The organism is Arthrobacter sp. SAFR-044, from assembly GCF_059414985.1.
The window spans coordinates 1-56511 of record NZ_JBPFDN010000017.1 but is presented as its reverse complement, the minus strand read 5'-3'; the positions used below and the strand labels follow the sequence as shown (position 1 = coordinate 56511).

The 56511-nt window shown below is 66.4% G+C and carries 53 protein-coding genes (1 of these 53 only partly in view); 26 read left to right on the top strand and 27 right to left on the bottom strand.

The window, feature by feature from the left end; translation table 11 throughout:
* On the top strand, window positions 1–655 hold the 3' portion of the coding sequence (locus ACR65J_RS19565) for a GGDEF domain-containing protein (protein WP_440172218.1). Its footprint begins 497 nt before the window's first position; only the last 655 of its 1152 coding nucleotides appear in the window; its start codon lies beyond the left edge, outside the window; the stop codon is at window positions 653–655.
* A gap of 32 nt (window positions 656–687) precedes the next feature.
* Here the strand turns inward: ACR65J_RS19565 and ACR65J_RS19560 are convergent, their stop codons facing one another.
* From ACR65J_RS19560 to ACR65J_RS19530, 7 genes are read right to left on the bottom strand one after another with little or no spacing between them, the layout of a single operon-like run.
* Complete coding sequence (locus ACR65J_RS19560; protein WP_440172189.1) at window positions 688–1803, bottom strand: Gfo/Idh/MocA family protein; 1116 nt, start codon at window positions 1801–1803, stop codon at window positions 688–690.
* Window positions 1788–2486, bottom strand: a complete 699-nt coding sequence (locus ACR65J_RS19555) for a ThuA domain-containing protein (RefSeq protein WP_440172187.1) — start codon at window positions 2484–2486, stop codon at window positions 1788–1790. The genes ACR65J_RS19560 and ACR65J_RS19555 overlap by 16 nt, the downstream gene beginning before the upstream one ends.
* Window positions 2487–2535: 49 nt before the next feature.
* Complete coding sequence (locus ACR65J_RS19550; RefSeq protein WP_440172185.1) at window positions 2536–3540, bottom strand: sugar phosphate isomerase/epimerase family protein; 1005 nt, start codon at window positions 3538–3540, stop codon at window positions 2536–2538.
* Between the two features lie 33 nt (window positions 3541–3573).
* Window positions 3574–4764, bottom strand: a complete 1191-nt coding sequence (locus tag ACR65J_RS19545) for a Gfo/Idh/MocA family protein (protein ID WP_440172183.1) — start codon at window positions 4762–4764, stop codon at window positions 3574–3576.
* A gap of 30 nt (window positions 4765–4794) precedes the next feature.
* On the bottom strand, window positions 4795–5700 hold the full coding sequence (locus ACR65J_RS19540) for a carbohydrate ABC transporter permease (RefSeq protein ID WP_440172181.1): 906 nt from the start codon (window positions 5698–5700) through the stop codon (window positions 4795–4797).
* Window position 5701: 1 nt separating this feature from the next.
* A complete protein-coding gene (locus ACR65J_RS19535; RefSeq protein WP_440172179.1) occupies window positions 5702–6637 on the bottom strand; it encodes a carbohydrate ABC transporter permease in 936 nt (311 codons plus the stop codon).
* Window positions 6634–7962 carry an extracellular solute-binding protein gene (locus tag ACR65J_RS19530; RefSeq protein WP_440172176.1) on the bottom strand — a complete coding sequence of 443 codons (1329 nt, stop codon included), beginning with the start codon at window positions 7960–7962 and terminating at the stop codon, window positions 6634–6636. The genes ACR65J_RS19535 and ACR65J_RS19530 overlap by 4 nt, the downstream gene beginning before the upstream one ends.
* A 237-nt stretch (window positions 7963–8199) precedes the next feature.
* On the opposite strand from ACR65J_RS19530, the gene ACR65J_RS19525 reads away from it, so the two are divergent.
* Window positions 8200–9243: a LacI family DNA-binding transcriptional regulator gene (locus ACR65J_RS19525; RefSeq protein ID WP_440172173.1), complete on the top strand. Its 1044-nt coding sequence runs from the start codon at window positions 8200–8202 to the stop codon at window positions 9241–9243.
* Window positions 9244–9336: 93 nt separating this feature from the next.
* Here the strand turns inward: ACR65J_RS19525 and ACR65J_RS19520 are convergent, their stop codons facing one another.
* The 6 genes from ACR65J_RS19520 to ACR65J_RS19495 form a co-directional block, all read right to left on the bottom strand.
* Window positions 9337–10197, bottom strand: coding sequence for a phosphogluconate dehydrogenase C-terminal domain-containing protein (locus tag ACR65J_RS19520; RefSeq protein WP_440172171.1), 861 nt, complete (start codon window positions 10195–10197; stop codon window positions 9337–9339).
* A gap of 1 nt (window position 10198) precedes the next feature.
* Window positions 10199–11014 (bottom strand): sugar phosphate isomerase/epimerase family protein, encoded by an 816-nt coding sequence (locus ACR65J_RS19515; RefSeq protein ID WP_440172168.1) that lies wholly within the window; start codon window positions 11012–11014, stop codon window positions 10199–10201.
* The gene (locus tag ACR65J_RS19510) at window positions 11011–11814 is read right to left on the bottom strand and encodes a triose-phosphate isomerase family protein (protein WP_440172165.1); all 804 of its coding nucleotides are present in this window, start codon (window positions 11812–11814) and stop codon (window positions 11011–11013) included. Before ACR65J_RS19510 ends, ACR65J_RS19515 begins: the two co-directional genes overlap by 4 nt.
* The gene (locus ACR65J_RS19505; RefSeq protein WP_440172162.1) at window positions 11798–12268 is read right to left on the bottom strand and encodes a ribose-5-phosphate isomerase; all 471 of its coding nucleotides are present in this window, start codon (window positions 12266–12268) and stop codon (window positions 11798–11800) included. The genes ACR65J_RS19510 and ACR65J_RS19505 overlap by 17 nt, the downstream gene beginning before the upstream one ends.
* Complete coding sequence (locus ACR65J_RS19500) at window positions 12265–14007, bottom strand: dihydroxyacetone kinase family protein (protein ID WP_440172159.1); 1743 nt, start codon at window positions 14005–14007, stop codon at window positions 12265–12267. The genes ACR65J_RS19505 and ACR65J_RS19500 overlap by 4 nt, the downstream gene beginning before the upstream one ends.
* A 99-nt stretch (window positions 14008–14106) precedes the next feature.
* Window positions 14107–15471: an MFS transporter gene (locus tag ACR65J_RS19495; RefSeq protein WP_440172158.1), complete on the bottom strand. Its 1365-nt coding sequence runs from the start codon at window positions 15469–15471 to the stop codon at window positions 14107–14109.
* 223 nt (window positions 15472–15694) lie between these two features.
* On the opposite strand from ACR65J_RS19495, the gene ACR65J_RS19490 reads away from it, so the two are divergent.
* Window positions 15695–16438 carry a FadR/GntR family transcriptional regulator gene (locus ACR65J_RS19490; protein WP_440172156.1) on the top strand — a complete coding sequence of 248 codons (744 nt, stop codon included), beginning with the start codon at window positions 15695–15697 and terminating at the stop codon, window positions 16436–16438.
* Between the two features lie 12 nt (window positions 16439–16450).
* Here ACR65J_RS19490 and ACR65J_RS19485 read toward each other — a convergent pair whose 3' ends face one another.
* The gene (locus ACR65J_RS19485) at window positions 16451–17560 is read right to left on the bottom strand and encodes a LacI family DNA-binding transcriptional regulator (protein ID WP_440172154.1); all 1110 of its coding nucleotides are present in this window, start codon (window positions 17558–17560) and stop codon (window positions 16451–16453) included.
* A 172-nt stretch (window positions 17561–17732) separates the two neighbouring features.
* On the opposite strand from ACR65J_RS19485, the gene ACR65J_RS19480 reads away from it, so the two are divergent.
* From ACR65J_RS19480 to ACR65J_RS19460, 5 genes are all read left to right on the top strand, one after another.
* Complete coding sequence (locus ACR65J_RS19480) at window positions 17733–18596, top strand: ABC transporter substrate-binding protein (RefSeq protein WP_440172153.1); 864 nt, start codon at window positions 17733–17735, stop codon at window positions 18594–18596.
* 97 nt (window positions 18597–18693) lie between these two features.
* Window positions 18694–19482, top strand: a complete 789-nt coding sequence (locus tag ACR65J_RS19475; RefSeq protein ID WP_159634867.1) for an amino acid ABC transporter permease — start codon at window positions 18694–18696, stop codon at window positions 19480–19482.
* Window positions 19479–20261 (top strand): amino acid ABC transporter ATP-binding protein, encoded by a 783-nt coding sequence (locus ACR65J_RS19470; RefSeq protein ID WP_440172151.1) that lies wholly within the window; start codon window positions 19479–19481, stop codon window positions 20259–20261. The genes ACR65J_RS19475 and ACR65J_RS19470 overlap by 4 nt, the downstream gene beginning before the upstream one ends.
* Complete coding sequence (locus ACR65J_RS19465; protein ID WP_440172149.1) at window positions 20261–21304, top strand: Gfo/Idh/MocA family protein; 1044 nt, start codon at window positions 20261–20263, stop codon at window positions 21302–21304. Before ACR65J_RS19470 ends, ACR65J_RS19465 begins: the two co-directional genes overlap by 1 nt.
* 80 nt (window positions 21305–21384) lie before the next feature.
* Complete coding sequence (locus ACR65J_RS19460; protein WP_440172147.1) at window positions 21385–22506, top strand: NAD(P)/FAD-dependent oxidoreductase; 1122 nt, start codon at window positions 21385–21387, stop codon at window positions 22504–22506.
* 73 nt (window positions 22507–22579) lie between these two features.
* Here ACR65J_RS19460 and ACR65J_RS19455 read toward each other — a convergent pair whose 3' ends face one another.
* Complete coding sequence (locus ACR65J_RS19455) at window positions 22580–24031, bottom strand: SulP family inorganic anion transporter (RefSeq protein ID WP_440172216.1); 1452 nt, start codon at window positions 24029–24031, stop codon at window positions 22580–22582.
* A gap of 230 nt (window positions 24032–24261) precedes the next feature.
* Between ACR65J_RS19455 and ACR65J_RS19450 the strand changes: the two genes are divergently transcribed.
* Complete coding sequence (locus ACR65J_RS19450; protein WP_440172145.1) at window positions 24262–24663, top strand: helix-turn-helix domain-containing protein; 402 nt, start codon at window positions 24262–24264, stop codon at window positions 24661–24663.
* 149 nt (window positions 24664–24812) lie between these two features.
* Complete coding sequence (gene mptB, locus ACR65J_RS19445; protein WP_440172143.1) at window positions 24813–26438, top strand: polyprenol phosphomannose-dependent alpha 1,6 mannosyltransferase MptB; 1626 nt, start codon at window positions 24813–24815, stop codon at window positions 26436–26438.
* 25 nt (window positions 26439–26463) lie between these two features.
* Here mptB and ACR65J_RS19440 read toward each other — a convergent pair whose 3' ends face one another.
* Together ACR65J_RS19440 and ACR65J_RS19435 are read right to left on the bottom strand one after the other, a co-directional pair.
* On the bottom strand, window positions 26464–27720 hold the full coding sequence (locus ACR65J_RS19440) for a glycosyltransferase family protein (RefSeq protein ID WP_440172140.1): 1257 nt from the start codon (window positions 27718–27720) through the stop codon (window positions 26464–26466).
* A gap of 28 nt (window positions 27721–27748) precedes the next feature.
* Window positions 27749–29038 carry a glycosyltransferase 87 family protein gene (locus tag ACR65J_RS19435; RefSeq protein ID WP_440172214.1) on the bottom strand — a complete coding sequence of 430 codons (1290 nt, stop codon included), beginning with the start codon at window positions 29036–29038 and terminating at the stop codon, window positions 27749–27751.
* Between the two features lie 356 nt (window positions 29039–29394).
* Between ACR65J_RS19435 and ACR65J_RS19430 the strand changes: the two genes are divergently transcribed.
* Window positions 29395–29598 (top strand): hypothetical protein, encoded by a 204-nt coding sequence (locus ACR65J_RS19430; protein ID WP_440172138.1) that lies wholly within the window; start codon window positions 29395–29397, stop codon window positions 29596–29598.
* 106 nt (window positions 29599–29704) lie between these two features.
* On the opposite strand, the gene ACR65J_RS19425 is transcribed toward ACR65J_RS19430, so the two are convergent.
* Window positions 29705–29965: a DUF3072 domain-containing protein gene (locus ACR65J_RS19425; protein WP_440172136.1), complete on the bottom strand. Its 261-nt coding sequence runs from the start codon at window positions 29963–29965 to the stop codon at window positions 29705–29707.
* A 138-nt stretch (window positions 29966–30103) separates the two neighbouring features.
* Here ACR65J_RS19425 and ACR65J_RS19420 point away from each other — a divergent pair, with 138 nt between their 5' ends.
* The 14 genes from ACR65J_RS19420 (at window position 30104) to ACR65J_RS19355 (ending at window position 45514) form a co-directional block, all read left to right on the top strand.
* Window positions 30104–30976 (top strand): NAD(P)-dependent oxidoreductase, encoded by an 873-nt coding sequence (locus ACR65J_RS19420; protein WP_440172134.1) that lies wholly within the window; start codon window positions 30104–30106, stop codon window positions 30974–30976.
* 203 nt (window positions 30977–31179) lie between these two features.
* Window positions 31180–32556, top strand: a complete 1377-nt coding sequence (locus tag ACR65J_RS19415; RefSeq protein WP_440172131.1) for an MFS transporter — start codon at window positions 31180–31182, stop codon at window positions 32554–32556.
* Between the two features lie 148 nt (window positions 32557–32704).
* Window positions 32705–33370: a GntR family transcriptional regulator gene (locus tag ACR65J_RS19410; RefSeq protein WP_440172129.1), complete on the top strand. Its 666-nt coding sequence runs from the start codon at window positions 32705–32707 to the stop codon at window positions 33368–33370.
* Window positions 33367–34536: an MFS transporter gene (locus ACR65J_RS19405; protein WP_440172127.1), complete on the top strand. Its 1170-nt coding sequence runs from the start codon at window positions 33367–33369 to the stop codon at window positions 34534–34536. Before ACR65J_RS19410 ends, ACR65J_RS19405 begins: the two co-directional genes overlap by 4 nt.
* A gap of 191 nt (window positions 34537–34727) precedes the next feature.
* A complete protein-coding gene (locus tag ACR65J_RS19400) occupies window positions 34728–35417 on the top strand; it encodes an HD domain-containing protein (protein ID WP_440172125.1) in 690 nt (229 codons plus the stop codon).
* Window positions 35418–35514: 97 nt separating this feature from the next.
* Window positions 35515–36309: an IclR family transcriptional regulator gene (locus ACR65J_RS19395; protein ID WP_440172123.1), complete on the top strand. Its 795-nt coding sequence runs from the start codon at window positions 35515–35517 to the stop codon at window positions 36307–36309.
* Between the two features lie 121 nt (window positions 36310–36430).
* The gene (locus tag ACR65J_RS19390) at window positions 36431–37708 is read left to right on the top strand and encodes a cytochrome P450 (protein ID WP_440172121.1); all 1278 of its coding nucleotides are present in this window, start codon (window positions 36431–36433) and stop codon (window positions 37706–37708) included.
* A gap of 5 nt (window positions 37709–37713) precedes the next feature.
* On the top strand, window positions 37714–38793 hold the full coding sequence (locus ACR65J_RS19385) for a PEP/pyruvate-binding domain-containing protein (RefSeq protein ID WP_440172119.1): 1080 nt from the start codon (window positions 37714–37716) through the stop codon (window positions 38791–38793).
* Window positions 38794–38854: 61 nt separating this feature from the next.
* Window positions 38855–40723 (top strand): PEP-utilizing enzyme, encoded by a 1869-nt coding sequence (locus ACR65J_RS19380; RefSeq protein ID WP_440172117.1) that lies wholly within the window; start codon window positions 38855–38857, stop codon window positions 40721–40723.
* A gap of 37 nt (window positions 40724–40760) precedes the next feature.
* Window positions 40761–41504 (top strand): SDR family NAD(P)-dependent oxidoreductase, encoded by a 744-nt coding sequence (locus ACR65J_RS19375; protein ID WP_440172115.1) that lies wholly within the window; start codon window positions 40761–40763, stop codon window positions 41502–41504.
* A 49-nt stretch (window positions 41505–41553) separates the two neighbouring features.
* Window positions 41554–41874, top strand: coding sequence for a 2Fe-2S iron-sulfur cluster-binding protein (locus tag ACR65J_RS19370; protein WP_110542213.1), 321 nt, complete (start codon window positions 41554–41556; stop codon window positions 41872–41874).
* A gap of 2 nt (window positions 41875–41876) precedes the next feature.
* On the top strand, window positions 41877–43178 hold the full coding sequence (locus ACR65J_RS19365; RefSeq protein WP_440172113.1) for an NAD(P)/FAD-dependent oxidoreductase: 1302 nt from the start codon (window positions 41877–41879) through the stop codon (window positions 43176–43178).
* Between the two features lie 39 nt (window positions 43179–43217).
* On the top strand, window positions 43218–43988 hold the full coding sequence (locus ACR65J_RS19360) for an HD domain-containing protein (RefSeq protein WP_440172111.1): 771 nt from the start codon (window positions 43218–43220) through the stop codon (window positions 43986–43988).
* Window positions 43985–45514, top strand: coding sequence for an aldehyde dehydrogenase family protein (locus ACR65J_RS19355; protein ID WP_440172109.1), 1530 nt, complete (start codon window positions 43985–43987; stop codon window positions 45512–45514). Before ACR65J_RS19360 ends, ACR65J_RS19355 begins: the two co-directional genes overlap by 4 nt.
* Window positions 45515–45659: 145 nt before the next feature.
* Here the strand turns inward: ACR65J_RS19355 and ACR65J_RS19350 are convergent, their stop codons facing one another.
* The 4 genes from ACR65J_RS19350 to ACR65J_RS19335 all read right to left on the bottom strand — a co-directional run bounded on the left by ACR65J_RS19350 (window position 45660) and on the right by ACR65J_RS19335 (window position 49706).
* Window positions 45660–46232, bottom strand: coding sequence for an MOSC domain-containing protein (locus ACR65J_RS19350; protein WP_440172107.1), 573 nt, complete (start codon window positions 46230–46232; stop codon window positions 45660–45662).
* A 125-nt stretch (window positions 46233–46357) separates the two neighbouring features.
* A complete protein-coding gene (locus tag ACR65J_RS19345; protein WP_440172212.1) occupies window positions 46358–48727 on the bottom strand; it encodes an ATP-binding cassette domain-containing protein in 2370 nt (789 codons plus the stop codon).
* A gap of 113 nt (window positions 48728–48840) precedes the next feature.
* Window positions 48841–49260, bottom strand: a complete 420-nt coding sequence (locus ACR65J_RS19340) for a VOC family protein (protein WP_440172105.1) — start codon at window positions 49258–49260, stop codon at window positions 48841–48843.
* Window positions 49257–49706 (bottom strand): helix-turn-helix transcriptional regulator, encoded by a 450-nt coding sequence (locus ACR65J_RS19335; protein WP_440172103.1) that lies wholly within the window; start codon window positions 49704–49706, stop codon window positions 49257–49259. The genes ACR65J_RS19340 and ACR65J_RS19335 overlap by 4 nt, the downstream gene beginning before the upstream one ends.
* 254 nt (window positions 49707–49960) lie before the next feature.
* Here ACR65J_RS19335 and ACR65J_RS19330 point away from each other — a divergent pair, with 254 nt between their 5' ends.
* Complete coding sequence (locus ACR65J_RS19330; RefSeq protein WP_440172101.1) at window positions 49961–50350, top strand: CBU_0592 family membrane protein; 390 nt, start codon at window positions 49961–49963, stop codon at window positions 50348–50350.
* A 67-nt stretch (window positions 50351–50417) separates the two neighbouring features.
* Here the strand turns inward: ACR65J_RS19330 and ACR65J_RS19325 are convergent, their stop codons facing one another.
* From ACR65J_RS19325 to ACR65J_RS19305, 5 genes are all read right to left on the bottom strand, one after another.
* On the bottom strand, window positions 50418–51053 hold the full coding sequence (locus ACR65J_RS19325) for a PAS and ANTAR domain-containing protein (protein WP_440172100.1): 636 nt from the start codon (window positions 51051–51053) through the stop codon (window positions 50418–50420).
* Window positions 51054–51251: 198 nt separating this feature from the next.
* The gene (locus ACR65J_RS19320; protein WP_440172098.1) at window positions 51252–52601 is read right to left on the bottom strand and encodes an MFS transporter; all 1350 of its coding nucleotides are present in this window, start codon (window positions 52599–52601) and stop codon (window positions 51252–51254) included.
* Between the two features lie 148 nt (window positions 52602–52749).
* Window positions 52750–53547, bottom strand: a complete 798-nt coding sequence (locus ACR65J_RS19315; RefSeq protein WP_440172096.1) for an IclR family transcriptional regulator — start codon at window positions 53545–53547, stop codon at window positions 52750–52752.
* Between the two features lie 91 nt (window positions 53548–53638).
* A complete protein-coding gene (locus tag ACR65J_RS19310; RefSeq protein ID WP_440172093.1) occupies window positions 53639–54376 on the bottom strand; it encodes a fumarylacetoacetate hydrolase family protein in 738 nt (245 codons plus the stop codon).
* A gap of 17 nt (window positions 54377–54393) precedes the next feature.
* Window positions 54394–55446: a D-2-hydroxyacid dehydrogenase gene (locus tag ACR65J_RS19305; RefSeq protein WP_440172090.1), complete on the bottom strand. Its 1053-nt coding sequence runs from the start codon at window positions 55444–55446 to the stop codon at window positions 54394–54396.
* Window positions 55447–56511 lie beyond the last annotated feature (1065 nt).

The following is a 56511-nucleotide window of genomic DNA, read 5'->3' as shown; positions in this document are numbered from 1 at the left end:
CTGGCTGGCATTCCTGGTGGAGGGCCAGCACGGCGCCGTGTTTGTGACCGCCTTCGGATCGGCGCTCACCACCCTGGTGACCATGGTGTTGCTGGTGGTGGTGTCCTTCAGTATGGCGGCGTTGAGCAGCGAACAGCAGACCCGCGCCCTGCGTGTGGTGGCCACCCGGGACGACCTCACCGGGCTTTTGAACCGCAAGGCTTTCATGGACCTGGCTGCCGAGCAGCTGGCCGACCGGAGCATTACGGGCGGCTCCGGAGCCTTGATCCTTGCCGACCTTGACCACTTCAAGGCGGTCAACGATACCCACGGCCATGCCGCCGGCGACCTGGCGCTGCAGGCCTTCGCCGAAACCTGCGTTGCGACCGTGCGCTCCACCGACCTGATCGGAAGGTACGGCGGGGAAGAGTTCGTCATCCTGGTTCCCGGGGCAAGCGCCGAACGGGCGGAAACTATCGCGCAGGAAATCAGCCAGCGCCTCACCGGCGCGAAAACGCCGGACGGGATGGAGATGCCCACCGCGAGTTACGGGATTTCCACGTACGGCGGCGGAACTTCCGATGTGGATGATCTCATCGCCTCGGCGGATGCCGCCCTGTACAGGGCCAAGTCCCTGGGCAGGAACCGCGCCGCCCGCAGCGACGGGCTGCACTAGCCCTACTGCTTCGGCGGCGCGGTTCCGTATCGCTACTTGGACTGGAGTGCCTCCGCTTGCTCAGCCAGGACCGTCAGCTCCACGCTGTCAGGCCGCTCGACAGTGCTTTGGATGGCCACTGCCGTGCCCCGGCGGGCGGACTCCAGCACGGACTCCATGACTTCCAGGGCGTGGTAGGCCAAGGCGCCGCCCGCCCGGGGCTCCTTTCCCTGCGGCGTGGCGGCCAGGTCCGCGATGCCGAACCCGCGGCCGGAATCAACGTAGCCGGCGGACACGGGCAGGGTTTCCCAGTCCTCGGCGCCCAGGGAGAACAGCTGGACGTCGCCGTCGAAGTGGTTGGGGTCCGGCACCACCAGGGATCCGCGCTCGCCGTGGATCTCGATGTTCGGCGACTTGGACTTCACGGCGTCAAAGCTCATGAAGAGCGTGGACAGTGCCCCGGAAGCGTGGACCAGGACCCCGGTGACGTGGGAATCGATGTTTACAGGTACCTTTTCCCCCTGGCGCGGCCCCGATCCGATGGTCCGCTCATTCCGGGTGTGGCTGGCGGCACCCATTACCGACACTACGGGGCCGAGCAGCGTCACGAGTGCGGTGACGTAGTAGGGGCCCATGTCCAGGAGGGGGCCCCCGCCGGGCTGGTAGTAGAAGTCCGGGTTGGGGTGCCAGCGCTCGTGGCCCGGCGTCACCATGGTGGCAGACGCCGAGATGGGTGCGCCGATCAGGCCGTCGTCGATGGCTTTGCGGGCGGTCTGGATCCCGGTGCCCAGCACAGTGTCAGGGGCACAGCCGACGACGACGCCTGCCTGGCGTGCCGCGTCCAGCACCTTGCGTGCCTCTTCAGTCGTGGCGGCGAGCGGCTTTTCGCCGTAGACGCTCTTTCCGGCGGCGATCGCCTTCAGCGCCACGTCCGCGTGCGCCGCGGGGATGGTCAGGTTCAGGACCAGGTCCACGTCGTCTGCGGCGAGCAGTTCCTCCACGGAGAGGGCGCGGACGCCGTCGTAGTCGTCTGCCACTGCCTGGGCGCGTGCCGGGTCAAGGTCCGCCACGGCCACCAGCTGGATCTGGTCCAGCCGCCGGAAGTTGGTGAGGTACTGCGCGATGATGGCTCCGCAGCCAACGATTCCTACTTTCAACGGCTTGCCCACAGCAGGCCCCTTTCGATGATGGTGCGTACGTTCCGGTCCTGGAGGATTTCCACGCGATGGCCCGGGGTGGACACGAAGATCCGTCCCTTGCCCCACTGGCGGGTCCAGATGGCAGGGGAGGTCACTTCGCGGTTCCAGGGGTCCCACTCGCGGACTTTCTGCGTGGTGGTGGCCAGGACGTCGATGTAGTCGTCTGCGAGGACCCAGTACTGCTCGGTGACGAGGTCGAAGTCCTTGATGCCTTTGGTAATGGGGTGCTCGGCGGCGGCGGGCAGCATGTTGACGGTGTAGGGCACGTAGTTGTCCGACTGTTCGCCGATGCATTCGTCCGGGTGCTTGCCGGGGTGGCAGGCGAACTGGCCGCCGATCAGGTGCAGGTAGTCGGAGGTGTTCCGGTACGAGTCAGCGATGCCGCCGTGCCAGCCGGCCAGGCCGGTGCCGTTCTCCACGGCTGCCCGCAGTCCGGCGAACTCGTTCTTTTCGATGGTGGTCATGGTCATGCACTGCATGATCAGGTCCACCCCTGCCATGTATTCGGCGTCGGCGTAGACCTTGGGGGATTCCTCCACGCGGACGTCGTAGCCGTTGTCCCTGAGGTAGGGAATGAAGAGTTCGGTGGCCTCGTAGGGCTGGTGGCCGTCCCAGCCGCCGCGGACCACCAGCGCATTCTTGCGTTCTGTCATTGAAGTGTTCCTTTGTTTGGCTGCCGGCTTGTGCCGGCAATGCGTAGGGTCAGTGGCTGGCGAAGGCAGCATCGAAGGCTGCCGCCGGCGGGGCGATCCGGGCCAGTTCCTGGACCATGGCCAGCGCCTGCGGGGCGCCGATCAGCCGGTCCATTCCGGCGTCCTCCCACTCGATGCTGGTGGGGCCGTCGTAGCCGATGGCGTTCAAGGTGCGGAAGATCCGGTTCCACTGCACGTCCCCATGCCCTGCGGTGACGAAATCCCAGCCGCGCCGGGGGTCGGCCCAGGCAAGGTGCGACCCCAGGCGGCCGTTGCGGCCGTCGAGCTGGCGGATGGACTCCTTGACGTGGACGTGGAAGATCTTGTCCGCGAAGTCCTGCAGGAACATCACGGGGTCCAGGTCCTGCCAGATGAAGTGGGAGGGATCGAAGTTCAGGCCGAAGCCCTCCCGGTGTCCGATGGCTTCGAGGGTCCGCTTGGCAGTCCAGTAGTCGTAGGCGATTTCGGACGGGTGGACCTCCAGGGCGAAGCGGACACCTACCTCGTCGAAGACGTCCAGAATGGGGTTCCAGCGGTCGGCGAAGTCCTGGTAGCCGGCGTCGATCATGGCCTGGGAGGCGGGCGGGAACATGGCCACCGCCTTCCAGATGGAGGAGCCGGTGAACCCCGTCACGGTCTTCACGCCGAGGCGTGCGGCCGCCCGGGCGGTGTCCTTCATGGCTTCCGCTGCCCGGCGGCGTACTCCTTCCGGCTCACCGTCGCCCCAGGTCTCGGCGGACAGGATGCCCTGGTGGCGCTCGTCGATCGGGTCGTCGCACACGGCCTGGCCGGTCAGGTGGTTGGCGATGGCGAACACCTTGAGGTTGTTTTTCTCCAGGATGTCCAGCCGGCCCTGCAGGTAGTTGTCGTCCTCGGCCGCCCGGCGGGGGTCCAGGTGGTCGCCCCAGCAGGCGATCTCCAGCCCGTCAAAGCCCCACTCGCCGGCAAGCCGCGCCACTTCCTCAAAGGGCAGGTCGGCCCACTGGCCGGTAAACAGCGTGATTGGTCGTGTCATGTGTGTTCCTAGATTGATCGAAGCCGTAGGTGCTCAGACTTTTTGCCACTGGCTGGAGTTCGCGGCGCTTGACTCCACGGCAGCCAGGACCCGCTGCACCTGCAGGGCATCCGCGAAGGACGGTTCCGGTTGGCGGCCTTCGCCGATGGCCGTGACGAGGTCCACCACCTGGTGGGTGAAGCCGTGCTCGTACCCCAGGCCGTGACCGGTGGGCCACCAGTTCCCCACGTACGGGTGCTCGGGCTCAGTCACGAAGATCCGGCGGAAGCCGGCGTCGGGGGATTCCGCCGCATTGTAGAAGGACAGGACGTTCATGTCCTCAAAATCGAAGGCCAGCGAACCCCTGGTGCCGTTGACCTCCAGCCGCATGGCGTTCTTCCTGCCCAGCGCGTAGCGCGTGGCTTCAAAGACGCCGATGGCACCTGCTGAAGTGCCGCCGTCGAACTTTGCGCTGAAGATGGCCGCATCATCAACGGTGACTGTCCCGCGCGGGGCGTCACTGCTGAGGTCGCCGTGGCCGCCGAGGCCTACCAGGTCACCGGCCAGCGGGCGTTCCGGGACAAAGGTTTCGAGCAGTGCCGATACCCCGCTGATGTTCAGGCCCGTGACCCACTGCGCGGCGTCGATGCTGTGTGCTCCGATGTCACCCAGTGAGCCTGAGCCGGACTTGCTCTTGTCCAGCCGCCAGGTCATGGGGGCGTTGGCGTCGGTGAGCCAGTCCTGCAGGTATTGGGCGCGGATGTGGCGGATGTCGCCCAGCCGGCCTTGTTCCACGAACCGCTTGGCCAGGGCCAGTGCGGGTGTGCGCCGGTAGCTGAAGCCGCACATCGAGTAGACGCCGTTTTTCGCGGCCGTCTCCGCGGCGAGCGTCATCCGTTCGGCTTCCTCCACGGAGTTGGCCAGCGGCTTTTCGCATAGTACGTGCTTGCCGGCCTCAAGGGCGGCGATGGCGATCTCGGCATGGGTGTTGCCGGGCGTACAGATGTCGATGAGGTCGATATCGTCCCGCTCAATCAGGCGCCGCCAGTCGGTCTCGACGGATTCCCAGCCGAGCTTGTCCGCCGCGGCGCGGACGCCGTCGGCATTCCTGCCTGCCACCGCGGTGAGCTGTGGCTGCAGGGGAAGGTCGAAAAACCGGGGTGCAGTGCGCCAGGCGTGGGAGTGGGCGGCGCCCATGAAGGCGTAGCCCACCATGCCGACCCGCAGGGATTTCGGGGTGGTCATGTTGATAGTCCTTTCTGGAAATCCCGGGCGTTACTTGCTGAAGCCGGCGGTCAGGCCTGCGAGCAGCTGGCGGCGGCCGATGACGTACAGCACCAGGATGGGCAGGGTGCTGAGCACCACGGAGGCAAGAACGGCGGGGATGTTGACGCTGAACTCGCCCTGGAAGGTCCACAGGCCCAGAGGCAGAACACGCAGGCCGGGGCTCTGGGTGAGGACCAGCGGAAGCAGGAACCCGTTCCAGACGTGCAGGCCGTTGTAAATGGCAACCGTCACGATGGCCGGCCGGGTCAGGGGCAGGGCCAGCCGCCACATGGTCTGCCATTCGCTGCAGCCGTCCAGCCGCATGGATTCGAACAGTTCGTTCGGAACGTCGCGGATGAAGTTTGACAGGATCAGCACCGTCAGCGGGATGGCAAAGGCGATGGACGGCAGCATCAGCGCCAGCAGGCTGTCATACAGGTTGAGCCGGATGATCATCAGGTAGATGGGAATGATCGTGGCCTGCAGCGGAATGGCCAGCCCCATGAGGAACACGCCGTTGACCAGCTTGAGGAACCTGCCGCTGCCACGGACTATGGCGAAGGAGGCCATGAAGGAAACCAGCACCGTGGGGATCACGGAACCGAGCGTGACGATGGCGCTGTTCATGAAGTACGTTGCGAAATCCGCCTCGAGGACCATCTGGTAGTTCTCCAGCGTGGGCGAGGCAGGCAGGGCCAGGGGATTCTGGCCAAAGTAACCTGCCTGCGTCTTCAGGCTGGTGATCACCACGTAATAGACCGGCAGGATGATGATGGCGAGCCAGATCCACCCGCCAAGGCCGCCGGGAATATTCAGCCGCTTCAGCCGTGAACCGAGCCCCCTCGTGGCGGCCGGTGGGCCGCCAATGGTTCCGGTCCGGGCCTCCTGCGTATTGCTCTTCAGGACGGTACTCACCCTACAAACCTTCCAATTGGCTGCCCTGCTTGTCCTTGCCCCCAAGGCGCTGGAGGAACAAGGCAAGTGCAAGGCCGATGATGACGAGAATGACGGCGATGACGCTGGCAGGACCCATGAGGTTGGCCCGGAAGCCCCTGAGGTACATGTCCAGGGCCAGAATCCGGGTGGAGTTTCCGGGTCCGCCGCCGGTGAGGACGAAAATCAGGTCGAAGTAGGTCAGCGAGCCCACCACCATCAGCGTGGAGGAGGTGATGATGGTGTACTTCAACTGGGGCAGGGTGATGTGGAAGAACTGCTTGATGGTTCCGGCACCGTCGATCTGGGCCGCTTCATACAGCGACTTGGGGATCTGCCGCACGCCGCCCTGGTAGATAAGCGTGTGGAACGGCACGAACTGCCAGGCGATGACGAAGATGACCAGGCCCAGGGCAAGGTGCGGAACCCCGAGCCAGTCCTGCGCCAGGAAGGGCAGGCCCAGGCCGGTTGCCAGGCCGAAGTTCGGGTCCAGCAGGGCCTTGAAGGCGATGGCGACGGCGGCCGAGGACAGCAGCAGGGGCAGGAAGTACAGCACCGCCAGGGCGGCGCGGTACCGCTGGCTTCCTGCCGTGAAGACGCCCAGCAGGAGGCTGATGGGGGTCTGGACCAGCCACGAGACGATCATGATCAGGAAGGTCAGGCCCAGGGCGTTGTACAGCCCCGGATCTGCCAACACGGAGAACCAGTTGTCCAGCCCCGCCGCCCCGATGGCACCGATTCCGTCCCAGCTGGTGAAGCTGAGGATGAGCACGCCGGCCAACGGGATGACGGCGAACACCAGGAAGAAGAACAGTGCGGGCAGTGTCAGCCAGGCCAGGGCGGCCTTGCGCTGTTCGGTCTGCCTGGATTCCTTGATCCTGGCAGTGGCCCGCGGGGCGGTGGAGATGGCGTTACTCATTTCCCGAGGGTGCCGTTCATGTTCTCGGCGAACTGCTGCGGCGTGATGGACTTCAGGAACAGCTGGTCGATGTTGTTCAGCAGGGCCTCGGCGGCGGTTGGGCTCAGTGCTTGGTCCCAGGACTGCTGGAAGTTCGGGGCGTTCTTGGCCATGTCGTAGACAAAGTTCAGGAACTCCTTGTCCTCGGACGTATTGAGCTTGTCTTCGATGCCGTTGACGATGGGCACCGAGCCGGAGTTGATGTAGGCGTCAATCACCGTCTCGGTCAGGATGCCGTCCTTGAAGAACTTCTTTGCGGATTCCTTTTCCTTGTCGCTGGCCTTGGAGGAGATGGACATGTAGGCCGCGGGGTTTCCCACGCCATTTTTCGGATCGCCCTTGCCGCCGGCAATGGTGGGGAACGGGACGAAGCCCAGTTTGCCGTTTTGGACGAAGTTCTGGCCGGCCTTCTTCATGGCACCGTAGGTCCAGGAACCGTGCAGCATCATGGCCGCCTTGCCGGAAAACAGCAGTGCCTGGTCTGCCTGCGAGTCAGCGGTAATGGAGGAGAAGCCCTTGATGAAACCGTCAGCGGAGACCAGTTCCTGGACCTTGGTGCCGGTCTCGATAACAGCCGGGTCCATCCAGGCATTGGGCTTGCCTTCGAAGATCGCCTTGAAAACCTCCGGGCCGCCAATGCGGTCCAGCAGGTACTCAAGCCACATCATCGAGGTCCAGCGCGACTGGCCGCCCAGGGAGAAGGGAGCCACACCCATGCCGTTGAAGGTCTTGACCAGGGACATGATGTCTTCCCACGACTTGGGCGGCTGGACGCCTGCCTTCTGGAACAGCTCCTTGTTGTAGAACAGGACAATCGGGGCCACGTACTGGTTGGGCAGGGCGTAGATCTTGCCGTTGATCGTGGCGGCGCCGAAGGAGGACGGGAAGAACTTCTTCTTCAGGTCCTGGTTCTGCTCAAGCCAGCTGGTCAGGTCTTCCACCTGGTTGGCCTCGGCGTAGGTCTTCAGGCCACCGCCGCCCCAGCCGTAAATGATGGTTGGCGCCTGGTTGGCGCCGATTGCGGTCTTGATCTTGGTCTTGTAGGCGTCGTTCTGGAAGTAGGTGACGTTGATCTTGTCAGCGGAGTTGGCCGAATTGAATGCATCCACCGCCTTCTGCATGGTGGTCTGGTTCGGTTCGCCGGACAGGTACCACATGCTGGCGCCTCCACCGCCGCTCGAGGCGCCCGGACCTGACGTTCCGCAGGCAGTCGTTGCGGCTACGGCAAAGGGAGTAAGGGCAGCGAGGGCGAGGAAAGAGCGCCGGGACGTCTGGGGTTGCTTCATTGCTTCTCCATTGTGAATTTGCTGTCGAGGTACGGGGCTTCAGCTCCGACGTTCGTTCGAAACATTTCGAACGGTGATATAAGTCACGCTGTAAACTAAAGCCCTAAAAATCCCTGCGGTCAAGGGATCGTAGAGGATCTTTTCCGGGCGGAAATCGGAACCCGAGCCGCGCTTGACGTTTCGAACCACCTTTCCCCAGAATTAGTGCACTCTCTATCTTCGAAAGATTGCGAACCAATGACGACCAAATTGCCTGAGCGGACCAAGCCCACGCTCGCAACCGTTGCCAGGCAGGCAGGAGTCTCGGCTCCAACTGTTTCCAAGGTGGTGAACGGCAGGGACGACGTGGCGCCCGAAACCAGGGCGCGGATTCTCGCGGTACTGGAGCAGGCGGGGTACCAGTCGCCTGTGCAGCGCCGCGCAGCCACGGAACGTGCCACCGTGGTGGAAGTGGTCATCGACGTCCTTGATTCCGCCTACACCATCCAGGTCCTGAACGGCATCCTGCAGTTCGCGGCCGGCGCCGACGTCGAAATCCTCGTGAGTGTGACCGGCCAGTCCACCGTTGGGCCGCACAGCCCCGAACGCCGTGCCCAGCGCATCCTGGAAGAGGGCAGGGCGGGAATGATCGTGGTCACCTCGGCTTTTAGCGAGGCCCAGCTGAATGCGTTCCGGCGCCGCCAGATTCCGGTGGTGGTCATCGACCCGCTCAATCCGCCTTCCGCTGACGTGGTCAGCGTCGGGGCGACGAACTGGGCCGGCGGCAAGGCGGCCGCCGAGCATCTGCTGGGGCTGGGGCACCGGCGCATCGCCTACATCGGCGGGATTGAGGGGGCTGAATGCAACCAGGCGCGGCTTCACGGTTACATGGCCGCCCTGATGGCTGCCGGCGTGCCGGTGGACCCCCGGTACATTGTCTCCGGGGGCCGGTTCCGGACCGAAAGCGGGGTCAGGGGACTCAAAGCCCTGCTCCAGCTTGATGAACTTCCCACCGCCATTTTCGCGGGAAGCGACACGATCGCCCTGGGCGTCCTGAGCGAGGCGCGGCACCACGGGATCAGGGTCCCCGAGGACATCAGCCTCATCGGGTTCGATGGCACCAACCAGGGTGAGCAGTCCGTTCCCTCCTTGAGCTCGGTTGCCCAGCCCCTCGAGGAGATGGGAAGGGCTGCCCTGCGGTCACTGCTGCGCCAGGCGCGCGGGGAAGTCCTGGACTCCCACCGGGTGGAGCTGGCCACCCACGTGATTGTCCGCGAGTCCACAGCCCCTCCAGCCGCCTGAGCGGCGGCGTGGGCAGCGCGTGGAACACAAAGCGGCGGCTGCCATCCCGTCCGAAGAGGAGCAGGGTGGCAGCCGCCGCTGTGGCGGGAAGTCCTAGCGCTTCACTGCCTCAAGCTTGAGCATCTTGGCGATGACGCCGTCCAGTTCAGAGTCGTCGAAGATCTTCTTCCAGTCGTCCTTGATGATGGTGTCCTTGCCGTACTGGATGGCGATTTCGCAGGCCTCGGAGAACGGGTTGGAGCCGCGCAGGGCGTTGGTCAGCGCGATCTGGACGTGGCCGAACAGCATGGCCTTGGCGGCTTCCTCGGGGACGCCGGCGGTGTGGACGGTCTCGTGCAGGGCCTCGTTGAGCAGGGTGCCGATCATGCAGGCAACGGTTTCCACCAGGGTGGGCTCCAGGATGGCCAGCTGCTTGACGGTGACCCAGTGGACGTCGATGACCGGGGCGTAGATGGTGCGGATTGTTGCCTCGGCAGCAGCCTTGGTGGCCTCCGGGGCGTCCGCGTCGATGGCGGCCACAACGTTCTGCGGCGCGCCCTGTCCGCCGAAGGTGTCGGCCCATTCTTCCTTGGTGGTGCGCTCCAGGAACACCGACGGGTGGCACGGGTGGGCAACTGCCTGGACGACGTCGTCGCGCTTGGCCAGCAGGCCGGCGTAGGCGGCGGCGGGGTCCAGGGTGAGGAGGATGGATCCGGCCTTCATCTGCGGGACCACGCCTTCTGACACGATGCCCAGGACGGTGTCAGGGACGGCGAGGATCACGACGTCGGCGCCCTTGACGGCGTCGTCCGTGGCGGTGATGTCGCGGCCCTCGGCGCGGACGCGCTCCTGGCCGGCGGGGGAGTTCTCGCTGTAGAAGACGGTGTGGCCGGACTTCTGGAGGTTGCGGGAAACGCGCAGCCCCATCTTGCCTCCGGCTCCGATGACGGCGACGGTCAAAGTTTCTGCTGACATTTCACTTGCTCCTTAGGAATTCGATGCTTTGCCGGGTCCACTGGTTTTCGAGCCGGATGGTTTCCGCCTCGGAGTCCTGCCAGGGCAGCCAGTGTTCGACGATTTGGTTGATGTTTCGTTCGTGCGGCCGGATCTTCCCGGCCATGTACCCGTAGTCGAGCAGGCCTTCGCCGAGCGGGGCGCCTGAGTAGGTGAACCCCACCCACCCGTCCTTGCGGCTGAAGGCAAAGTCCTTGATGTGCATGTTCAGGACGTAGGGTGCGACGGCGTCAATCACCTCACGCGGCATCTCCAGCGCCGCGACGGTGTTGGCGGGGTCGCTGCAGATCCCCAGGTACGGGCTGTCCACACCGCGGATCACGTCCAGGACGCGGGAAGTGGGGACCTGTTCGTAGGTTTCCACCGCGATCTTCACCCCCGCGGCCTCGAAATCGGGCAGCACCTCCTTGAAGATGGCCACTGCTTCCTCCGTGGTGGGGGTGTGGCCCGGGGTGTTGAACATGGTCCGCAGTATTGGGCTGCCGAGGATCCCGGCGATGTGCAGGAACTTCCGCAGGTGCTCGGGGCGGATGCCCTTGGTGCCCAGCTCAAGGCTGATCCCCAGGGAGTCCGCGGTGGCACGCACGGCGGCCAGGCCGGCGTCGTCCATCTCCTCCAGCGGCGCGTAATCGCAGATCTGGAACAGGTCCACGCCCAGCTCCGCCGTCCGCTCCAGGGCGTCATGGATGCTCAGCGGCTCAGCGACCTTGTCCGAGAGCTGCCAGAAGTACGCGTAGCTGCTCAGTCCGATTCTGCTCTGGCCAATCCTGCTGCTCATGCCGCCACCCCCACCTTGGCCAGTCGGGCCGCTGTCTCGTCCAGGATGGTCTTCAGCGCCTTCGGGTCGTGGGCGAAGCGGCCCAGGAACAAGCCGGCGACGTCGGGATCCAGCTGGGTGATCAGGCCCGGACCGGCGCTGCCGCCGTAGATCACCCGGCTGTTCTCCTGGCCCGGCAGGCCGCGCAGGTGCGCGTCCAGCCCCGTGATGACGGCGCTGATGTACTCCGGTGTGGCAGGCTCAGGGGCGCCGATGGCCCACTGCGGCTCGTAGGCCACGATGGTCCGGCCGGCCGGCCCAAGGGACTGGGCACGGTTGAGGACGCCGTCGATCTCTGCCGAACACCGCGCAATGGCTTCCTCCACCGAACCCTGCTGCAGCTCCCCGACGCACAACACCGGAGTAAGGCCGTTGCGGTAGGCGGCTGCGGTCTTCAGGCCGATGATCGCGTCATCCTCGCCGAAGATCCGGCGCCTTTCGGCGTGGCCCACCTCGGCGTACCGTCCGCCAAGCTCCGCAACGGTTTTGCCGCCGACTTCTCCGGTGAAGGCGCCCTCGTCTTCCCAGAAGATGTCCTGTGCTCCGGTGGCTGCCCCGGCGGGGCCGAGGATCCGCGCCGCTTCGGGCAGGGCCGGGAGGACGGGCAGGACAAACAGCTCGATGTCGCCGCTCTGCACCGCCGGGTGGGCGAAGGCGATGGCGGCGACGTCGCGGCAGTAGTCCACCGAGCGGGCGTAGCCGAAGTACATTTTCAGGCTGACGCCGATGATGGCTTGGGGGTTTTTAGCAGGAAGTGACACCCTCGTAGTCCTTAATCAGGGCGACCTTCTCCGCCGAGGCGGAGGTTTCGTCGAACGTGTAGGTGAGCCATTCCTTCGCCAGGCGGCGCGCGAGTTCCAGGCCCACGACGCGCTGGCCGAAGGTGAGGACCTGGGCGTTGTTGGACAGGACGGCCCGCTCAACGGAGAAGGAATCGTGCGCGGTGACGGCGCGGACTCCGGGGACCTTGTTCGCAGCGATCGCGACACCGAGGCCGGTGCCGCAGACCAGGAGGGCGCGGTCGGCCTTGCCGGCGGCGATGAGTTCGGCGGCGGCGATGGCCACGGAGGGGTAGGGGGTGTGGCTGGTGGGGTCCACCCCGATGTCGGTCACGGATTCGACCAGTTCGGAGGCTTCCAGGTCGGCCTTGAGGGCTTCCTTGTAGTCGAAACCGGCGTCGTCGGCTCCAATGACCAGGCGCAGTTTGGTGCTCATGCGTTCTCCTTGATGGTGGTGTTCTGGCTGAGGGTGTTGTGGATGGCCCGGACGATCAGGGCCATGGAGACGGCGCCGGCGTCGGGGGTGCCTAGGCTTTTTTCGGCGTGCGGCCGGGCGCGGCCCATGAGGGGCAGCAGGTTGGCGGTGTCCTCGGCGGCCTGCTGGGCGGAGCTGGCGGCAGCATCCCACGCGTCGGCCAGCGGCTTGCCGCTGTTGGCACCGGCGGTGAGGGCGTCGCGGAAGGGGACCAGTACGTCCACCAGGGTCTTGTCGCCCACCTTGGCCTTGCCGAAGTCCATGATCGCGGCGGCGGCTCCGGCGACTCCGTTGGCGACAGCACCGGCGTCGGGGGCTTTGCTGTCACCCACTGCGTCACCGACGGCGCGCAGGGCCATGCCCCAGAGCGCACCGGATGTGCCGCCGGCCTTGTCAGCCCAGGCATCGGCGGCAAAGTACAGGGTGGTGGCAGCGCCGGCACCGCGCGCGACGGCGGCTGCGGCGGCTTCCACGGCGGCTCGGACGCCGCGCTCCATGCCGATGCCGTGGTCGCCGTCGCCGGCGACCGCATCGATCCGGCCCAGTTCGGCGGCGTTGGCGTCCACTACATCCTTGGCGGCGCCAAGCGCCGCGAGGACCCGGGCGGCGCCGGCACGGGATTCAGCGGTTGCCTCCGGGATGGAAATGTCGACGTCGTCGGCCTCGCCCGCCGTCTCCTCCAGGGCCTCGGCCGTGACGGCGCCGCGGCGGAAGGCCGGAGCGTCGGCGGGGGCGTTCCAGAGGGTCTCGAGTTCGTCGTCGAGCCAGAAGAGGGTGAGGGAGGTGCCGGCCATGTCGAAGCTGGTGACCAGTTCGCCCACCTGCGGGTCCACTGCCTGCAGGCCTGCCTCGGCCAGGAGCTGGGCCACGCGGCGGTACACCACGAAGAGCTCTTCGTACTTCACGCTGCCCAGGCCGTTGAGGATGGGGACCACACGGGCTCCCGTAGCGTCCACGCCGTCGGGCACTTCGGTGAGGAGCTTGCCTACAAGGAGTTCGGCGAGCTGATCCGCCGTCGGAATGCCTGTTTCCTCGATGCCTGGCTCACCGTGGATGCCCATGCCTACCGCCATCCGGCCTTCCGGGACGGTGAACAGCGGCGTGTCTGCGCCCGGGAGGGTGCAGCCGGTGAAGGCGACGCCGAAGGAGCGGGTGCGGTGGTTGGCGCGTTCGGCGATCTCCAGCACCTGGTCCATCGCGTAGCCTGCTTCCGCGGCGGCGGCCGCCACCTTGAACACGGTCAGGTCTCCGGCGATGCCGCGGCGCTTGGTGTGCTCTTCGATCGGGGCGGAAGAGACGTCGTCCGTGACGGCGATGCTGCGGCAGTCGATGCCTTCCCTGCGGAGCTTTTCCTGGGCCTGGGTGAAGTGCAGGACGTCGCCGGCGTAGTTGCCGTATCCGAGCAGCACGCCGGCGCCGTTGTTGGCGGCCTTGGCCACGTTGTAAACCTGCTGGGCCGACGGCGATGCGAAGAGGTTGCCCATGGCGGCGCCGTGAGCCAGTCCCTGGCCCACCAGGCCGGCGAAGGCCGGGTAGTGGCCGGAGCCGCCGCCAATAACCAGTGCCACCGTGTCCGGGGTGCTCTTGGTGTTGCGGACAACGCCGCCGGAAACGCGCTTTACCCAGCGTCCGTGGGAGGCGACGAAGCCTTCGATCATTTCGTCAGCGAAGGCTGACGGTTCGTTGAACAGGCGGGTCATGGGAAAAGCTCCTGGGCCTAGCTGGGGAAGGGTCTGGGGCAGTGGTTGGTGTGGGGGCGCCTTCGGGAAAGGAAGGCGCCCCCGGATCTTTCGGCTGCTTTAGGGTTCTGCGTGCTGCCCGGCGCCGGCGGGATCAAGTGCCTCGGCGCGGACGCCCTCGGTTACGCGGCCGGAACGGCTGAGCGTCACCATCAGGACGGCGGACAGGAGCATGAAGCCGCCCACCACGAACATCGGCACGGTGTAGTCGCCGGTCCAGTCCTTGAGCCAGCCGGTGATGTAGCCGGCGCTGAAGCCCGCCAGGTTGCCCACCGTGTTGATCAGGGCGATGCCGGCTGCGGCGGCGGCGCCGGTCAGGAACTGGGTGGGGACCGTCCAGAAGTTGGGCAGCGCGGCGAAGATGGCCATTGCCGTGATGGTGATGACGGCGATGGTGGCTGCCGGGGAGCCGGCGAACAGGGCCAGCGGGATGCTCAGGCCGCCCACCAGGGCCGGTACTGCGATGTGCCAGGTCTTGACGCCGCGCTTGGTGGCGTCCTTGGACCAGAAGTACAGGGCGATGGCTGCCGGCAGGTACGGGATGGCCGTGATCAGGCCCTTCTGGAAGACGTCGAACTTGGTGCCGTAGATGCCTTCGAAGCCGGAGATGATGGTCGGCAGGAAGAAGCCCAGGGCGTAGAGGCCATAGATGAAGCCGAAGTAGATCAGGGAGAGCATCCAGACGCGGCCGTTGCCGAAGACAGTGCGGACGCTGGCATGCTTGTTGCCCGCGGCCGTTTCGTTCTTTTCCTTCTCCAGCGCACCGGTCAGCCAGGTCTTTTCCTCAGCGGTGAGCCACTTGGCCTTGGCAGGGGAGTCGGCCAGGTAGAACCAGGAAACGATGCCGATAAGGATGGCGGGGATGGCAACGCCGAGGAACATCACGCGCCAGCCTTCGAGGCCGAAGAGGCCGTGCTGCTGGATGAGGATGCCTGCCAGCGGGGCGCCGATGACAGTGGTCAGCGGCTGGGCCAGGTAGAACAGGGCCAGGATCTTGCTGCGGTGCCGGGCGGGAACCCAGAGGCTCAGGAAAAGGATCGCGCCGGGGAAGAAGCCGGCTTCGGCCACGCCCAGGATGAAGCGCAGGATGTAAAGCTGTTCAACGTTGGCCACCCAGGTGAAGAGTAGGGAGACGATGCCCCAGCTGACCATGATGCGGGCCAGCCAGCGGCGGGCGCCGAACTTGTGCAGTGCCAGGTTGGAGGGAATCTCCAGCAGGATGTAGCCGATGAAGAAGACGCCGGAGGCGAAGCCGAACTGGGCGGCGTTCAGGGCCAGGTCCTTGTTCATGCCGTTGGGGCCGGCGAAAGAGATGGCGGTGCGGTCGAGGTAGTTGATGAAGAACATCAGCGCGACGAACGGGACAAGCCTGATCGCCACTTTCCTGATTGCGGATTTTTCGACCACCGATTGTGTGGTGTCCACATTGACTCCTAGGTGTTGGTGTCCCGGCCGCATCCGTCACTGGAGGCGTGGGGCTGTCTCATGTGCACGCGGGCTTGGGGTTCCGCGGCGGATGAAGCTGTGAGTTCCACCATAGGACTCTAAACGTAATTGGTCAACCGGTTGACTTGTTGTTTTTCCACCGACTGCCGCTGCCCCCTGTTGGCTCGGCTGCACGACGCCAGGCAGTTGTTACGCTTGGGAGGTGTCCGTAGAATCCGCCGCCGCAACGGCCAAGATCAGCGCCGCCCTCGGTTCCGTTGGGCAGGGCTCGGTGGTGTCGGAAGTGGCAGAACGCTTGCTCGCGTTCTTTACCAGCGGCGATATCGCGCCAGGCACCAGGCTTCCGGCTGAGCGGACGCTCGCGGCCTCACTCGGCGTGGGCCGTTCCGCGGTGCGCGAGGCGCTCGCGGCCCTGGAAATCCTGGGCATCGTTGTGGTCCGCCCCGGCTCCGGCACCTACCTTCGCGACGGCGTCTCCGAGCTCTTGCCGCGCACGCTCAGCTGGGGCCTGATGCTTGGAGCACCCCGCACGCGTGAGTTGGTTGAGCTACGCAGCGGGCTGGAAGTACAGGCTGCCCAGCTGGCCGCAGAGCGCATCACGGACGAGGCGCTTGAGCGCATGAAGGGGAACCTCGACACAATGGCGGGCACCCTGGATGACCTTGCGGCTTTCGTGGAGGCTGACGCCTCCTTCCACCGCGAGATTGCTGCAGCTTCCGGAAACCAGGTCCTCCAGGAGCTACTGCAAAGCATCCGTTCACTGCTGCGGATCTGGGTGGACCGGGCCCTCACGGACGAAGGGCATGCTGCTGCTGCACTGAAGGAGCACACCAAAATCTACGAGGCCCTGGTTGCCCGGAATGCCGGGGCCGTGACGGCGACCATGAGCTCCCACATGAAGACAGCATCCCGGCGACTGCTCGCGGGATTCGACGCCGCCCAGTAGGAGCCCGGGGCGTCAGGCGGGCTTTCCCGCCAGCTGTTCGCGGCCGGGTTTCCCGGTAGCGGCCCGGCACGGTCCCACTGACCCCCGCCGCACCAGGGTTGCCGTGAACTGCGCGGGAGCGGCAGGTGGGAGCCCCTCCATTTGCCGGATCAGCGCCTTCGCTGCCGCTACTCCCATGTTGTAGACGGGCTGGGCGATGACTGTGAGGGGCGGGGCTGTAAGCCTGGTCCACGCAAAGTCGTCGTACATCAGGAATGAAACATCCGCCGGTATGGACAGGCCCAGTTCCTGGATCGCTTCCACAACGCTGAGGGCGATGAGGCCGTCGGACGCCACTACGGCCGTGGCCCGGTCCGGCCCCCTGAGCACTTCCCGGGTAATGCTGCGGATTGAGTCTTCATCGCCCGCGTTCAACCGGACCAGATCCTCCGGAAAAGCCAGCCCGGACTCCAGGAAGGCCTCCCGCATGCCTTCGATACGGTCGGCGATCTGGGAGGACTCCAGCTTCACCCCGGGGGTGTACGGGGCATTAGTCCTCAACGTGGAAATGAAGGCGATCCGGCGGTGGCCCGCATCCAGCAGGTACCGCGTAGCCTCGCGCGAAATCCGCGCCATGTCCACGGCCATGGTCTCAACCGGCATGTCCCCGGCAGTGCGGTCGATGAAGACCATGGGTCGGCCGGACCGGTGCACCTCCTGGAGATGTCCGGTGTCCACCGATGACGCAGGAGCGACGATCAGCCCGTCCACGCGCTTGTCCAGCAGCACCCGGACGGCGTCCACTTCCGCCTCGCGGTCCTCGTCAGTATTGACCAGGATGACGTTGTAGCCGGCCTTCTTCGCCGTGTCCGTGATGCCCCGGGTTGCAAGTCCGAAGTGGGGGTTTTCGATGTCACCCACCACCACGCCGATGGTGTGCGATTTACCCGTGTTCATGCTCCGCGCAAGCTCATTGGGCCGGTAGGAGAGGGCCTCCGCTGCGGCCAGGACACGCTCGCGGACGTCGTCGCTGACGGCGCCGTAATTGCCCAACGCGCGGGCGGCCTGGGCCTTGGAGACCTGGGCTGCCTTTGCGACGTCCGCAACGGTGACGTCCCGCCGCCGTGCTCCTTCAGCGCTCATCTTCACCTTTCGAAGGGCTGTTGACGCCCCCTGTGACTTCCGCTACATTTCTATCCATCGATGTGAGTCCGGTCTCAATCCTAGGGTGTGAGACCGGACTCAACAAGAGCATCGGCGACTTTCTTCGGCGGCCCTGACAGCACCGCCTCCCTCCCAACGATTGGACAACGCTGTGAAGAAAAAGAACCTCCGCCCGGCCGGAATCGCCGCCGCAGCACTGGCTGCGGTCCTGGCGCTCTCCGGCTGCAGCTCCACCTCCGCCGCTTCCACCACAGAGAACAACCCCTACGGACTGATCCAGCCGGGCACCATCCGCGTGGCCAGCCTGGGGGACTCCAAGCCGTACACCTTCGCCGACGCGTCGGGTAATTTCACCGGCTTCGACGTCGAACTGTTCAAGGATGTGGCCCACCGGGCCGGTGTGGACAACGTCGTCTTCACCGGCCAGGACTTCTCCGGCCTCCTTGCCGCAGTGGCCAACGGGCAGTTCGACGCCGGTGTGGCCGCGATCGGCATCACGGACAAGCGGAAGGAAACCGTGGACTTCTCGGACGGCTACCTGGCCGGTTACCTGACGGTGATCACCACCAAGACGTCGGGCATCTCAAGCGCTGAGGGCCTGGCCGGCAAGCGCCTGGGCGTGGTCCAGGGAACCCTGCAGGAAGCGTACGCCGTCAAGAACTTCACCTCGGCAAGCCTGGTCCGCTTCCCGGATAACAACACCGCCATCGCGGCCGTGAACAGCGGCAGCGTGGACGCCCACTTCCTGGATTACGAGGCAGCGAAGGCCTACGAGGACCAGCACGGCCTGGTCAGCGCCGCGGACATCCCGTCCTTCGACGCTCCGGCTGGGTTCGCCGTCGCCAAGGGCAAGACCGCCTTCAAGGAAGCCTTGAACAAGGGCCTGGCTGCCGCCATGGAGGACGGCACCTGGAAGAAGCTCTACCAGAAGTGGTTCCCGGGTTCCCCGATGCCTAAGCAGTACCTGCCGAAGGCCGAACAGGCCGCCTCCGCCTCACCGGCACCGAGCAAGTAGCCCGCGCGCACCAGCCCTCCAGCTTCACGGCCGGGGCGGGCCCCGCTGGCCGCGGCCCGCCCCGGCACCTCCACCCAATCTACGTCTGAGAGCAACCATGGACTGGTTCAACACCATCATCCGTACTTTCTTCGACTTCGGCGCTATGGCCGAGGTCCTGCCCCAACTGTTGGCGGTCGGCCTGCTGAACACGCTGATCATCTCCATCGCCGCAACCGTCCTTGGCACGGTGCTGGGGATGGTGGTGGCCGTCATGGGCATCTCACCCTCGAAATGGCTGCGGGTTCCGGCCCGGATCTACACGGACCTTTTCCGGGGCCTGCCGGCCATCCTGACCATCCTGCTGATCGGCCAGGGCTTCGCCCGGCTCAGCCAGTCGATCTTCGGGCCGTCCCCGTACCCGCTGGGCATCATCGCGCTGAGCCTGATCGCCAGCGCCTACATCGGGGAGATCTTCCGCGCCGGCATCCTCAGCGTGGACAAGGGCCAAGGCGAGGCCTGCCGCGCCTTGGGCATGAGTTACGCCAAGTCCATGGCCCTGGTGGTGGTGCCCCAGGGTGTACGCCGGGTGCTTCCGGCCCTGGTGAACCAGTTCATTGCGATCGTCAAGGATTCATCCCTGGTGTACTTCCTGGGCCTGCTGGTCACCGAACGCGAACTCTTCCGCGTGGGCCAGGACGCCGCCGTGCTCTCCGGCAACCTCTCACCCCTGGTCGCGGCGGGCCTGTTCTACCTGGTAATCACCGTCCCGCTGACCCACCTGGTAAACCACTTCGACAACAAGTTCCGCACCGGACGCCGCCGCGCCGCCCCGCCCACCAGCGGGCTGAAGGAAGTCAAGGAACTCGACGCGGCCTCGCCGCTCACCACCGGGAGCAACACATGAACACCCCCACCAAAAACACCGCCACAGCAGGGCCCATGGAGGCCAGGACGTTCCACGGCTCCAGCCTGGAACTTCGCAACGTCACCATGGCCTACGGCGACATCGACGTCCTGCGCAACGTCAGCCTGACGGTTGCCCCAGGAACCACCACCTGCATCATCGGTCCCTCCGGCTCCGGCAAATCCACCCTCCTGCGGGGTATCAACCGCCTCCACGAACCCAAAAGCGGGGACGTGCTGCTCGCCGGCGACAGCACCCTGGGCACCAACCCGGACACCCTGCGCACCCGCATCGGCATGGTGTTCCAGCACTTCAACCTCTTCCCGGACCACACCGCGGAAGAAAACGTGGCCCTGGCACTCTGGAGCGTCAAGGGTATGCCCAAAGCCCAGGCCATGGCCACAGCCCGCCAACGCCTGGCCGAAGTAGGCCTTGCCGAACGCGCTGACCACCGCCCCCGCGACCTTTCCGGGGGCCAGCAGCAGCGCGTGGCCATCGCCCGCGCCCTGGCCATGGAACCCGAAGTCATGCTTTTCGACGAAGCAACCAGCGCCCTGGACCCCGAGCTGGTCAAGGGCGTCCTGAACCTCATGGCGGGCCTGGGCCGCCGCGGCATGACCATGCTGGTGGTCACCCACGAAATGGGCTTCGCCCGCAAAGTCGCCGACCAGGTGGTCTTCATGGACGAAGGCGAAGTCGTCGAAGCAGGAACCCCCACCCAACTCTTCGACAACCCCCGCAGCGAACGCCTCCAACGGTTCCTCTCCGAGGTGCTCTGATGGGTACGGTTGCCACTGCGCCCGTCCGGACCGCCGTCGTCGGCTTTGGGATCTCCGGAAAGGTCTTCCACGCGCCGCTGATCGCGGCCAACCCGGATTTCTCGCTTGACGTGATCGTAACGGCCCAGCCCGGGCGCGCGGCCGAGGCGGCACGCCTCTACCCACGGGCACGGATCGTTGGAACTCCGGAAGAGCTTTTCGCCCTGTCCGCGGACCTGGACCTGGTCATCCTGGGCACCCCGCCCCACACCCACTTCGGACTGGCCGCGACGGCCATCGCCCATGGCCTGCACGTGGTGGTGGACAAGCCGTTCGTGCCGACGTCCGCCTTGGGTGAGGAACTGCTCAGCAGGGCGGACGACGGCGGGGTGCGGCTCACGGTGTTCCAGAACCGCCGGTGGGATGCGGACTTCCTGACCCTCCGGAAAGTCCTGGCTTCCGGAGCGCTGGGGCAGGTGACCAGCTTCGAGTCACGGTTCGAGTGGTGGCGGCCGGAAGGGTTTGGGAACTGGCGGGACACCGTGTCCCTCTCCGAGGGCGGCGGCATCCTGCACGACCTGGGAGCCCACCTGATCGACCAGGCCATACAGTTGTTCGGCCCGGTGGAACGGAGCTACGGCGAGACGGCCAACCGCGGGCCGCACCCGGACGCTGCCGACACCGAAGCGTTCGTGTCACTGCTGCACGCCTCCGGAGTCCGCTCCCGGCTGTGGATGAACGGCATGGCCGCCCAGGCGGGCGCCCGCTTCCACGTCCTCGGCTCCGAGGCCGGGTACACCAAGTGGGGTCTTGACGGCCAGGAACCTGCCCTGGCGGCGGGGATGCCGCCGTCGGATCCGGGCTACGGACGTGACCCCCAGGAGTCTTGGGGGCTCCTGGGAGTCGACGGCGCAACGTCCCCCGTTCCTGCCGAACGCGGCGCCTACCCGCAGTTCTACGTGCAGCTCGCCGCCGCCCTCCGCGGGGAGGGGCCGCTGCCCGTCGATCCCGCCGATCCGCTTGAAGTACTCAAGGTTATCGAGGGCATCCACGCCCTGGCCTGAACGTCCCGGGCCCCGGCGCTTTTCCTTTGACGCTCCGTTAGCGTCCGCCACAACCACGAATTCCACAGAAAGGGACACCAATGTCCTCTGCTCCAGCCACCAAGCGCGTTGCCATCATCGGCGGCGGCATCCTGGGCGTCTCCACCGCCGTGCACCTGCTCCGCGAAGGCGCCTCGGTGATTCTGCTGACCGAGCGCGGCCTGGCCAGCGAAGCCAGTGGCCGGTCGCTGTCCTGGCTGAACTCCGCCGGTGAACGGTCCACTCCGTACCACCAGCTCCGGGTCGCAGGCGTTGACCGCTACCGCACCCTCTTCGCTTCCGACCCCAGCCGTGAGTGGCTCCAGTTCGGCGGCGGCCTCATGTGGAACGCCGCGGGACAGAGTGAGGCTACAGAGGCCCGGCACGCCTACGAGAAGTCCATCGGCTACGACTCCAAGCTCGTCGCCCCGGAGGAAATCGCCTCCGTCACCCCCGGGATCGACTCGGCCGCCGTGCCCGACAATGCCATCTTCAACCCCGGCGAAGGATGGGTGAGCCTGCCGGACCTGATCGACTTCCTGATGGAGGAGTTCCACTCCCGCGGCGGGGAACTTGTCCTCAACGCCGGCAAGGCCTCCGTCATGCTGGAGGGCGGCCGCACCACCGGCGTGGAGACGGCGTCGGGCGGAACCTACCCGGCCGACGCGGTCCTGGTGGCCTGCGGCGCAGCAACACCCGCCGTCGTCGAACCCATGGGCATTCGCATCCCCAACGGTTCGCCCGTGTCCATGCTGGTGGTGACCAAGCAGGTTCCGCACGACGTCACCGCCGTGATGAACACCCCCCGCGCCGCGCTCCGGCCCAACCCCGGCGGCACTTTCGCCCTGGACCACGACTGGTACGAGGAACACATCACCGAGCACGCGGACGGCTCCTTCACCATTCCGGAAGAAGTGGTGCAGGAACTGGCTGATGAAGCGTCCAGGCTGGTTGCCGGCAACCCGGAACTCAAGCCGGCCTCCTGGAAGATCGGCTACAAGCCGATCCCCGGCGACGGCGAACCCGTCCTGGGTGAACTGGGCCAGGTGCCAGGCTGCTTCGTTGCCTTCACGCACTCCGGTGCCACCCTGGGCCTCATCGCCGGTGAACTTCTTGCCGGCGAAATCCTGACCGGCCGGAAGCACCCCATGCTGGCAACGTTCCGGCCGGGGCGCTTCTCCTAGTTCTTAAGCAGAGAGTACTTATGCCATGAGGCGGGGCCGTGTTGCGGCCCCGCCTCATTGCGAAGGGCGCCGCTCAGGCGCCCAGATGCCCGGTAAGGCGGCGGTGGAAGCCGGTGCTGCGCTCATCGAGGCCTTCAATGGCCACCGTGGCGCCGTGGTGCCCGTACTTGGTCTCGATTGAGTCCAGGGCGGCCACCGTCGACGCGTCCCAGATTTGGGCCCGGCTGAGGTCGATGGTCACCGAGGCGGGGTCGTCGGCGTACGCGAAATGCTCCACCAGGTCGTTGCTGCTGCCGAAGAACAGCGGCCCCACCACCTCGTAACGCACGCTCCCGCCGTCGTCCGCCAGGGTCCGCTCGACGGTGATGACGTGCGCCACCCGGCGGGCGAACAGCACCATCGCAAGGATGACGCCCACCAGGACGCCGTAGGCCAGGTTGCCGGTGAAGACCACGACGGCGACCGTGACGCCCATGACGATCGTCTCCGGCAGGGGCATCCTTTTCAGGGTGGACGGCCTGACGCTGTGCCAGTCCACCGTGGTGACGGCCACGACCATCATCACCGCGGCAAGAGCCACCATGGGGATCTGTCCCATGATTGGGCTGAGCCCGGTCACCAGGGCCAGCAGGAACACCCCGGCAACGACTGTCGAGATGCGGGTGCGCGCCTGGCCCGTCTTCACGTTGAGGACGGTCTGGCCGATCATGGCGCAGCCCGCGATGCCCCCGTAGAACCCGGCGAGGATGTTCGAGACGCCCAGGCCCCAGGACTCGCGGCCTTTGTGCGAGGGGGTCTCGGTGATGTCATCGACCAGTTTCGCCGTGAGGAGGGTTTCCATGAGGCCGACGAACGCCACGCTCAGCGCCGTGGGCAGGACCAGTTTGAAGGTCTCGACGTCAAGGGGCACCTGGAAGGGGGTGAACCCGGGCATCTGGCCCGTGAGGGGACCCTCGTCGGCGACGTTCGGAACAGCGAGGCCCGCAATGATGGCGATCGCCGTGACGACGACGATGGCCACCAGCGGCGACGGGACCACCTTGGTGAAGCGCGGAAGGATGAAGATGATGGCCAGCGTCACGGCGAACAGGACGTAGGCGAGCCAGGGAACATTGAGGACATGGGGCACCTGCGCCATGAAGATCAGCACACCGAGGGCGTTGACGAACCCGATCATCACCGACCGCGGGATGAACCGCATCAGGCGTGCAAGTCCGGCCAGGCCAAAGACCACCTGGATCACGCCGGCAAGCAGCACCGCGGGCAGGACGTACTGGACGCCGTGCTCGTGGACCAGCGGGGCAATGACCAGGGCCACGGAGCCGGCGGCGGCAGTGACCACGCCTGGGCGGCCGCCCAGGATGGACATCGCCAGGGCAAGCACGATGGAGGCGACAAGGCTGACCATCGGATCCACCCCGGCCACGATCGAGAACGAAATGACCTCCGGGACCAGGGCGAGCGTGGTGACCATGCCGGCGAGGACTTCGCGGGTCAGCTGCCGCGGAGAGCGCAGGGCGGCCATAACATTGTTCTGTTGCCGGGTGGGGCGGGTGCTATCGGCGACGGCCAAGGAGCGGCTCCTGGGACTTGGCTCTCGTGGAAGAGCGGGTGGGAATCGTTTTGCGCGCCACAGTGCGCGCGGGCCCAGCCCTGTCATGGAAGACAATTGGGGTGGAGAGAAAGGCGCCGGGGACTGCCGGCTGCCTATGCAACACTACCCTAACGTGAGGGTTGAGCCGGATTGGTGACGTGATGGTGAAAGAGATGACCGCTGAAGAAGTAGTGGCGACGATGCATATCGGCGAACTCGCTGACCGTTCACAGATGTCGCTGCGGACCATCCGCCACTACGACGAGGTGGGCCTGCTCAAGCCGTCCGGCCGCACCGAAGGGGGATTCCGCCTTTACACCGAACGCGACTTCACGCGCCTGCTGCTGATCCGCAGGATGAAGCCGCTGGGGTTCACGCTCGAAGCCATGTCCGGCCTCCTGAAGGTTATCGACGCACTGGAGGCGGCTGGACCCGGCCAGGATGTTACGGCCATCCGGTCCGAGTTGAACGGTTTCATTGAAGAGGCAGCGAAGCGCCGTGCCAAGCTGGAGGAACAACTCGGAATGGCCGACGAGTTCCTGGCACTGCTGCGCGCACAGTAGGGAAACATGGTGCCGTTGCCAAACTGTGCCTTGCCGCCCGGACATGGCCCAGGGGCGGCAGTAAGCACGGCTGATAAAATGACCGGGTTGCAGGGTGGCCCATAGGCCGGTGCAACCAATGCCGTAACAAAGTAGGGGACCACACAATCATGACGGCAGGCGGGTCACACCTCGAGACGTCGGAAAGCCGGCCGGGCAAGCCGGTCGACGCCTCCGCGCCCGCCAGGGGCCGGGCCTACCTCGCCACTATCGAAGGTTTCGTCGGCGCCCTCATGATGTTTGTCGGCTCCATCGGCACGGGCTGGATTGCCAACGGCTCACCCATGATCCGGCAGCCGGTGGTGATTGCGCTCCGCACCGAAGGCTGGGGTGTGGCGGTATCCACGGTGCTGCTGACGGCGGGCGCCATGCTCCTGATGCGCTCCTGGCTGAGGCTGGGCCAGCGGCTGGGGGACTGGGGCAAGTCCTCGCTCCGGTCCGTGGTGGTGGCCGTCTCCGCCTGGTCCCTGCCGCTGCTGTTTTGCGTCCCGGTCTTTTCCCGCGACGTCTACGCATACACGGGCCAGGGCCGCCTGGTGCAGGAGGGCCAGAACCCCTATGAGGTGGGCATTTCCACGCTCAACAACTGGTTTTCGCTGGGCGCCGACCCCGCCTGGGCCGAGAACAGGACCCCCTACGGACCGTACTTCCTGTGGCTGGCACGTGCCGTGGTGGGACTGACGGGTGCCCAGCCGGACGCGTCAGTCCTGCTCTTCAGGCTCCTGGCCGGCGTCGGCGTCCTGCTATGCGTTATCTACGTGCCCAAACTGGCCGAACTGCACGGCATCAACGGGGCCAGGGCCCTGTGGATCTCCGTGGCCAACCCGCTGTTCCTCATCAGCTTTATCGCCAGCGCCCACAACGACGCACTCATGGTGGGACTCGCCGTCGCCGGTGTCTACCTGGCCGCCACCCGCCGCTACGTGCTGGGCATCCTCCTGGTCACCGCCTCCATCGGCATCAAGCCCATCACGGTACTGCTGCTGCCGTTCATCGGCGTCATGTGGGCGGGCCCCTCGGCCTCCTGGCCGCGCAAGTTCCTCATGTGGGGAGCGACGGCAGGCATCAGCTTTGGCGTGCTGGCCCTCAGCGGCATCCCGTACAACCTGGGCATCGGCTGGACCTGGGCCATCATGGACCCCACCCCCGGCTACACGGGGTACTCGCCGTCGGGCTTCCTGGGCCAGCAGGTGGAGATGCTCGCCAACGCCCTGGGCCTGCCCGGGGGAACGCTGGCCACCTGGCTGCGGACGGCCATGAAGTGGGGCGCCATCGCCTTGGTCCTGCTGCTGATGTTCCGCGGCGACTACTCCCGTGCGGTGCGCCGGATGGCCCTGGCGTTCACCGCCGTCGTGATGCTTTCACCCATCATCCAGCCCTGGTACATCCTGTGGTTCCTGCCCTTCCTGGCGGTCACCGGCATCCGGGACGACTGGCAGATCCGCTCGCTCTACGTGGGCGTGACGTTCTTCGTGGTGTTTGGCGCCCAGGACCAGCTCTCGGTCTGGTCCTTCGTTGAACTGCCCATCGACGCGTCCTCCCTGGCCTTTTTCACCGCCCTCGCGTTCACGTTCTACCTGCTGGTGCTGGACGTACACACCCGGAAACTCCTCATCGAGGGCAAGCCGCTGGACCTGGCGCGCCGCGCCTGGCAGTGGACCGTGGAACGGCGGGCGGCACGCCGCGCTGCGGCACCCGAGGCGCCCGCCGCCGTCGACCGGTCCGAACGCCGCTAACCGGACGCGCCGGCGCCCCAAGCAGCTAGGCTTGCGCAGTCAACCGCGTGGACGTCTTCCGGCCCAGCTCGGCCGTGCGCTTCACCGACCACCACAGCAGAACCACCAGGAGCAGGTTGCGGGTGGTGAGGATGGCCGCCATGACCGGATGGGCGTGGATCAGCGGCGTGTAGAACAGCGGGTAGATCACGAACGTCGTCATCGCGATGCCCATCAGCAGGGCCGCCGGGACCTTCCAGCGCTCCCAGTCGTGCGTCAGGCCGGCGATGATCACCGGAGCCAGCCAGATGATGAACTGCGGCGAACCCACCTTGTTGAAGACGATGAACGCGGTGACCATCATGAGCGAGCCCTCGAGGAACAGTTCCTCCCGCTCGGCGCCGCGCCGCATGGCCCGCACCAAGAGGATGGCCGCGGTGACGGCGGCGAGGACCAGCAGCGGCTGCATCAGGAACGCCGCGGTACTGGCGCCCGGGCCGTAGACCTCGGTGGAGTTGATGGCCGTGTTGTCCGCCATCTTGGACCCGGCGATGTGGAACACGCTCAGCCAGACCCAGGGCGTGGAGAACGTGGCCTCGAGCTGCATGCCGCGCTCGCCCTGGTTCAACAGGAAGTCCATGATGTGCGGCAGGCCGCCGGTCAGCCAGGTCCCCAGGCCAACGGCGGCGGTCACGGTGGCGCCGGCGAGCACCACCGGGATGCGTTTGTGGCTGGCGATGACAATGGGCACCAGTACCGCTGCAGGCCACACCTTGATCCAGGTGGCAATGCTGAGCAGGGTGCCTGCCACCACCGGCCGTTCCGCCGCGTAGAGCAGCGCGATCAGCACGATCGGGGCGGTGATGCCTTCCACCCTGGCGAAGCTCAGGTAGCCCATGAAGACGGTGAAGAACAGCCACCACCAGGCCGGGGCCACGCCCGTCACCTTCCGTGGACCACGGGTCAGGTAGAGCAGGCCGACGGTGTTGAGCGCTGTGATGATCAGGAACCAGACCAGCAGGTAGAGGCTTGGTCCCGCGATGTTGGCGAGGAAGATGGGGATCTGCGCCAGCACCGGGTAGACCCACGGGCTGATCTTCCCGGTCAGGTCCTGCGGGTTGTACCCGGCCGTGGCCCACTGCCGGTACTGCTCGGTGTCGCTGAAGGTGTCGCCGTTCAGGAAGAAGGACGCCATCCAGCCCAGGAAGTACAAATGGACGACGGCGAAGCCCCACCACACGCTGGACGGGCGGGCGAACCAGTCCACCACCTTGGCCGGCAGGACTTTGCTGCGGACCGTCACCAAACGGTCAAAGAACCTCGTGGAAATCTCAGGTCTCCTTGAGCGCGGGGGCGGGTGCGGCGGTCTTCTTGCCCAGCGAGTACAGGCGCCGGACGCTCCACAGGAACAGGACCACCAGCAGGACGTTGCGGATGGTCAGCACCAGCGCCATCCACGGGTTGTTGTGGCTGAGGGCGTCGTAGAAGAGGGGGTAGATGAAGTAGGTGGCGACGGCGATGGCGATCAGCATCAGTGCCGGGACGCGCCATTCGCGCCAGCTGTGCGCCAGGCCGACGGCAACCGCCGGTCCGAGCCACACCATGAACTGGGGCGACCCTACCTTGTTGAACACCACGAAAGCGGCGGCCAGGGCGAGGGCGCCGGCCAGGAGCAGCTCGGTCCGGTCCACGCCTCCGGCCACCCTGTGCTGCTTGCCGTTGTGCAGGGCCCAGAATGCCAGGCCAGCCACCAGCAGGGCGGCCAGGACCAGGAGCGGCTGCATCAGCACGGACATGGTGGCGGTGCCCGGGCCGTCCACCTGCATGGAGTTGATGTCCGTGTTCATGTACATGCGGGAGCCGCCCACGTTCAGGACGGAAAGCCAGAGCCACGGTGTGGTGAAGGTAGCCTCGAGCTGCATGCCGCGGTCGCCCTGCTGGGTGAGGAAGTTCAGGAGCTTGGGGACGCTGCCAAGGGCTGCCGCCAGCGCAACGACGCCCGCCGTCGTCGCGATTCCTGCAAGCACCACCAGCAGGCGGTTCTTGACGACGGCGAAGAGGGCCAGCATGATGGCCGCCGGCCAGACCTTCACCCAGGTGCCGATGGCCAGCAGGACCGAGGCGATAAACGGACGCTGGACGCCGTACGCCAGGGCCACGAGGACCAGCGGGGCGGTGAGGCCGTCAACGCGGGCGAATCCCAGCCAGCCCATGAGGAAGGTAAAGGCGAGCCACCACCAGCCGGCAGGGATGGCGTCCGCGATGCGGCCGCGTCCGGTGAGTTTCAGCAGCGCCCAGCCGTTGAGGAGCGTTGTCATGAGGACCCAGAGGAAGAAGAACGGACCCGGGCCTGCGAGCCCCGCAATGGCCATGGGGATCAACGCCAGGATGGGGTAGACCCAAGGGCTGGGGCCGCCCCGGAGGTTCGCGTCGTTGAAGCCTGCCATGGCCCAGTCGCGGTAGATGAAGGTGTCGCTGAACGCCTCGCCGCGCAGGGAGAGCGAAGCCGCGAAGACCAGGAAGACCAAGTGGACCACAATGAATCCGCCCAGCAGCCCGCGCCCGGAGTTTAGTCCGCTCCTTACGGGGGCGGGGAGGATGACGTTGCGGATCCTGGTCAGATTGCCGAAGAGAGCGTCGGTGGAAATGGCGGAATCCTTGTCAGGTCGTTGCACAGCCGGCGGTGGCGCAATAATGGCTCGGGTGGGCCGCGGGGCGGGTTTAACAGGCAGATGGAAGCCCCGAAAACCGGCTCCCACTCCCTTTCAACTCTAATTGACGGCGCCCTGCGGCCAGTAATTGTCAGGACAAATGGTGGTGTCCAAGGCGCTGACCTGCGTCATTTATCTAAAGTTGCTGGCACATTTTTGCTCGGGCACCATGGGTCGAGGTACGAAAGTGCCAACCGCCTAAGCAGCCAGGGGGAGCGCTGGGCGGCGCATGCCCACCCGCCCCCTGAAAGACACAGGCAATATCCATGAACTTCCCCCTGACCCTCACCGTCTCCGACCGCCACAGCATGGACACCGAGCTCGACGCCGCCGTCGCAGCGGCCAAGGCCCACGCACTCATGGGCCGCCGCCACGGCATCCTGGTGACCCGGCATGGCGCCGACAAGTTCACGGTGGACCTCAGCGACACCGTCCCCTTCGGCCTTACCCGCGAACACCAGGCCTGGTAGGGCCCTTTAGCACGCGCCTGGCCTGGCCGGGCCCCCCGAACGTAGCGTGCCCCTGACGGCGGTGCCTTTGGCGCCGCCGTCACCGCCGGCGTCGCCCCTTTACCGCCTAACTGCCGGCGCTGCTGTCCCCGTCGCCGCCCACGCGGTTGCTGCGCTGCTGCAGCCGGTCGATGTGCTTGGACGCCTCCGCCTTGCTCAGGTCTGCGGGAAGCTCCTCGCCCGCCTCGCGTGCGAGGGTATCGAGGTAGCTGCGCTGGGCCGCCGTCATGGGTTCATCGCCGGTCACCCAGTCTTCCGGGTCCCTGTTGAGGCCTGCGTTCGGTTCCGGTTCCGGGCTGCCGATGGTTTCCTGGTTGCTGTCGCTCATGGGTACGAGTCTAGGTCGGGGCGCCGACATTCCGGTGGAGCGTGCGTGCCGGGATGCCATGGCTTGAATAAATCGGGGAATCCTGGAGACGTTGAGTAGGTAGACGCCAGACCTCAACGCAGCCGGGAGAATGACTCAATGGATACCAAGCTCAAAGTCGCAGTGCTCGGAACGGGAACCATGGGAGCGGCCATGGCCCGGAACCTCCTGCGGGCCGGCCATGACGTCTCGGTGTGGAACCGGGATGCGGCCAAAACCGAACCCCTGGGCGCTGAAGGCGCCAGGCGCGCCGCCAATCCGGCCGAGGCAGTTGAGGCGGCCGACGTGGTCCTGACCATGCTCTACGACGCGGCCGCGGTGGAAGACGTCGTCCGGGCCGCCACCCCTGGCTTCCGGCCCGGCACGGCCTGGGTCCAGTCCACCACCGTGGGTGTGCAGGACGCGCCATCTTTGGCCAAACTGGCCGCGGAACTCGGCCTGGACCTGGTGGAGGCGCCCGTGTCCGGCACCCGCGCCCCCGCTGAAGCCGGCCAGCTCCTGGTGCTGGCCGCCGGGCCTGAGCCTGTGCGCCGGCGGGTGGCGCCGGTCCTGGATGCCATCGGCGCCCGAACCATCTGGACGGGGCAGGACCCCGCCCAAGGGTCCGCCACCCGGCTGAAACTCGTGGTGAACAGCTGGGTCATTGCCGCCTCCAACGCCGCCGGCGAGGTGGTTGCCCTGGCTGAGGCGCTCGGCGTCGATCCGCAGCAGTTCCTCAGCGTGATCGACGGCGGCGGCCTGGACCTTCCCTACCTGCGGACCAAGATGGGCCTCATCATGGACGGCGGCCTTGAACCGGCTTCCTTCGCCGTGGACACCGCCTGCAAGGACGCACACCTGATCGTCGATGCCGCCGCTGAGCAGGGCGTGAAGCTCGACGGCGCCGAAGCGTTCGCCGCCAGGCTGGACCGGGTGGCAGAACAGGGCCGCGCCAAGCAGGACATGGCTGCGGCGTACTTCGCGAGCCGGTAGCAGGCACCGCCCAGACGCTGCTGTCCTGCGCCGGATAGCGCTTGCCCATTGACGTAACAAACGTCACCTTCTATATTGGATGAATCGATTCAAGAGCTACAGCCGCTGGCCAGGTAAGACCATTTTCGGCGCAGGCACACTCCTGAACATCTACGGAATCCAGCGGATCCGGTTCCTTGCCAATGAAGACGAAGGACAAGCACATGAGCACCACCCCAACCCGCGTCGTCCAGGCGAACCAGCAACTCGGAACCAGTTCCCGTGATCCGCGGAAGGCGGCCATGAGCGGCTGGATCGGAAGTGCCCTCGAGTACTACGACTTCGCGCTGTACTCGCTGGCTGCCACGCTGATCTTCCCCACCATCTTCTTTCCCGCCGAGAACCCCACCGTAGGGATCATCGCCTCCCTGGCAACCTACGCGGTGGGCTATGTCTCCCGCCCGGTAGGCGCCGTCGTCCTTGGGGCGTACGGTGACCGGCACGGACGCAAGAAGGTGCTCGTCTTCGCCATGCTGCTCATGGGTTTCGCGACCTTCGCCGTCGGGCTCCTGCCAACCTACGGGCAGGTGGGCCTCCTTGCCCCCGCCCTGCTGGTGATCCTCCGCCTCATCCAGGGCTTCGCGGTCGCAGGCGAACTCGGCGGCGCCAGTGCGATGATCGTCGAACACTCTCCCGATGCCCGGCGCGGCTTCTTTGCCAGCTTCAGCCTCCAGGGCACGCAGGTGGGGTCAATCCTGGCCACCGGGGTCCTGCTGCCGCTCGCCGCCCTCCTCCCGGCTGACCAGTTCGGCGCCTGGGGATGGCGCATCCCGTTCCTGCTCAGCGCCGTCGTCATTTTTGCCGGATACCTCATCCGCCGCCGGGTTACCGAGCCCCCCGCCTACGCCGCCCAGCCGGATACCGCAGGGACCAAGCGCCGCTTTCCGCTCGCCGAGCTCCTGCGTACCCGCCCGGGGGCACTCGTCCGCTGCATCCTCATGACCTTCACCAACGTCATCGGCATGGCCACCCTGATTTTCGGCGTCTCCTTCGCCACGCAGAAGGGCTACGGCAACGGCTTCTCCAGCAGCGAGTTCCTGTGGGTGACCCTGGTGGCCAACATCGCGGCCGTGGCCACCATCCCGCTGTTCGGTGCGCTGTCGGACAGGATCGGGCGGCGGATGCTCATGGCGGCCGGCGGCGTGGTTGGCGGCCTTCTGGTGACCGGATACCTGTGGGCGATCGAGCAGGGGAGCCTGCCGCTGGTCTTCGTCTGTGTGGTCATCGTCCAGGGCATCTTCTTCCAGATGTGGAACGCCACCTTCGCCACCTTCTTCCAGGAGCAGTTCCCCATGCGGATCCGCGTGACCGGCTTCGCCGTCTCGCAGAACATCGGACTCATGATTGCTTCGTTCTTCCCGAGCATCTTCACCGCGATCGCGCCTCCTGGCTCGGCGAATATCCCGCTGACCATCGGGCTGACCACGCTCGGCATCTGCCTGGTCTCCGCCGTGGCCACGCTGATGTCCTCCGATACGAAGGGCACGTCGCTCGAGGACCTCGAGACGCAAAAGGCCGGGCGAGCCGCAGGCCGCGCTTAGTTCCGCAGGTAAGACAACCGAAGAAGGGGCAGCAGCTGCTGCCCCTTCTTCGTGTGCCCCGAGTGTGGTCCCCGGGCTGGGCGGGATCCACCCGAGGCCCACCCTGTATAGATGTATACAAGTATGATGTGGGACGGAGGTACAAACGATGCCAGATTCACCCGCCCGGAACACCGGGGCCCATTTTGTCTACGGCGAGCTGAAACGCCGCATCCTGAGCCTTGAGCTGAAGCCGGGGGAGCGGATCTACGAACCGGCGATGGCGTCCGCGCTGCAGGTGAGCCGCACGCCGCTGCGCGAGGCCATCCGGCGCCTCATCAGCGAGGACCTGCTGGAGCAGCAGCCCACCGGCGGGGTGCTGGTGCCGGCCCTGGACGAAGCCGCAATTTCGGAACTCTATGAGGTCCGCGCGGCCATGGAATCCCTGATGGCCCGCAACGCCTGCCTGAAAGCGACGCCCGCTGACATCGAAGCCCTGCACGGAATCCTTGAACGCAACGCCGCCATGGTGACGTTCGCTGACGACGCCATGCAGCAGGGCATGGCACTGCACGCCAAGATTGCCGCGATCGCCGGAAACTCCTGGGCCCGCCGCTTCCACGGCCAGATCTCCAGCCACATGGAGCGGTACCGGCATTTCACCAACAGCACGCAGGAGCGCCGGGACCAGGCCCTGGCCCAGCACCGGACCCTGGTGGATGCAGTGTCCGGCGGCGATCCGGAAAAGGCCGCCCACATCGCGTTCGAGCACGTGATGGGCGCCCGGGACGCCGCGGTGCGGGCCATCTCCGGCGCCACCACCGCAGGCGCATGATCGGCGAACTCGGGCGGCGCACGTCCACGGCCCTGCTGGTCCATTCCGCGCTGATCCAGGCCGTCACGTTCCTGGTCCGCCCGGCAGCCACGTACCGTGCCCTGGAACTGGACGTTCCCGGCTTCGCCCTGGGCCTGCTGGCCGCCAGCTACGCCGTCTTTCCGCTGCTGCTCGCCGTGCCTACGGGCGGCCTGGTGGACCGCCTGGGTGAGCGCCGGCTCATGGCGATCGGGTCCGCCGTCGTCCTTTCCTGCTCCGTCTTCCTGCTGCTGTGGGGCTCATCGATCGTGGCCCTGGTCATCGGAACCGCACTGCTGGGCGCCGGGCAGATGGCGTGCGTTGTGGGGCAGCAGGCGGTGGTAGCCAACAACGCCGCCTCGTCCCGCATGGACTCCGCGTTCGGATACCTGACGTTCGCGGCATCCCTGGGGCAGGCCCTGGGGCCGTTGGCGATTGCCTTGGTGGGCGGCGCCTCCATCCGGCCCGACACACAGGCCATCTTCATGCTGGCGGTCATCATGGGCGTGGTGCTGTTCGCCACCACCTTCGTTGTCCCGGCCCATGTCAGCGCCGGGAAACGGAAGGCCGGTTCCGCTGGTACGGGCAGTGCGGTATCGCTGCTGAAGTCACCCGGCGTGGCCCGGGCCCTCGCCACCAGCGCCACCGTCCTGGCCGTGGTGGACCTGACCATGGTCTACCTGCCAGCCCTCGGCGCCGACCGTGGACTTACCGCGGCAACCGTGGGCGCCATGCTGACCGTCCGCGCCGTCTTCTCCATGGTGTCGCGGCTCCTGCTGGGCCGGGTGTCCCGGAGGATTGGCCGGATGCGGCTGTTGGTGGTGAGCCTGGCCTTATCCACCGCGGCGCTGGCAGCCGCAGCCATTCCCATGCCGGCGTGGCTGCTCTTTGTGGTGATGGCCGTGCTGGGGCTGGGCCTGGGCATCGGCCAGCCGCTGACCATGTCCTGGCTTTCGGCGCAGGCGCCGGCCGGGCAGCGCGGGCGGGCACTGGCCCTGCGGCTCGCCGGCAACCGGGTGGGACAGGTGGTCCTGCCCAGCGCCATCGGCGTTGTTGCCGCCGGACTGGGCGCGGGTGGCGTATTCCTCGCGTCAGCCGTCGTGGTGGGCGGGACGCTCCTGCTGCTCCGCGGGGTGCAGCTGGACTAGCGCGTTCCCGCGTCACGCAGGGCACCTTTTCAGGCAGCGCACGACGGCGGCAGCCCGGGTTTCCGGGGCTTCCCCGCCCAACGCGGGCCGAAAGCGTGCCGTGCGTGACGCCGTCGCCCGCCCCACCACCCGGTTCCACTGGGCAGAAGCCGCCCGTTGCCCGCGGGCCGGTTGCCGGGCAGGCTGTGTGGATGACGAAGCTGCAGCCCGCCGCAAACCACTCAGGCCTCGACGCCGCCGCTGTTGCCTCCGGAATCGAACCGGACCCGGCAGGGGTCATTGCGCTGGACCCGGTGCTCGCAGGGATCTGGGAACTCGCCGCGCCATACCTGAAGGTCCGGGACAACGACGCCCACACGCTGTACGCCTTCGGCCTGGCCCGCGCACTGCTGGACGCCCACCCGGAAGCGGATGCAGCCGTGGTGCTTCCCGCCATCCTGCTGCACGACATCGGCTGGTCACGGGTCCCGCCCGGCGACGTCCTGGCCGCCATTGCGCCGGGCGGCGGCAGGCCGGACCTCGTGCTGCTGCACGAAAAGGAGGGGGCGCGCCTGGCCGCGGACATCCTCGCGGAGTGCCGTTACGACCGCGGCAGCATCCCCGCCATCCTTGACATCATCGATGGCCACGATTCCCGGCGGGAGGCCGTCACCATCGAGGACGCCATCGTCAAGGACGCGGATAAGACGTGGCGCCTCAGCCCCCACGGCATCGACACAGTCATGGACTGGTTCGGCCTGGACCGCGGACAGGCCCTGCGGCTCTGCTCCCAGCGCGTGCACGGCCACCTGTTCACCGCGGAGGCGCAGGCCATGGCCCGGGCATTGTCGGCACTGGAATCGGTCACCCTCTGGCCGCAGCGGCAACGCCTGCTTGCCTGACCTGAAAATCGGCGCCGCCCGGAGCCGTTCCCACGCTTAGACTCTTTCCGGACGCTGCCGGCACCTTGGCCCAGCGCCAGGAGCGAGGAGGCCCCCAATGGCCGGCGGCAGCCGCGACCCCGGACGCACCGTGACCTCCAAAGTGCTGTCCATCCTTGAAGCCTTCGAGACCTCCCGCGGCGCCCTGAGCCTGACCGATATCGCGGACAAGTCCGGGCTCCCCCTCAGCACTGCCCACCGCCTGGTGAACGAACTGACCGACTGGGGATTCCTGTCCCGGGAACCCAACGGCCGCTACCAGCTGGGCATCCGGCTGTGGGAGCTGGCGCAGAACACCGGCCGCCAGCTGCGCGATGCCGCCCACCCCTACATCCAGGACTTGTTCTCGCTGACCGGCGAGACGGCACACCTGGCCATCCGGGCCGGCAATGAAGTCCTGTACATCGACAGGGTCTACGGATCCAAGCGCGTGCCCCGCGCGTCCCGGGTGGGCGGCCGCCTGCCCATGCACGCCACCGCCGTCGGGAAGGTCATCCTGGCGTTCGAGGAAGACTGGGTGCGCGACGCCTACCTCCACCGGGACCTGGAACGCGCCACCGCCCACACCCACATCGACCCGCAAAAGTTCACCGCCGAGTTGGCTGCCATCCACGCGCAGGGCTATGCCACCACCCTCGAGGAAGTGCGGCTGGGCTCGTGCTCCATTGCGGTCCCGGTGTTCCACACCGGCCGGATCGGCGCCGCCATCGGCCTGGTGCTGCCCACGGCCCAGGCGTCCACCATGACCAGGTATCTTCCCGTCCTCAAGGGCATCTCAGCCCAAATCGAAAAGGCCACCGCGCGGATCCCCCTGGAGACCCTGATTGGCGTGCACAAAGGACCGCGCTTCTGACTTTCGATTCCGTCCAGTGGAAGCCGGCGCTGTCCCGGCCCGGTGATGTGGACCACACTGGTGACTAAGAAACCCCCGCCGCCCTGAGGCGCCGGGCGGAGTCAAGTCACCAGGAGTCAACATGTCATCGTCGACAGAAACGGCTGGCCGCTGTCCTTTCGGGTACGGCGCCGAAGCCCCCGCCGGGCACCACGGCTACGAACCCTTCCAGATGAAGGATCCCTTCACCGCCTACGCAGAGCTCCGGGCCGAGCAGCCCGTGATGTTCGATGAGCGTACCGGCCTGTACGTCGTCTCCCGCTACGACGACATCAAAGCCGTCTTCGAGGACTGGGAAACGTTCTCCAGCGAAAACGCCCAGGCCCCGGTCCGGGAGCGGGGAGCCGCCGCGAAAAAGATCATGGAGGACGGCGGCTTCACCGCATACTCCGGCCTGTCCGCCCGCCGCCCGCCGGAGCACACCCGCATCCGCGCCGTGGTGCAGAAGGCCTTCACGCCCCGCCGCTACAAGGCGCTGGAACCGTTCATCCGGCAGAATGTGGTGGACCTGCTCGAAAAGATGCTCTCCCGCGAAGAGCGCCGCGGGGACCTGGTCAAGGACCTGGCCTACGACGTTCCCACCATCACCATCCTCACCCTGATCGGGGCGGACGTTTCCCAGGTGGACACGTTCAAGCGCTGGTCCGACTCCCGCGCCGCCATGACCTGGGGCGACCTGACCGATGAGGAGCAGATCCCGCACGCCCACAACCTGGTGGAGTACTGGCAGGAATGCCTGCGCCTGGTCCGGGTGGCCCACGAACAGGGCGGCGACAACCTCACCGCGGACCTGGTCAAGGCCCAGCAGGACGGTGCCGAGATCTCGGACCACGAGATCGCCTCGGTCCTCTACAGCCTGCTCTTCGCCGGCCACGAGACCACCACCACCCTCATCTCCAACGCCCTGCGCGAGCTCCTGGCCCGTCCTGAGCAGTGGCAGCAGCTGGTGGCGGATCCCAAGAAGATCCCCGCGGCCATCGACGAGGTCCTCCGGTACGCCGGCTCCATTGTCGGATGGCGCCGGAAAGCCCTTAAGGACACCGAGGTGGGCGGAGTGCCCATCGAAAAGGGCTCGCAGCTGCTGCTCCTGATGGGCTCGGCCAACCGCGACGAAACCAAGTTCACCGACGGCGAGGACTTCGACATCACCCGGCCTAACGCCCGCGAGCACCTCTCTTTCGGGTTCGGCATCCACTACTGCCTGGGCAACATGCTCGCCAAGCTGCAGGCAAAAATCGCGCTCGAGGAAGTGGCCCGGCTCGCTCCCCGGCTAAAGCTCGACGCCCCGGAGGACATCGCCTTCCGCGAAAACCTGTCCTTCCGTGTTCCCGAGACCGTTCCTGTCACCTGGAAGGCCTAAGCACCATGCAAAGCAACGATCATGTCCAGTTCTTCGACGGCGGCATCGAGCCGAAGCTTGAAAACCTCGGTGGCAAGGGCGCGTCCCTGGTCACCATGACCTCCGCCGGCATGCCCGTTCCGCCCGGCTTCGTCGTAACCACCGCGCAGTTCGATGCCTTCATGGGCGAAGCCGGCATCACCGCGAAGATCCACGAACTGCTGGCCGGCCTGGACCCGGAGGACACCCGGCAGGTGGACCAGGTGTCCGCCGCCATCCGCGAGGACATCTGCTCCCGCCCCGTGCCTGAAGAACTGCGCAGCATGACCATCGCCGCCTACGAATCCCTGATGGGACGCTTCGACGCCCCCGTCCCCGTGGCAGTGCGCTCCAGCGCCACCGCCGAGGACCTGCCGGACGCGTCCTTCGCCGGCCAGCAGGACACCTACCTCTGGCTGGACGGCGTCAAAGCGGTCACCGACCACATCCGCCAGTGCTGGGCTTCGCTCTACACGTCCCGCGCCATCATCTACCGGCTCAAGAACAGCATCCCCAACGAGGGACTGTCCATGGCCGTGGTGGTGCAGAAGATGGTCAACTCCAAGGTTTCGGGGGTGGCCATCACCATGGATCCCACCAACGGCGACCGGTCCAAGATCACCATCGATTCCTCCTACGGCGTGGGCGAGATGGTGGTCTCCGGCCAGGTCACTCCGGACAACATCGTGCTGGACAAGGTGACCCTCGCCGTCGTCAGCGAACACCTGGGCGACAAGCACGCCGAGCTGGTCCCGGACGCCGGCGCCAAGGGCCTGGTGGAACGCGAGGTCGACGACGAACGCCGTGCCCGCCGCAGCCTCACCGACGCAGAGCTCACCGCCGTCGCCCAGATGGCCAAGCGGGCCGAGAAACACTACAAGTGCCCGCAGGACATTGAGTGGGCCCTCGACGCGGACCTCCCCGACGGCGAAAACCTGCTCCTCCTGCAGTCCCGGCCGGAGACGGTCCACTCCTCCAAGCCCGCACCGGTGACCGCGCCCCAGCCCGTCATCACGGGCGGCTACTTCTCCGGACTGAGCACCCCCGCGCTCAAACCGACTGCCTGACCCCCATCCGAGGCTTCATCCCCACCAAGGCTCACCGCCGAGCCCTCCTGAAAGGACCGCCATGTCCATGAAGTCGTTCCCCAAGCCCTCCGAACTGCCGGTTCCCGCCGGGGCCGAAGGCTGGGAAAAGATCTACCCCTACTACCTGGTGTTCCAGGACAAGCTCAAGGAGCAGGAGGACGCCAAGTTCTGGTTCTGCGACAGCCAGCACTGGCCCACCGTGTTCAAGCCCTTCGAGACCATCGGCGGCGAATTCGCGGTCAAGTGCCTGGGCCAGTACAACGCCCGGCACCTCATGATCCCCAACGCCAACGGCATCGAGTTCCGCATCCACCTGGGCTACCTCTACATGTCCCCCATTCCCGTCCCGGAGGACCAGATCGCCGCCCGCGTGCCGCTGTTCGAGCAGCGCGTCGGCCACTACTTCCAGAACTGGGAGCAGCTACTCAAGGACTGGCACGTCAAGGTCAAGGGCACCATCGCCGAGATGGAAACCATCTCCTTCCCCAGGCTGCCGGACATGGTCCCGCTCGAGGACATCACCTCCGGCAAGGGCAAGGACGGCTCCGAGAAGCTCCTGGAAAGCTACGACCGGCTCATCCAGCTGGCCTACCAGAACTGGCAGTACCACTTCGAGTTCCTCAACCTGGGCTACATCGCCTACCTGGACTTCTTCAACTTCTGCAAACAGGTCTTCCCGAATATCCCCGACCAGTCGATCGCCAGCATGGTCCAGGGCGTGGACATGGAACTGTTCCGCCCGGATGACGAGCTCAAGCACCTCGCCAAGCTCGCCGTCGAACTGGGCCTCCAGCCCCACTTTGGAAACACGGACGACGTCGAGGCTACTTTGGGTGCCATCGCCGCCGCTCCGGGCGGGGACCGCTGGTTGGCCCAGTACGAAGGTGCCAAGGACCCCTGGTTCAACTTCACCGTGGGCAACGGCTTCTACGGCCACGACAAGTACTGGAACGTGAACCAGGAAATCCCGCTGGGCTACATCGCCGACTACATCCGCCGCGTGGACGAAGGCCAGGAGATCATGCGCCCCGTCGAGGCCCTCATCGCCGAACGCGACCGCATCATCGAGGAATACCGGGACCTCCTCGAAGGCGACAACCAGGCAGTCTTCGACGCCAAGCGCGGGCTCGCCGCCACCGCCTACCCCTACGTGGAGAACCACAACTTCTACATCGAGCACTGGACAATGGGCGTCTTCTGGCGCAAGATCCGCGAACTCTCCCGCATGATGCATGCCGAGGGCTTCTGGACCCAGCCGGACGACCTGCTCTACCTGGGCCGCAACGAGGTCCGCGACGCCCTCTTCGACCTGGTCACCGGCTGGGGCGTGGGCGCCAAGCCCATCGGCCCCGACTACTGGCCCGAGGAGATCGAACGCCGCCGCGGCATCGTGGACGCCCTCAAGACCGCCCGCCCCGCGCCGGCCCTGAACACCCCGCCGGCGTCCATCACCGAACCCTTCACCCGGATGCTGTGGGGCATCACCACTGAACAGGTCCAGCAGTGGCTGGGAGCCGGTGAAGAAGTGGAAGGCGGCGGACTGCGCGGCATGGCTGCCTCGCCCGGCGTGGTGGAAGGCCTGGCCCGCGTGGTCACCGACGCCGACCAGCTCTCAGAGGTGCAGCAGGGCGAGATCCTGGTGGCCACGGTGACGGCGCCGTCCTGGGGTCCCATCTTCGGCAAGATCAGCGCCACGGTCACTGACATCGGCGGCATGATGAGCCACGCTGCTATCGTCTGCCGCGAATACGGCCTGCCGGCCGTCACCGGCACGGGCTCCGGGTCCACCACCATCAAGACCGGCCAACGGCTCCGTGTGGACGGCACCAAGGGCACGGTCCAGATCCTGGACGCCGAGGACGAGCTGGTGGCTGCCGGACCCGGTGCCCACAGCCACAGCCATGTCTGACCGGGACATGCCGCCAGCAGAATATTCCGCGCAAGGCATGAATGCGAGGACTGTCCTCATCACGGGAGCCGCCGGCGGGCTGGGAAGGGCGTTCGCGCTCGGCTTCGCCGGCCGCGGCTACCGGGTGGCGGTGGCCGACATCAACCTCGAAGGTGCCGAGCAGACCGCCAAGCTGGTCCGGGAAGCCGGCGCCCGCGCCGCTGCCTTCGCCGCCGACGTGACCGACCTGGGCTCCACGGAGCAGCTCGCCGCAAGCTGCGCCGAGTTTGGAAACGGGCGCATCGACGTCGTCCTCAACAACGCGGCGGTCTACGCGGGGGTGACCCGCAGCCGCTTCGAGGACATCGATCCGGCCGAGTGGGACTTGGTGATGAACGTCAACCTCAAGGGACCCTGGCTGGTGACCCGCGCCGCGAGCCCCTACCTGGCCGAGGGTGGCCGCGTCATCAACCTCTCCAGCGCCACGATCTTCAGCGGCTCCGAGCAATGGGCGCACTACGTCGCCTCCAAGGGCGGGGTGGTGGCCCTCACCCGGGTCATGGCCAAGGAGCTGGGACGGCGTGGGGTCACGGTGAACGCGATCGCCCCGGGTTTCACGCTCACGGAGGCCAGCTACGGGCTCATGGAAAACGCCGAGAACTACGGCGTGGACCGCGGCGCTATCAAGCGGGCCAGCCAGCCCGAGGACATCGTGGGCGCCGCCCTGTTCCTCGCCGGGCCGGACAGCTCCTACTACACCGGCCAGACCATGGTGGTGGACGGCGGCCGTCAGTTCATCTGACCGGCCACCCCCGCCACCATCCAACCAACTTCAACCAAGGAGGACCACAATGCCAACGGTTCACTTCACCGACGCAGAAGGCACCGTCCGGGACGTCGAAGGCAATGCAGGCGATTCGGTCATGGAAACCGCGGTGCGCAACGGCGTCCCCGGCATCGTGGCCGAATGCGGCGGCTCGCTGTCCTGCGCCACCTGCCACGTCTTCGTCCGCGAGGACTGCGCCTCGCAACTGCCCGCCATGGAAGACATGGAGGACGAGATGCTCTACGGCACCGCCGTGGACCGTGAGGACAACTCCCGGCTGTCCTGCCAGCTCCGCCTGACGGAGGAACTGGAACTGTTCGTCACCACCCCCGAAACCCAGGTGTAACCGTGGGAACGCAGGCAGTGGAGCAGGAAACCGCATCGGCCACGGTTCCCACCCGGACGGGGCTCCTGATCATTGGTGCCAGCCAGTCAGGTGTACAGCTGGCAGTATCGCTGAGGGCGCTGGGCTTCGATGAACACATCACCCTGCTGGGGGACGAGGACCACCGCCCATACCAGCGGCCGGCGCTGTCCAAGGAGTTCCTGCAGGGCACCGTGGAAAGCGAATCCCTCATCTTCCGGTCCAACGACTACTGGGCCGAGCACAACGTGGACCTGGTCAAGGGCGAATACATCGTCCGGATCGACAAGGAAGCGGACGGCTCCGGAGTGGCACATGCGTCCTCGGGCCGGGAGTTTCCATTCAAGCGGCTGGCCCTCACCGTAGGCGCCCGCGCCCGGAAGCTGGAGATCGACGGCAGCGGCCTGGACGGTGTGCTCTACCTCCGCAACGCCGACGACGCCCTGGCCCTGAAGGCAAAAGTGGGCGACGCCACGGATGTGGTGGTGATCGGCGGCGGGTTCATCGGCCTCGAGGCCGCGTCCAGCCTGCAGAAGATGGGGAAAAATGTCACCGTGCTCGAGTTCGGGCCGCGCCTGGTGGGCCGGGCCGTGGGGGAGGAGACCGCCGAATACTTCCTGCAGGCCCACCGCTCCCGGGGCCTGGATATCCGCCTTAACACCAGTGCCGGGCGCTTCACCGCAGACGACGGCGGCACCCGGGTTGCCGCCGTCGAACTCCAGGACGGGACGGTACTGCCGGCGCAGATCGTCCTGATCGGCATTGGCGTCATTCCCAACACCCAGCTGGCAGAGCAGCTGGGCCTGGCCGTGGACAACGGCGTGGTGGTGGACCGGTTCGCGCTGGCCTCCGACGGCACCACGGTGGCCGTGGGGGACGTCGCCAACATGCCGAACCCCGTTCCCGGCACCGAGCCCGGGGAGCGGATCCGGCTGGAAAGCGTCAACAACGCGATCGAGCACGCCAAGGTGGCCGCCTACTCGCTGACCGGACGGCGCGAGGAATACGCCGGCATCCCGTGGTTCTGGTCCAACCAGGCGGACCTCAAGCTGCAGATCGCCGGGCTGTGCAACGGCTACGACCAGACCGTGGTCCGGAACGACCGGGAACGCGGCAAATTCAGCGTCCTCTACTACCGGCAGGGCCGCATCATCGCCGCGGACTGCGTGAACGCACCGCTGGACTTCATGGCCGTCAAGAACGCGCTCGCCAAGGGCCTCAACATTCCCGCCGAGGCCGCGGCAGACCCCGGCACCCAACTCAAGACCATCACCACGGACAGCTAACTGCACCCAGACAGTAGGTTGGCCAACCGAAGGAGCATTATGAGCACCCCCAAGACGCCGTTTGCCCCGGCGGAGCCCGGCACTGCCGCCGGCAGCGCCCCCGGCGCCGCAACGGACACGGACGACGCGCTGGCCGATGCCTTCGCCGCCGAATACAGCGTCCGCCCCATTCCCGCCCATGGTCCCGTGGACACCACCCCCATCGCCGGCACCCCCGCGGCCCTGGATTCGCTCGACGCGCTCTGGAAGGCCGTGGTCCACGAAACCAGGACCCGCGGCAACGACATCCACCTGCCCATCTCCCTTGCCTTCGCCGAACGGCTGTGCCGGGCCTACCCGGACGCGGATGCAGAACTGGTGCGGGTGGCAACGCTGCTCCACGACACCGGCTGGGCGCACGTGGATGAGTCCCGGATCCTTTCGGAAGGGTTTACGGGGGACTGGCGCAAGGCCACCATCCGCTATGAGCACGAGAAACAGGGCTGCGACGTTGCCCGCCGGGTCCTTCCCGGCCTGGGTTATGCCCCCGGGTTCGTGGAGCAGGTCTGCGCAATCATCGACGGCCACGACACCAGGCCCGTGGCCCGTTCGCTGGAGGATGCACTGATGCGCGACGCTGACAGGCTGTGGCGATTCGACCACGCCGGCATCGCCCTTGCCTCCTCCTGGTTCGGCATGGATCCCGCCACCTACACGGACCGGCTGGCCACCGAGATCATCCCGGAGCTCATCACTGAGGCTGCCCTGGACATGGCCACCGCGGACCTTGCCAGGTCCAATGCCCTGCTGAAGACGGCGGTGATCCGATGACCTCCGCCGCGCATGACGCACCGGCTGACGCACCGGCCCTGGCCACACGGTCCGGCCTGGCCCTGCCGCACACCCACGTGGACACCATCTACGTCGACGGCGCCTGGCAGCCCTCCCGGGGCACCGGCCGGAACCCGGTCACCGACCCCGCCACCGGCGAAGTCTGGGGCTCTGTCCCCGACGGCACCCCGGAGGACGTGGACGCCGCCGTCGGCTCCGCCCAAAAGGCTTTCGACGGCGAATGGCCCCGGCTGGCGCCGTCCGAGCGGGCCGCCTACCTGCTCCGGATCGCCGATGAAGTGGAGAAACGCGCCGAGGAACTCTCCCTGACCAATTCCCGGGAGAACGGATCCCCGGTGGCCGAATCCTCCGGTGCCGCCGCCAACGCCGCCGGCATCCTGCGCTACTTCGCCACCCTGGCCGGATACCTGGAACAGGAGGACGTCCGTCCCTTCCCCCGCGGCGGCGGCGAATCGGTGGTGCGGCGCGATCCGCTGGGCGTGTGCGCGCTCATTGCCCCGTGGAACTTCCCCATCAACCTGGTGATGATCAAGCTGGCGCCGGCGCTGCTGGCCGGCTGCACCGTGGTGATCAAACCGGCGTCGCCCACCCCGCTGTCCATCCGGGTGATCATCGATGCCATTGCCGCTGCAGGCGTCCCGGCCGGCGTCGTCAACCTGGTCACGGGCTCCGGCCGCCTGGGCGACGTGCTGGTCAAGCACCCCGGGGTGGCCAAGGTGGCGTTCACAGGCTCGACGCCGGTGGGCCGGAAGATTGCCGCGGCCTGCGGTGAGCTGCTGCGCCCGGTCACGCTGGAACTGGGTGGGAAGTCCAGCGCCATCGTGCTGCCGGACGCGGACCTGGACGCCATGTCCCGGGTGCTCATCAAGTCCTCCATGCGCAACACCGGGCAGACCTGCTACATCTCCACCCGCATCCTGGCCCCGGCCAGCCGGTACGACGAGGTAGTGGACATGGTCACGGCCACCATCGCCGCCGGGAAACAGGGCGACCCCCTTGATCCCGATACGGTGTTTGGCCCCTGCGCCACCGAATCGCAGTACCGGACCGTCATGGAGTACGTCGAGTCCGGGCGGGCTGAAGGCGCCCGCGCCACCACCGGAGGGCGCCCTGCCTCGCTTGCCGCGGGGTTGGAGAACGGCTACTTCGTGGAGCCCACGGTGTTCGCCGACGTCACCCCGGACATGCGGATAGCCCGCGAGGAGATCTTCGGGCCGGTGATCACCATCCTCAAATACAACGACGCCGGCGGCAGCGTCGACGAGGCAGTGGCGCTGGCGAACAACACCGAATTCGGCCTGGGCGGCCTGGTGTTCGGCCGGGACGAGGACGCCGCGCTCGCGGTGGCGGACCGGATGGACACGGGATCGGTGGGACTGAACTTTTTCGCCTCCAACCACGCCGCCCCGTTCGGCGGCCGGCACGACTCCGGGCTGGGCACCGAGTACGGGATCGAGGGCCTCAACGCCTACCTGAGCTACAAGTCCATCCACCGGAAAAGGTAGGGTGCGGAAGCGTCACGCCGGGCATGCTTTCAGGCAGTGCACGACGGCGGGATCCCGGGTTTCCGGGGCTTCCCCGCCTCAGGTGGGCCGTAAGCGTGCCGTGCGTGACGCCGTCGTACGCTTGGGCCCCGGGGGAGCCCCTTGGCTACGGGAGCCTTGAGGGCCGGAGGACGCTCGCCTCGCCTGCCTGCGCCGGGTCCAGCGGCACGGGGCTGACCAGCACGGCCGGGCCGCGGTGCAGCAATCCGCTGGAGACGGCCCGGCAGCGGATGCCCCCGCGGCCCCGCATGGCCGGATGGGCACCGGGCGCCAGCATCTCGTTCATCCACGCGCAGGGCTGGGCATGCCGGCCGCCATGGAGGGTCACCGAAGAGCCGCAGGACTCCAGCACGAAGTCCTGCCCCAACAGTGGGACCAGCTGCGCTCCGCGCAGCACCACGTTCCGGCGGGTCAGCAGGGGATCGAACGGCGCCGCGCCCAACTCCGCGGCGATGGCTTCCAGCGACTCGACGGCCAACAGGGTCACCGCGGCGTCCATGTGCGCCGCCTTCCCGAAGAACCGGTCGCCCACGATGCCCTTGCCGGCCACCACCTCAGCCTGCGGAGCATCAGTGGTGGGAACGTCGGCGGCACCGTCCCGGGCACGGCCGAAATAGGCGTGCGCGGGGGACACCAGCAGATGCAGGATCTCGACGTCGTACCGGAACTTTTGGGGCATACGGCCAGCGTAGGCCAGCCCGGCATTGAAATCCCGCCGTCCTGGTGGCCACCCGCTGCTGCCGGGCATCCTGCTGGCCGCGGCTTCCGCCGGTGCACCCTGGGCGGTCCTGCTCTGGGGCGGCTCTAGGCACCCACATACGTTGCCAGATGCTGGCCGGTGAGCGTGGCCCGCCCCGCCACCAGGTCGGCCGGGGTGCCCTCGAAAACGATCCTGCCGCCGTCGTGCCCTGCTCCGGGACCGATGTCGATGATCCAGTCACCGTGCGCCATCACCGCCTGGTGGTGCTCAATGACGATCACGGACTTGCCGGAGTCCACCAGCCGGTCCAGCAGCCCCAGCAGTTGCTGGACGTCCGCCAGGTGCAGCCCCACCGTGGGCTCATCCAGGATGTAGACGTCCCCGGACTCCGCCATCTGGGTGGCCAGCTTGAGCCGCTGGCGCTCGCCGCCGGACAGGGTGGTCAGCGGCTGGCCCAGGGTGACGTAGCCCAGGCCCACATCCGCCAGGCGTTCGAGGACTTTGTGGGCGGCGGGCGTCTTGGCTTCACCGTCGGCGAAGTACGCCAGTGCCGCGTCCACCGACAGGTCCAGGACGTCGGCGATATTCATGCCGCCCAAAGTATATTCAAGGACGGCGGGCTGGAAGCGGCGCCCCTCGCAGTCCTCACAGGTGGACTCGACCGTGGCCATCACACCCAGTTCGGTGAAGATCACGCCGGCGCCGTTGCAGGTGGGGCACGCGCCCTCCGAGTTGGAGCTGAACAGTGCCGGCTTCACGCCGTTGGCCTTGGCGAAGGCCTTCCGGATCGGCTCCAGCAGCCCCGTGTAGGTGGCCGGGTTGCTGCGCCGGGAGCCCTTGATGGCGCCCTGGTCGATGACCACCACGCCCTCCCGCTTTGCCAGCGAGCCGTGGATCAGGGAGCTCTTCCCGGAGCCGGCCACGCCCGTCACCACGCAGAGCACGCCGAGCGGCACATCGACGTCGACGTCCTGCAGGTTGTTCGTTGAGGCGCCCCGGACCTCGAGCGCGCCGGTGGCCTTCCGGACGGAGTCCTTGACGCGGGCGCGGTCGTCCAGGTGCCGGCCGGTGATGGTGCCGCTGGAACGCAGCCCGTCCACATCGCCTTCGTAGACAATCTCGCCCCCGCCGGTGCCCGCTTTGGGGCCGAGGTCGACGACGTGATCGGCGATGGCGATCATCTCCGGCTTGTGCTCCACCACCAGGACCGTGTTGCCCTTATCCCGCAGCTGCAGCAGGAGCGTGTTCATCCGCTCGATGTCGTGGGGATGCAGGCCGATGCTGGGCTCGTCGAAAACATAGGTGACGTCCGTGAGGGAGGAGCCCAGGTGGCGGATCATCTTGGTCCGTTGCGCTTCCCCTCCGGAGAGCGTGCCGGCGGGACGGTCCAGCGACAGGTAGCCCAGGCCGATCTCGGCGAACGAATCCAGCAGGTCCCGCAGCCCGGCGAGCAGGGGCCGGACCGATGGTTCATCCAGTTCCCGGATCCACTGGGCCAGATCGTTGATCTGCATCGTACAGAGGTCCGCGATGTTCCTGCCGTTGATTTTTGAAGCGAGCACGTCGGGAGTCAGCCGGGTGCCGCCGCAGTCCGGGCAGGTGGCGAACGTGACGGCGCGCTCCACGAACCGCTTCACGTGCGGCTGCATGGCCTCCACGTCCTTGGACAGCATGGACTTCTGGATCTTGGGGATGACGCCTTCAAACGTGAGGTTGACGCCTTCCACCTTGATCTTGGTGGGCTCCGCGTACAGCATCGTGTCCAGCTGCTTCGCCGTGAACTTGGCGATCGGTTTGTCCATGGGCAGGCCCATGCCCTCGAAGAGGCGGCCATACCAGCCGTCCATGGAGTAGCCGGGAACGGTGAGCGCGCCTTCATTCAGGGACTTGGAGTCGTCGTACAGCGCCGCCCTGTCAATGTCGCTGATGTTCCCCATGCCTTCGCAGCGCGGGCACATCCCACCCAGGTAGGTCACCTGGCGGACCACGTTCTTTTCCACCCGGCCCCCCTTTTCGGTGCTCATGATGCCGCTGGCCTTGCGGGTGGGGACGTTGAAGGAGAAGGCCGTGGGCGGGCCGACGTAGGGTTTACCGAGCCGGCTGAAGAGGATCCGCAGCATGGCGTTGGCGTCGGTGGCGGTGCCCACGGTGGAGCGCGGATTGGCGCCCATCCGCTCCTGGTCCACGATGATGGCCGTGGTCAATCCCTCCAGCCGGTCCACGTCCGGCCGCGCCAGGTTGGGCATGAACCCCTGGACGAAGGCGCTGTAGGTTTCGTTGATCATCCGCTGCGACTCCGCGGCGATGGTGGCGAACACCAGCGAGCTCTTGCCGGAGCCGGACACTCCCGTGAACGCGGTGAGGCGCCGCTTGGGCAGCTCCAGGCTCACGTCCTTCAGGTTGTTTTCCCGGGCGCCCTCCACCCGGATCAGGTCGTGGCTGTCTGCAACGTGCCCCGTCTGCCTGGTGTCCATGTCTGCTTCCGTGCTCAAGGTGTCCCCCTTCTTCCTGGAGCGGCACCGGAGGGGAAGCTGCGCTGGCAGCCGCCCTCCGGCGTCGTCCGTTATATACGTGTCTGTTTATATGCCTAGGGCTGCTGGTTGATGCGGACCGTATTGCCGGCGGGGTCGCGGAACGCGCAGTCGCGGATGCCGTATGGCTGGTCGATGGGTTCCTGCACCACGTCCGCGCCGGTTGCCTCTACCTTGGCGAACGCGGCGTCCACATCGGGGGAGGAGAGGACGATCGTGGCATAAGTGCCTTTGGCCATCATCTCGGTGATGGTGCGGCGCTCACTTTCTGTGATGCCCGGGTCCACGGCCGGAGGGTGCAGGACGATGGAAACGTCCTTTTGGCCGGCGGGGCCCACGGTGATCCAGCGCATGGTGCCGCGGCCCACGTCGTTGCGGATTTCGAAGCCGAGCGCGTCGCGGTAGAAGGCGAGGGAAGCGTCGGGATCGGTGGCGGGAAGGAAGGTTGAGGAAATGTTGATGTCCATATCAGTCATGCTAGTGACGGCTCACGGGCCGGCGCTTCTCGATTCCTGACCGGTCTGGTCACCTGTTTCGCCACGCACGCCGGGATTCCCGCCGTCGCCTCCGCTGCCTCCTGTTTGTAGACGCTCGGCGGCATGCCTACCAGTTCACTGAAGCGGGTGCTGAAGGTGCCCAGCGAGGAGCAGCCGACGGCGAAGCACACGTCCGTGACGCTGAGGTCGCCTTTGCGGAGCAGCGCCATGGCCCGTTCGATCCGGCGGGTCATGAGGTAGCTGTACGGGGATTCGCCGTAGGCCAGCTTGAAGCGGCGGCTGAAATGGCCAGCGGACATGTGCACGTCCTTCGCCAGCGATTCGACGTCCAGCGGCTGCGCATATTCGCGGTCCATCCGGTCTTTGACGTGCCTCAGCTGGGTGAGTTCGCGGAGGTACGGGTCGGAGACGGGACTGCTGGTCACAGCTTCGATCGTGCTACGCGCCGGGGGTCTTGTCCAGACGTGGGGAGTATCACGTTTCGCCGGTAAAAGCGGTGCCCGGGCGCGGGATATGATTATGCCGCCGGCCAGCGTAAGAGGTCCTCGCCCGAACAGGGCTCGAGTCAACGCAGAGCTGGATGATGCAGGTTCTTATGGAGCGGCATCCGGCAAAACCCAACCTTGAACCACCTCTTAAGCCCTGCCCTGATACTGCGCAGGCACCTTGGAAGGACGCCATGGAACTGCTGTGGGAAATTGCCGGCTGGGCAGGCGCGGTTGCGATTCTCAGTGCTTACCTGTCTGTTTCCATGGGGTGGCTGAAGGCCGGGAAGGGCTTCCAGACGGCCAACCTGTTCGGTTCGGTTGCCTTCATCATCAACGGGACCCTGCACGGCGCGTGGCCCTCAGTGGTCACCAATGTCGCCTGGTTCCTGATCTCTGCCGTGGCGCTGGTCCGCATGCGCTCGGAGGAAGCTGCCGCCGAACCGGCAGAGGTTGCGCATGTCCAGTACCCCGGTGTCCCGGACTCCACCGGCCAGATGGCCGTCGTCGAGGCGTTCACCGATGCCCTGCCCGTTGTCGGTTCCGGGCCTGTCCTGGCTGATGGGCCCCGGCTGGCCCTTTAGGCGGACGACGGCGGTCCACGCCGTCGCTGCTCCACTGTCCTGTGAAAAGGGTGGTACTGCCCCGCAGTTACAGGAGGGGATGGCCTTTGTTCTCCGGCCCGCCGGCGCGGCTGGTGGCGCGGTCCACAATGTCCTGGGCAACGGCATAAACCTTGCGGTTCGTGTCCTGGCTAAGTTGGCTGATGAGCTCGTAGGCCCGATCGGCAGTGACACCAGTGCGTCCCATCAGGATGCCTTTGGCCTGTTCGATGACCGCGCGGTTCAGGGCGGACGCGGCCACCGCCTCGGTGGCCAGCTGGTGCCGGTCCGTGTGGATGGAGGTGGTGAGGTCAACCACCACACCCCAGACGCCGATCGGTGTGGTTCCGTCCAGGATGTAGTCCGCGGAGTAGAGCAACTTGTGCTGGCGGTCCTTGCGGTCCCGGATGGACACATAAATGGACGACGGGCCGCCGTGGGAGGCCACGTGGTCCCAGTAGGCCTGGACCCTTGGCCTGTCTTCGGGCTCGACGTGGGGGAGCACCATCTCAACGGAAGGGACCACTTCGCCCCGTTCATATCCATACATGCGGTACAGCCCGTCCGACCAGCGGAAGATGCCGTCCGCGAAGTAATACTCGACGAATCCTGTGGGGCAGTTGAGGAAGTCGGCGTGCGGGGCTTTCCCTGGCGTGGATCCTGGGTGTGCGCTGCTTGGAATCAATGGCGGGCCGTTCGACGTGCTGTGTCCTGCCTTCTCCTGGACCGGACGGGAAAACAGAATATAGCAGGCCGCCAGCCTTCGAACTCGTGGACCGGTGCCAGAGTGGCCCACTTTTGAAGGCAGGAACGACTGCGGGACCCCGGGTTTCCGGGGTCCCGCAGCTCAATGATGGGCCAGTTGGGGCGGCGTTGCCGTTGTTCAGCTGGCGTCCTCCACGAGCACCAGGTCGCGGCCGTTGGTTTCCGGGGTGAAGAACGTGGCAGCGAACGAGATCGCGGCCAGGACCAGCGAGTAGAGCGCGGGCACCAGCCAGGAGTGGTTGGTTGCCGCCAGCAGCGCCACGCCGATCATTGGGGCGAAGCCGCCTGCGAGCACCGCGGATAGCTCACGACTCAGGGCCACGCCGGTGAAGCGGTGCTGGGACCCGAAGAGCTCCGGGAGCAGCGCGCACTGCGGGCCGAGCATGGACTGCACGCCGAGGGCGATGCCCACCACCATGACCGCCCAGACCAGGGCCACATTGCCCAGCGTCACCAGGTAAAAGGCCGGCAGGGCGATGACGGCCTGGAAGAGCGCGCCATAGCGGTAAACGGGGACGCGGCCGAAACGGTCGGACAGGGCGCCGAAGGCAACCACCAACACCGCTGCGAAGCCCGCGGCGATCAGCAGGCCGGTGGGGCCGATGAACTTGTCGCCGGGGAAGACGCCGGCCGGCATGCTGATGAAGGACACCAGCAGCGCGGAGTAGATGGACGAGTTGCCGTTTTCGCCCATGCGGAGGCCAATTCCGACCAGAACGTTCTTCTTGGAGTGCTTCCAGATCTGGCCCACCGGGTTCTTGACCACCGCTTTGTGCTTTTCGAGTTCCTGGAAGACCGGGGTCTCCTTGAGGCGGAGGCGGATGAAGACGGCAATCGCGATCAGGATGATGCTGGCCAGGAACGGAACCCGCCAGAGCCAGCCTTGTAGGACCTGCTTGTCTGCCAGTGCCATCAAGGCAAAGGTCCCCGCACCCAGGAGGGTTCCCAGCTGGATGCCAACGAATGGGAGGGAGGCGAAGAAACCACGACGGCGGCGCGGGGCCACCTCGGAGATCAGGGTGGTGGCGCCTGCCTGCTCGGCGCCGGCACCCAGGCCCTGCAGGATGCGCAGCGTCACCAGGAGTACCGCTCCCAGCATTCCCGCCTGTTCAAAAGTGGGCAGCAGGCCGATGGCGCAGCTGGACAGGCCCATCAGGCCGATGGTCAGGATCAGCACCATCTTGCGGCCGAAGCGGTCCCCGATATGTCCGAACACCACGCCGCCGAAGGGCCGTGCCGCGAACCCGACGCCGTAGGTGGCGAAGGAGGCGATGACCGCTCCGCTCTCACCCAGCGGGGCAAAGAACAGCGGGCCGAAGATCAGGGCCGACGCAAGGCCGTAGATGTAGAAGTCGTAGTACTCCAGGGCGGACCCCACGGAGCTGGCAAGTGTTGCCCTTCGCAGCTGGTCCGGATCGACGACGGCGCCGTCCGCAGTGGCCTGCGGTGAGTTAGTACGAGTTGTCAAGAGAACTCCCTCTAATGCACTCCAGGCCCCCGTTGGCCTGGTGGGATAGCGACAACACCTGTTGTGCCGATCACTATGCTGAACACAATACAGCAAGCTGAACAGCTGGCAACAGTTTTTGGTTTTTGAATTCCTGGGGCTGGTGGAGTTAGCCCATGGGGTTGCCCAGCGAATGGGCAAGTTCCTGCAGTTCCTTGACCATCTGGGACCCCTGCTCAGGGGTGTACGTGGCTTTGAGCGCGGTCACGGACAGGCCCAGGCTGGGGCCATGGGCTCCGCGGGTGGGGACGGAGACGGCCAGGCACACTACGCCGGTGGTCGATTCCTCGTCCTCGAAGGCGAAGCCCTGCTCGCGGATCTCCTTCAGCTGCGCCTTCAATTCCGCGCCGGTGCGCAGGGACTTGGGGGTGAGCGCCGGCAATTCGGCGTCGTCCGGGAACATTTCCTCCAGGTCATGGTCACGCAGCCGCGCGATCAGGGCCTTGCCCACGGCGCACAGGGACACCGGCATCTTGTCGCCGATGTTGGACGTGAGCCGTACCGCGGGGTGGCCCTCATACCGGGCCAGGTAAATAACGTTGGTGCCATCCAGCATGGCGATCCGCACCGTTTCGCGGGAAAGGACGGAGGCCTGCTCGCAGTAGCGGTAAAACTCCTGCACCTCGTCCATCCGGCCGAGATAGGCGGCGCCGAGTTCCACCAGCTTGCGGCCCAGCATGAACTCCGATCCCTGCCGGCTGATGAGCCGGGCCTCCTCCAGTGCCAGCAGGAGGTTGGAGGTGGACGACTTGGGAATTCCCACCTCACGCGAGAGGTCGCTCAAGGTGAGGCGGCCGGTCGCCGAGGCGGCGAGGGCATCCAGGACGGCTGCTGCCCGGGTAACGGCCGGCGCCGGCGAGGTGGCTCCCGGCTTGTCGGATGACGCGGGGATATGGGAATCGGCCATGATTCTCCTTAGGTCGCCAAGGCAGAGTGCGGTTGCGTTCAGTCAACTGAACGCAATCCATCATAAGTGCCGCGTTGGCTCACTCTGCCCGTCAGGCCACGACGCTGCTCAGGGTGCCGATGCCCTCCACAACGATGTCCACCCGGTCCCCAGGCTCGACGGGTACCACTGTGGAGGGTGCTCCCGTCATGACCACATCCCCGGGTTCCAGGGTCAGCCATGAAGTGACGTAGACGAGGCAGTCCACCACCGAGGAGGGGAGGTTGAAGGTTCCGGAGGTGGCCTGGGCTGTCCCGTTGACGTAAACGTCGATGGCCACTTTTTCGGGATCCGGGATTTGAGTTTCTATCCAGGGGCCCAGGGGTGTGTAGTTGACGCCGGACTTGCCTTGGAAGTTCCGCTCGTCCACCGCGTTCTGGTCCACGTTGGTGACGTCGTTGACGCAGGTGTAGCCGAGGACGTGCTCCAGGGCGTTCCCGGCGGTCAGGTGTGTGGCGGCCTTACCGATCACGACGGCGAGCTCACCCTCCGCGTTCACCGTCCCGTGGTCCCTGACTGCGGTAATGGCGTCGCCGGGTCCGGCGACGGTGTGGACGGACTTATGCCACGCCTGGATGGGCAGGGGGTGGTCATTCAAGGTCCGGTTATGTCCAATGCCAAGGACGACGGCGGGCGTCACCGGGGCGAGGAATGTGGCCTCGCTGTTTGCGGTGGTGCCGCCGGTGTAGCGGAGAACTTCCTCAAACGGGTCAACGATGTGGTCCCAGCCGCTGTCGCGTTCAACGGCGTACTGCGGGCCTGCTGCTGTATTTAGTCTTGCGATGCGCACCTGTTCTCCGCCGCGTCCTAGTAGAAGTGGACCGTGTCCACGAGGTGGGGGAGGTCCCCGCCGTCGAGGAACGTCCGGAGGTTGCTGCAGAACCGTTCGGTGATGAGGCGGTTCTCGGCGGCGCTGAGGGCCGAGGTGTGCGGCGAGACCATGACCTTGGGATGGTTCCACAGGGGGCTGTCCTGCGGCAGTGGTTCCACGGCGAAGACGTCGAGGCAGGCGTAGCCCACCTGGCCGTTGTCCAGGGCCTCCAGCAGCGCCTCCTCGTCCACCACGGTTCCGCGGCCCACGTTGACGAAGGTGGTCCCGGGCTTCATGGCGGCGAACAGGTTCCGGTTGAACAGCTTTTCCGTGTAGGCGGTGCCGGGCAGGGTGTTGACGACGGCGTCTGCCGTGGCCAGGAGGGCGGGGAGGCCGGCGTTGTCCACTACCTGGCCGATTCCGTCGATGGGCTCCACGGTCCGCTTGGTGCCGCTGACCTTCATGCCCAGTGCCCGCGCGATCCGGGCGGTTTCCAGTCCGATTTCACCGAGGCCGCTGATGACCAGGTCCGATCCGTTGACCAGCCGGGTGGGGACCCGGAGGCTGGGCCAGGCCTTCGCGGCCTGGTCCTGCGCAAGTTCGGCGCTGCGCTTGAAGCCGTTCAGGATTCCCATCGCTGCAAACTCTGCGAGGGGCAGGGCATGGACCCCGGCGGAGGTGGTGATCTTAAACTTTTGCAGGATCTCCTGGCCGAGCCCGGATGCCTTGACGGCTCCGCCCGCGCCGGCTGCCATGGCATGGACCCACTCCAGTCTGGGGTTTTCCTTTGCGGTGCGGGCGAGGCCGTTAGGGCTCTCGTTGGGAAAGCCGTACAGCACCTCGGCGCTGTTGAGCATGGCCCAGTAGCGGTCTTCCTGTTCCTTTGTCCGTTGAAAGGCGGGATCGCCTGCATGGTCGGCTGGGAAGCGTTCCGGCGGCAGGAGGTCGGGCTCATAGAGGACGGTGATGGAGGGGTCGATGGCACGGATCTGGTCCACAAGCTCGGCTTCGAGCGGGACGGCGATGGCCACGGTCTTGGTGAAGGTCATGCGTACAGCATAGTGTCTTTCGTTCTACAGGTTGAACAGAACGTCGGCGACTTTGAGCTCCGTCCTCCTGGATATCCCGGAAGCGAAGCGGGCGCTGGAAAACAATTCTGCGCCCAGGCCAAGTGAGCGAAGAGGCTGCCGTGCGGTCAGGCGCCTCCTTCCGCGAGCTTTCCCCCCTGCCGTCGCCAATAACGCCGTTTCAGGGGTTGGGGGTGCCAGATACAATCTGCGTTCTTCTGCCCTACCAGCCGCCGCGGTCTTACGTGAACACGCAGAGATGCGGGAAAGAGTGCAGCCAAAAACCCCTATCCCTATCCAAGGAGCCGCGTCGTAAACCCCGTACTTACCTAAAGCGGATTGATGTTGCTGGAAAAGCGGGTACCGGCTACTCAGGACTCCCCTAGGGGGCGGACCATACGCTCTACGGCATGGGGGAGACTAAAGGGCCATGCGCAGTTGGTGCTTCGTACGAAGACCGCATCGTCCAGAAGATTGTCATCGCCTGCGGGCACACCGTTAATCACACCATCGGCAGCCTCGTGCGGGTACCCTGCTTCGGCCTGGTTGAGGTGCAACAGCCCTGCAGGGAAAAAGACGCCGCTGTGGGTCCCCGTTCGCCGCCGTCTTGGAGGATCACCGGGATGCTGAACGTGGACAGCAGGACAGGTCCCACGACATCAGCCGGTTTGCCTCCCCGCTTGCGCCCGCCCTTGAGATGGCCTTAACGAGAAAACACCACTTTCCGGACTGGCCGCGGTTAAAGCTGCAAAACAGACAGGTATAAACAAAGATCGGAGCCCTCATGCCAACCTACAACGAACGTGCGCGGTTGCTGACGCGCAAGACTTCCTGGCCTTTCGTCAGATGGGGTGGCAGCGGCACGGCTGGTCTTCGACAACGCAGGTGGCGGAACCTGCGGCTCCACGCGCTGCTGACAGCCCTTCTGGTTGCATTGAGCGCAGCGGTCGTGCCAGTCGCCGCGTCGGCCGCCACGGGTGATGTTGGTGTTGAGGGTCCGTCGCATTCGGGGACGGGGACTCCGACGGGTACGAAGCGGGCGACGAG

Bases quoted from the DNA above. Each gene is read 5' to 3' on its own strand.
- ACR65J_RS19555 (WP_440172187.1), bottom strand. From the start codon at position 2,486: ATGACAGAACGCAAGAATGCGCTGGTGGTCCGCGGCGGCTGGGACGGC.
- ACR65J_RS19550 (WP_440172185.1), bottom strand. From the start codon at position 3,540: ATGACACGACCAATCACGCTGTTTACCGGCCAGTGGGCCGACCTGCCC.
- ACR65J_RS19545 (WP_440172183.1), bottom strand. From the start codon at position 4,764: ATGACCACCCCGAAATCCCTGCGGGTCGGCATGGTGGGCTACGCCTTC.
- ACR65J_RS19535 (WP_440172179.1), bottom strand. From the start codon at position 6,637: ATGAGTAACGCCATCTCCACCGCCCCGCGGGCCACTGCCAGGATCAAG.
- ACR65J_RS19530 (WP_440172176.1), bottom strand. From the start codon at position 7,962: ATGAAGCAACCCCAGACGTCCCGGCGCTCTTTCCTCGCCCTCGCTGCC.
- ACR65J_RS19525 (WP_440172173.1), top strand. From the start codon at position 8,200: ATGACGACCAAATTGCCTGAGCGGACCAAGCCCACGCTCGCAACCGTT.
- ACR65J_RS19520 (WP_440172171.1), bottom strand. From the start codon at position 10,197: ATGTCAGCAGAAACTTTGACCGTCGCCGTCATCGGAGCCGGAGGCAAG.
- ACR65J_RS19515 (WP_440172168.1), bottom strand. From the start codon at position 11,014: ATGAGCAGCAGGATTGGCCAGAGCAGAATCGGACTGAGCAGCTACGCG.
- ACR65J_RS19505 (WP_440172162.1), bottom strand. From the start codon at position 12,268: ATGAGCACCAAACTGCGCCTGGTCATTGGAGCCGACGACGCCGGTTTC.
- ACR65J_RS19500 (WP_440172159.1), bottom strand. From the start codon at position 14,007: ATGACCCGCCTGTTCAACGAACCGTCAGCCTTCGCTGACGAAATGATC.
- ACR65J_RS19485 (WP_440172154.1), bottom strand. From the start codon at position 17,560: ATGAGCGCTGAAGGAGCACGGCGGCGGGACGTCACCGTTGCGGACGTC.
- ACR65J_RS19475 (WP_159634867.1), top strand. From the start codon at position 18,694: ATGGACTGGTTCAACACCATCATCCGTACTTTCTTCGACTTCGGCGCT.
- ACR65J_RS19470 (WP_440172151.1), top strand. From the start codon at position 19,479: ATGAACACCCCCACCAAAAACACCGCCACAGCAGGGCCCATGGAGGCC.
- ACR65J_RS19465 (WP_440172149.1), top strand. From the start codon at position 20,261: ATGGGTACGGTTGCCACTGCGCCCGTCCGGACCGCCGTCGTCGGCTTT.
- ACR65J_RS19460 (WP_440172147.1), top strand. From the start codon at position 21,385: ATGTCCTCTGCTCCAGCCACCAAGCGCGTTGCCATCATCGGCGGCGGC.
- ACR65J_RS19455 (WP_440172216.1), bottom strand. From the start codon at position 24,031: ATGGCCGCCCTGCGCTCTCCGCGGCAGCTGACCCGCGAAGTCCTCGCC.
- ACR65J_RS19450 (WP_440172145.1), top strand. From the start codon at position 24,262: ATGGTGAAAGAGATGACCGCTGAAGAAGTAGTGGCGACGATGCATATC.
- mptB (WP_440172143.1), top strand. From the start codon at position 24,813: ATGACGGCAGGCGGGTCACACCTCGAGACGTCGGAAAGCCGGCCGGGC.
- ACR65J_RS19430 (WP_440172138.1), top strand. From the start codon at position 29,395: ATGAACTTCCCCCTGACCCTCACCGTCTCCGACCGCCACAGCATGGAC.
- ACR65J_RS19425 (WP_440172136.1), bottom strand. From the start codon at position 29,965: ATGAGCGACAGCAACCAGGAAACCATCGGCAGCCCGGAACCGGAACCG.
- ACR65J_RS19420 (WP_440172134.1), top strand. From the start codon at position 30,104: ATGGATACCAAGCTCAAAGTCGCAGTGCTCGGAACGGGAACCATGGGA.
- ACR65J_RS19415 (WP_440172131.1), top strand. From the start codon at position 31,180: ATGAGCACCACCCCAACCCGCGTCGTCCAGGCGAACCAGCAACTCGGA.
- ACR65J_RS19410 (WP_440172129.1), top strand. From the start codon at position 32,705: ATGCCAGATTCACCCGCCCGGAACACCGGGGCCCATTTTGTCTACGGC.
- ACR65J_RS19405 (WP_440172127.1), top strand. From the start codon at position 33,367: ATGATCGGCGAACTCGGGCGGCGCACGTCCACGGCCCTGCTGGTCCAT.
- ACR65J_RS19400 (WP_440172125.1), top strand. From the start codon at position 34,728: ATGACGAAGCTGCAGCCCGCCGCAAACCACTCAGGCCTCGACGCCGCC.
- ACR65J_RS19395 (WP_440172123.1), top strand. From the start codon at position 35,515: ATGGCCGGCGGCAGCCGCGACCCCGGACGCACCGTGACCTCCAAAGTG.
- ACR65J_RS19390 (WP_440172121.1), top strand. From the start codon at position 36,431: ATGTCATCGTCGACAGAAACGGCTGGCCGCTGTCCTTTCGGGTACGGC.
- ACR65J_RS19385 (WP_440172119.1), top strand. From the start codon at position 37,714: ATGCAAAGCAACGATCATGTCCAGTTCTTCGACGGCGGCATCGAGCCG.
- ACR65J_RS19380 (WP_440172117.1), top strand. From the start codon at position 38,855: ATGTCCATGAAGTCGTTCCCCAAGCCCTCCGAACTGCCGGTTCCCGCC.
- ACR65J_RS19375 (WP_440172115.1), top strand. From the start codon at position 40,761: ATGAATGCGAGGACTGTCCTCATCACGGGAGCCGCCGGCGGGCTGGGA.
- ACR65J_RS19370 (WP_110542213.1), top strand. From the start codon at position 41,554: ATGCCAACGGTTCACTTCACCGACGCAGAAGGCACCGTCCGGGACGTC.
- ACR65J_RS19360 (WP_440172111.1), top strand. From the start codon at position 43,218: ATGAGCACCCCCAAGACGCCGTTTGCCCCGGCGGAGCCCGGCACTGCC.
- ACR65J_RS19355 (WP_440172109.1), top strand. From the start codon at position 43,985: ATGACCTCCGCCGCGCATGACGCACCGGCTGACGCACCGGCCCTGGCC.
- ACR65J_RS19350 (WP_440172107.1), bottom strand. From the start codon at position 46,232: ATGCCCCAAAAGTTCCGGTACGACGTCGAGATCCTGCATCTGCTGGTG.
- ACR65J_RS19345 (WP_440172212.1), bottom strand. From the start codon at position 48,727: ATGGACACCAGGCAGACGGGGCACGTTGCAGACAGCCACGACCTGATC.
- ACR65J_RS19340 (WP_440172105.1), bottom strand. From the start codon at position 49,260: ATGACTGATATGGACATCAACATTTCCTCAACCTTCCTTCCCGCCACC.
- ACR65J_RS19330 (WP_440172101.1), top strand. From the start codon at position 49,961: ATGGAACTGCTGTGGGAAATTGCCGGCTGGGCAGGCGCGGTTGCGATT.
- ACR65J_RS19315 (WP_440172096.1), bottom strand. From the start codon at position 53,547: ATGGCCGATTCCCATATCCCCGCGTCATCCGACAAGCCGGGAGCCACC.
- ACR65J_RS19305 (WP_440172090.1), bottom strand. From the start codon at position 55,446: ATGACCTTCACCAAGACCGTGGCCATCGCCGTCCCGCTCGAAGCCGAG.